The sequence below is a fragment of the Bradyrhizobium sp. UFLA06-06 genome (assembly GCF_054820065.1).
In genome coordinates, this window is the sequence record NZ_JADFUD010000044.1 from 1 (window position 1) to 57,671 (window position 57,671).

Below are 57,671 nucleotides of genomic sequence, written 5' to 3' on the forward strand. Positions count from 1 at the left end.
GCTCCCGTCGCACCAGTTGCACCCGTGGCGCCAGTTGCTCCCGTCGCGCCCGTGGCTCCCGTCGCGCCCGTGGCTCCGGTTGCGCCCGTGGCTCCAGTCGCACCCGTGGCTCCGGTCGCTCCCGTTGCTCCCGTCGCGCCAGTTGCACCCGTGGCGCCAGTTGCTCCCGTCGCGCCGGTGGCTCCCGTCGCGCCGGTGGCTCCCGTCGCGCCCGTGGCTCCGGTCGCACCCGTGGCTCCCGTCGCGCCCGTGGCTCCCGTTGCTCCCGTCGCACCAGTTGCACCCGTGGCGCCAGTTGCTCCCGTCGCGCCGGTGGCTCCCGTCGCGCCCGTGGCTCCGGTTGCGCCCGTGGCTCCAGTCGCACCCGTGGCTCCGGTCGCTCCCGTTGCTCCCGTCGCGCCAGTTGCACCCGTGGCGCCAGTTGCTCCCGTGGCGCCAGTTGCTCCCGTGGCGCCGGTGACTCCCGTCGCGCCGGTGTCTCCCGTTGCGCCCGTGGCTCCCGTCGCGCCCGTGGCTCCGGTCGCACCAGTGGCTCCCGTTGCGCCAGTTGCACCCGTGGCGCCAGTTGCACCGGTTGCACCCGTGTCGCCCGTTGCACCCGTGGCTCCGGTTGGGCCCGTGGCTCCCGTTGCACCCGTAGCGCCAGTCGTTCCCGTTGCGCCGGTGGCTCCCGTGTCGCCCGTTGCACCCGTGGCTCCGGTCGCACCCGTGGCTCCGGTTGGGCCCGTGGCTCCCGTTGCACCCGTAGCGCCAGTCGCACCCGTTGCGCCGGTGGCTCCCGTGTCGCCCGTTGCACCCGTGGCTCCCGTCGCGCCGGTGGCTCCCGTTGCGCCCGTGGCTCCCGTCGCACCCGTAGTGCCAGTTGCACCCGTGGCGCCAGTTGCTCCGGTCGCACCGGTGGCGCCCGTCGCACCAGTGGCGCCGGTCGCACCAGTCGCACCGGTCGCGCCACTCGCAATGCTTACGGTCACACCTTCGGTTACGTAATACGACCTGTTCCCGCTGCTTGAGCCGGTCGAAAAGTTAGTGAAGGTCGTGCCGTTGCTATCGGTGATCTGTAGAGAGGTAAGGCCCGATCCCGTAGCCTCCGCGACCGCGAAGTCCCAGTTGCCGGCAGGAAGTGCAACCGTGAAAGAAAAATCCTGATCCCCGTCGGTATTGAGCGGATCCCCAGACGCTTCTGGCGTTGTCGATCCAAGCAATATCCAACCGGTCGTGTTGGTGCCGCTAACACTGGCATCCCGGTAGTAGATATAAACGGCTTGATTGCTGGTTCCACTAATGGTGCCGGTAACGGTGATTATGCCAAGGGCTGCCATCGTTCGGATCTCTATTGACTGGAGTTACGCAACGTTGAATTGCCGCGACACGCTCTTCAGAACTTCAGCGCCGCCGGAAGCTGAGACGCGGCAAAACGCTCTATGCTCGCTGGATATTTTTTCTGCTTCGGCCAGTATTTCTTGGTGCTTCGAAAGTGCTTCTTATTCCAACTCCAGGTGCGTCAACGACAACACCTGTTCCGCTTCAAATGGCTCGAAATGTGAGCCATCCGGATAATTTTAGGCAACGCTCAGTTGGAGGAAGTGACGCCACCAGAAGCTCACTACAATTTAAGCGGCTGCCGTGACCGTGACGTCGTGCGTGACAAAGCGCCCAGTGCCTCTGATGCCCCCCTCGAAAGAGTATTTCTTCGCCGAAACGAGATCCGTCAAAGACAAGTCAGATGCTAATGACGAGCCTTGAAGCCGCACCTCAAAACTGTAAGTCCCGGGTTGAATGCCGGTTCTGAAAGCGAACCGGTTGCTCGCATCCGGCATCGCTACGGGCTGCACGAACGGATCGGTCAGCGGCAGAGCAGTTGTGGTCCCGAGGACAACGAATTCACCATCGTCGCGCTGAACTCTAATTTCAACGGTGCTGCTCGCATGAGCACGTCCGACGACCTCTACGAAGCCATATCCTCCCAGCGCTCCTTTCGCTCCGTCGGTGCTATCGCTTCCCTTATGGAGTTCGCTGGTGGTGTCAAAACTGCTTTTCATCAAACGAATCCTGAAAACCAAGAAGCCCGTCAGGTTGAAGCGCCGCAGCCAACACGCAGGGATGCGGAGAGTCAATTGCTCTATGTTGTTTGCAGAGTCGATCGCACATCGGACAAACGATAAATGAGTGAAAGTTCCAATGTCCGATGAGAGCTTGCTTTCGACCGCATTTGCTCATCGCCAATTGCTTCTGCATTGGCCACTGGGATCGATTTCCGTTATTCGGATGCCAAAAATCTCGACTATCTCAATGAAAAATGACGAACAAACCGATGCAACTGCTCTCGCCGCGTAGTTGTCGGATGTCCATCGACGAGAGCGCGGAAAAGCGGCGGTCATAACATCTCGTTGATCCCCTGCGGGGACATCCCCCTTTTTGATTACCCCGGAATCTTCGGATGATGCGACTTGGGCTCGCGGCAGTCGAGACTCGAAACTGCGTGCGCAAATGACAATCCGCGCCAAGAGGAGCAGGACAATCCAAATCTCATGCTCCACCAACTCTGACGGCCGCAGTCCGCCAAGAGACAAGTCATCTGTCAGCCCACCAACAGCGCGTTGAACAGGGGACGGCCGAATGATCGTGATATTGAGCAAGCAAAGCCTAGTCGACGAAGAATAAAAGAGCGCCAGCGCGGGTTGCGCCGACCGATCGAAACTCGCTGCTGGTCAGCGTTTGCCAAATGGCGCACGAGTGGTACCATAATCGTACGCCGATCAAGAATGCGCAGCTATTGCGCGCAGTCATTTGCCGCTGAGAGATAGTCTTTAGATCTAAGAGATCGAAAGTGGGGCGTTGCGTGAAACCGGAGTTTGACTTCCAATTTTCGGAAGAGTTCGGTGGGACAAAGCCGACGCCCGGCGGCATACCCGAGGCACAAGAAAAGCGGGATGCGACTAAGCCGCGAGTAGACGCACTTATCTTTGTCGCACAGCATCACGGCGTCGAACTCGATCGCAAGGCGTTGCGCGCTATGCCCGGCGAGGCGCCGTCTCCCGCTGCTCTTGCTGCATGGGCGCGCGAAAGCGGGCTATGGGCAAAGTCGACGCGTCTCCGGTGGCGACACCTGATCCGCATGCAGTCGGACGCCCCCGTGGTGCTATTGTTATCCGACGGCGGTGCGGGCATCGTAGTTTCGCACGATGTCAATGCTGGAACGATATCTGTCCTGGATCCAACTCGTCCCGGTGAAAAGCCTGTTGCCGTCGATGAACTTCGGCTCGCCAATGTCTGGCGCGGAGACGTACTGCTCGTGCGCCGTGAGCGAGGCGCAGTTGCCGACGAGGAGTCGTTCTCGTTTTCGTGGATGATGTATCGCGTTTTGGAAGAGCGCCGCAATCTGCGCGAGATCACCGCCGCCTCAATCAGCTTGAGCGTCTTGCAGATCGTGCCGCCATTCCTGGTCCTGGTCGCAATCGATCGGGTGATTACGCATCAGGCCATATCGACGCTGGGCATGATTTCCCTGATACTGATTCTCGTCACAGCCTACGACACGCTGCTCGGGTACGCACGCCGCGAAATCATTGAGGTCACCGCAACGCGGATCGACGCGCGGTTAGGAATGCATGTGTTTCGGCGGCTGCTCGCACTGCCGATGGATTTTTTTGAGCGCCATCCGACCGGTGAGACAGCTCGGAAAATTGGCCAAATCTTCAACGTCCGCAGCTTCTTCACCGGCAAACTCGTCAGCACGTTTCTCGACATATTCACGCTGATCGCACTGCTGCCGTTCCTGTTCTGGATGAGTGCGACGCTCGCCTGGCTTGTCCTTGCGGCGTCTGCCGTTGTTGCTCTCGTGGTACTCGCATTCTTGCCCGCGATACGGCGGGTTTTTGCGCGGCTCGTGACAGCCGAAAACCGCAAGAACTCCGTGCTCGTCGAGACCGTGTACGGCATGCGGACGGTCAAGTCCCTTGCAATTGAAAGGGTACGCAATGAAGAATGGGACGCGCGCGTGGCCGAGGCCGGCCAAGCGCGTCTCGACGCGGGCCGCATCTCGAATGTCGCGCAGACCATCGTAAATCCGATCGAGGCATTCATCAATCGCGGCGTTCTACTCGTTGGTTGCTACCTTCTTGTTGCGTGGCCACCGGGCAGCACCGGAATTACCGGCGGCGTTCTTATCGCGTTCTTGATGCTCGGTGCGAGAGTAGCAAGCCCGCTCATTAGCCTCGCAAAACTGATGCAAGATATCGAGGAAGTTCGCCTTTCGGTGACTGAGGTGGCTGATGTGCTCAACCATCCGACGGAAACGACGGCGATGCGGAACGGCCTTCGACCGAAATTTGAGGGCGCGATCGCCTTCCAGGATCTCTCCTTTACTTATCCAGGATCCACGGTGCCCGCACTCGACCGCGTCTCATTCGAGATTCCGGCAGGTACCATGCTCGGACTCGTCGGTCGCAGCGGTTCGGGGAAGTCGACGATCGCGCGACTTCTTCAAGGCATTAACCGCGAATACAACGGTTACCTCAAAATCGACAGCGTCGATCTACGGGAGATTAATTTAACTCATCTGCGCAGCAGCTTTGGCGTAGTTATGCAGGACAATTTCCTGTTCCGTGGCACTGTGCGGGACAACATCATTGCCAGCCGGCCTGGCTTAACCCTTGAGCATGCTATGCGGGCGGCCCGCCTGGCGGGTGCCGAGGAGTTCATCGAGCGGCTGCCGCGGGGATACGAGACCTGGATTGAGGAAACTTCGTCCAACCTCTCTGGAGGACAGCGCCAGCGTCTCGCCATCGCACGCGCGCTCGTTTCCGATCCGCGCCTTCTGATCTTGGACGAGGCGACGAGCGCGCTCGATCCCGAGAGCGAGGCGCTCGTCAACGCCAACCTTTTGCGCATCGCCAAAGGCCGGACGATGATCATCGTCTCCCATCGGTTATCCTCTCTGGTCGACTGCGATCAGATCCTTGTCCTGGAAAAGGGCAAGGTCGTCGATATCGGCCCACATGAAGAACTACTTGAACGCTGCTCCGTTTATCGACAGCTCTGGCAGCAGCAACACCGGCATTTGGAGGGCGGGCGCCAGCGTTCGCTTAAATCCTCTGCTGGACGAGAGTAAGCGCACCACGCAAGGCAATAGGATGAGTTTTGTTGATCGTCTGATTGCACCGGTCTCAACATCAGCCCGAACCCGACTGGGAATTGAACTTCTTGAGTCCGGACGTGCCGTCGAAGGCTTCCATCAACTTGCCTACGCCGCCCGCGGTGGCTGTATTGAAGCGCAGTATCGAGTGGGACGATGCTACCTCGAAGGCACCGGCGTTCCGCAGGCGACCTCGGAAGCGGCACGCTGGCTTCAACGCGCTGCGGAAGGAGGTTCGGCAGAAGCGCAGTTTTTCGTCGCCCTGTTGTATGTCCAAGGATCGATCGTCCCTGAGATGAACGCGGCTCTTTTTGCGACAGACGATGAAAGCGGCGGACCAGATTTCTTAGCAGCACTCAACTGGGCGCGCCGCGCCGCCGACGGCGGCTCGGCCGAAGGCCAGGCTCTTCTCGCGTATATTTTAACTTCCGGTCCCCATTCCATCACAGATGTGCCGGCAGCCGAGCGCTGGTACGCGCGCTCCGCGGAAGCCGGCTGTCCTCAAGGATGCCTCGGCCTTGGCCTCACCTTGCTTCGCAGGGCACAGGACGAGGAGACGCAAAGAGAGGCGCTTGAGCAGGTTGCGAAGGCGTCGTCGGCCGGCATTCCCACCGCTCTCTATCTTATCGCAGCGCTCACCGAATTCGGTATAGGCACGAGAGCTGACTTGACTCGAGCACTCGAGCTGTATCGTCATGCCGCCAACAAGAACGTACGCCTCGCGCAAAGGCGCTTGGGCGTTGCCCTCGTCAATGGCCATGGTATCAAGCGCGATTTGGTCGAAGGCGAAACCTGGCTGCGCCGGGCAGCACTGGCCGGCGATGCTGAAGCAGCCGCTCATGTTGGCCTCCTGTACGCACGCGGAGGCGAGTTGCCGCCTAACTATGTCGAAGCGGTAGCCTGGCTCGAGCGCGCCGCTGAAGGAGGTTACGCGCCAGCTGCGAGAACGCTGGGTCAGCTCTACACCGTCGGCACCGCCGTCGGCCGCGATTCGGACCTCGCCACTTTCTGGCTGGAGCGTGCGGCTGAGCTCGGTAACGAACAGTCGAAAGTCGACTTTGCGAATCTCGTGCTTCGCGGCAGCGGTAAGTCCGGCGACCAAGCGAAGACTCGTAATTGGTTCGAACGCGCTGCGGAAACGGGTGACCTCATTGCCGCCTTCAACTTCGCCGTCTGCTTTGCTGAGGGCATCGGGATCGAGCCGGACAATACTAAGGCCGCAATGTGGCTGCGTCGTGCTGCAGTGGGTGTCCCGACTGCCCAGTACTGGTATGGTCGCATATTGATTGAAGGCCGAGGTGTCCCGGAAGACACTGCCGAGGGCCGAGCCTGGCTCAAGCGCGCCGCCGACGCCGGGATCGTGGACGCGCAAGTCCTGCTCGGTGAAATGCTTGTAAACGGCCAAGGCGGACCAACCGATCATTGCGGCGCGCGCGCGGTATTCGAGAAGGCGACCGAACAAGGCCATGCTGGGGCGATGTTCGCGCTTGGTGCACTTTATAATGGCGGCTATGATATTGCGGCAGATCGTGATCTGGCGAGGCGCTGGTTCCACGCGGCGGCGCAGCGTGGCCATCCGAGGGCGCAACTGATGCTTGGCCGACAACTCCTTGGCGACGCTGCCAGCCCGACTAATCTTGCTGAAGCACGGCGCTGGCTTGAGGCGGCTGAGGCCCAAGGGGTAACGGAGGCCGCACTCGAATTGACGCGTCTTGCCAAAGAACCGAGCGGACAAGCGCGTGATCCAGAGGGAAGTTGCTCAGCTGCCTAGCCCAGTGAGGCTGTTGTGAGGTGGGTACGAAGCAGATGCAGGTCTGCGAGAGTCAGACGCTGGAGCTGTGTAAGGGAGCAACACTGACTGACCTACGCGCTTTCGGCCTGGCTGGCCCTAGACGGCGATTTTAACTCGATATCAGGTTTTGAATGACGAAGTATTACCCGCTCATCGACAAGGCCGTCGCTGCTCTCGACCCCAACACGGGAGAAGCTCGGCAGGAGCTTTATGAGCGCACTCGCTCCGCCTTCATCCGTCATTCACGCAACCGAAACCCGCCGCTCTCCAAGCCAGAGCTGATATGTGAGCGCCTAGCCCTTGAGGAAGCGATTCAGAGGGTAGAGGCTAACCGAAGCCGCGGGCAACCGCCCCAGGCGCCTCGGGCATTGCCGAGTGGGCGCATCGCGGACGGCGCGCACCATACAGCTTTATCACCGACGCCGGCCGCGATTGCGGTACCCCAGAACGAACATGAGCCCTCTCCGTGCAGCAACCAGGCTGCAATAGCGTGCCGGACGCACGCACGAGCCCTCCCGATGTCGGCGGTGCCCCACGCAACAATTGACACGACGTCGACTGCAGCTCAGCTTTGGGATCCGTCGCGGGTGCTATCGCTTTCGCGCAGGCACTTCAGTTTATTTAATATTCGCAGATGGGGCACGCCATCCGTGGTGCCGTCACAAGACCTCAAGTCTCCGGCCACCGCGCGAAAATCTCTCGGCAAGGCCCCCGCCCAGAGAATTCGCTGGACCCCGATTCCGCGGGCGATGACGTTGACGGTGCCCGCCATAAATCGACTGTTTAGCGAGCGCGGCAAAGTTGACGCACCGCCGGCGACACTCCTCGAATTTGAGTCTCCGACTGCCGCGCTTGTCGAAGCACCGCTTAAGCCTGCTGCGCGGAGTATCCTCTGGACGGCTGTGTCGGCGATCATTGCCTCAATGGCGGTCTCCGCTTTGTTTCCGATAGATATGGTCGTGACTGGCTCCGGACGTGTCGTGTCACTTCAGGCGACCAACGTCGTACAGCCTCTCGAGACCGCTATTGTACGCGCAATCAATGTGCGCGAGGGCCAGACCGTGCGCGCCGGAGAGTTGCTGGCGCGCCTCGATCCGACCTTTTCGGCGGCTGACGTAACTGCGCTGCAGACGCAGGTGAATAGCTTCCAGGCCGAGGTCGACCGGCTCACGGCGGAGGCTTCCGGGATACCGTACCAGCCATCGAGCGCTGACACCTCAACGGTCTTGCAGGTTGCAATGTATGGCCAACGCCAAGCGCAGTATCGGTATCAGATTGAGAGCTACAACCAGAAACTCAGCGGACTTCAGGCGCAGATAACCCGCGCCGAGCACGACGTAGAAGCGTTCGGCCAACGCTATCGGATCGCGAGTGTGATTGAGTCGAAGCGACGCGAGCTCGAACGGATGCAAGTTGGCAGCCAGGTGAACCGCCTGATCGCGGAAGACCAAGCGATCGAGATGCAGCGCAACTTGACTGACGCCACGGGTGCAGCTGAGCGCGCCCACCGCGATCTCGACCAGCTAGTCGCCGAGCGCGACGGTTACGAACAACAGTGGAAGTCGAAGATCAGCGAGGAACTCACATTGCGTAGACGCAGCCTTAGCGATGCCACTGAAAACCTGCGCAAGGCAACACTTCGCCGCGAACTCGTTGACTTACGCGCCGATCAGGACGCCGTGGTCCTTAGCGTGGCCAAGGTCTCCGTCGGCTCGGTGTTGCAATCCGGCGAGCCGCTTATCACGCTTGTACCGAGCGATGCGCCGCTCGAGGTAGAAATGCGCATAGCTACCGCCGATGCTGGTTATGTTCACGCCGGACAGAAGGTTGCAATTAAATTCGACACGTTCCCCTTCGTCCAATACGGCCTGGCCGAGGGGACTGTCCGCTTCATCAGCCCCGATAGCTTCAGCGGCGGCCAAGATACGCAGCGCGGGACGGTCGTCACACAAAACGATAGCGCGGCGGTTTTCTACAAGGCGCGCGTGGCGATTGATCAGCTCAAGATGTACGGGGTGCCCGGAGGCTTCCAGCTAAAGCCAGGGATGACTGTTACTGCCGACGTCAAAGCCGGCGCACGGACGTTGCTGACCTATCTGTTTGCCCGGGTATTGCCGATAGGTCTCGAGGGAATGCGCGAACCTTGATTTTGATTGGCTCACCGAGCAATCCCCGCCGAGCCTGCTGCAGCTCTTCGGAGTGGATTGTCGCCACCGCGTGACCGCCGGCGGCGGCTTGCTCGCCCGCTCTTCGTTGAGGAGCTGCGAATGAAGCTTCCGGACCTGGATGTTTTCGTTCATGCAGAGAAATGCACAAGCGATCCCCGCCAAGGACGTTCTTCAACCAGAGCGGCGAGTTCGCCGCCTAGCAACATGCGCTCTGCAGCCCGACCGGCCATGAACTCGATGCACTGAGTATATCGGCCCATGCCTTGGCGTCGAAAACCCGCCCGTCATCTCCGTTATTGGACTGGCCCTGTCGATCTCAACGCCGGTTTCAAGACGGTGCTTGTGTTCTTCCGTCGGCTGCCAACGTCATAGCGGCTGCTGAAGCTTGCCGACTTGCAGATGGGATTGGGCTGAAATCTCGGCGCACCGCAAGTTCACCGCCTGCGGCAAGGTCGGCTGGGTTGATACCCGGGTCGACTGAGGCGAAGTGATCAATTCGCCAAGGACGTCTCTGGTAGGCCCTGCCGATTTCTCCTACTGGTAAACATCCGACGCGCGGAGGTTTACTTTGCTTCGCAATCTCTGACGATGCGGCCATCACGCGGTCGATACCACGATCGGCGGGGTGGTGTAGTCGTCGCCTCAATCGCCACAATCTGCTTCAGGATGGATTGTGCTGCACTTCCCTTGCACTCTCGTAATGGTTGCTGTTGGATAAGTGGGTGTCACATTGGCGTGTCGCGAAAACATTTCATTGTCCATTTGAGGAGGAAAGTATGCTTCGGATCACTGCTCTTATTTTCTTCGCCCTTACCTGGTCCGCGAATGCCCAAACAAACCGCACCGAGTTGAAACGCGCCGACCTAAGCGGCACGAATATGGAGATTGTAGTCAGCGTCGTCGACGTACAGCCCGGAAATAATCTCATTCGCCACACGCATCATGGCGAGGAAGCCGTTTACGTTCTAGAGGGCGCAACGTTGGCGCTACCCGATGGAAAAGAGGTGCCATTTCCTACGGGAGCAGCAACAATCAACATTCGCGACGTGCCCCACGGTGGTTTCAAGGTGGCAGGCGACAAAACCCTGAAGATGTTGACGGTTCATATCGTCGATAAGGGCAAACCAATGATGGAGCCTGCAAAGTAAGAGGTCCCCTCAAACCGACATCAAGAAAAAGCGGTCGCGAACGCGCACCCGCTTTTTCTGCTTGAGAAAGCTACGCCGGGGGCATTCTCGAATCCGCGCCCATCCGCCCCTCGGCGACGCGCTCATCGCCGCATCGCTATCTCGAAGTAGCTCCAGCTCGGGGGCACGTCGCCTTCCGCCACGGAAAGGACAGCGCATGGTCATTAAGCGTCGGCACTTCAAGCAAGAGCACACTCTAGAGGAACTCCTTACTGAAGAGGCCAAGAGTCTTCGTGAAGAAGAAAGCGTACTCCGCGCAGGTATGGAAAAAGAGCAGCTACTTAAGAGAACCCGGCAAGCTGAGACCGGCGCGCATATGAGCGAGTGACTTCAATCTCGCGGGTTACGGCCCCCAATATGAACCAATCAGCGAAGCCAAGCGCCGGACTAAAGATGGCGGCCGGGGCGTCTGTTTTGCTCGCCCTGCTACTGATGGGTTTTTTCTTTGTCGCGTTCTAAGGTAGGCCCGCAGCGAATGTCCTAACTAGGACGGCACCCAATCGCATGACCCTGGGCCGGCGAGAATCTGTTCGGCTAACCGAATAAACACGACTTCAGCTGAATTTTTATTTCGGTTCGCTAATAATGCTGGCACTCCGCGGATCACCCAGGTCAGCAAAGACCTTTTCGCGTAGTCTTTGCAAAAACGGCCCCAACGCGGTGAGGCGCGGCGCGGAGGGGCCGAGTTGCCACGATCACCTGCACGCCAGAACCAGCACCACTGGGCCGTTTATCCTAACGATCGATAATAGGAACGATCGGCTTGGCAACGAGTCGGCTCAGGTCCCCCAGCCGCTCCAGGGCCCCCCGGCTGCTGGAGGAAAACCCGCATTGTTCGGGTTGGCGGCCCTCGGGTTGGGGCCGTTTCAATTCGCTGGACGCCTGAAACCCTTCAATTTCACAGGTGGTGTTGCAATGGAATTTATTGGACGCCCGATGAGAGGCCGATTCCTCGTTCGGCAAGGCGGCAACGGCTGGATGGTCTACGATAGCGAATGCAAAGGACCGGCCCAGATAGAAAAGGACGGCGCGTTCGCCGAGAAGCTGACAAAAGACCAGGCTGAGATTTTAGCGAAGCTTTTCACGAGTCGCGAAAACCGGCCCCTGACGTTAGAATGGCCTCAACGCCCGCGGAGAGCGCTAAGGCCGCGGTAATAGTCCCAGTCCATCGTTTAGATTTGACGTCGTGGACTGCTGCTCGTTCCCTGAACAGAAACGGCCCCGGCGAGACGCTGAGGCCGAGTCGACGGCCCTAGCGAGGTGCAGCCGGGGCCACTGGTTTAAACTGATTGAGAATGTACCCCGGATCTTCGGGGGCAAGGAAGCGTTGGTAGGAACTAGCTTTGGCTGGCCGACGTTACTGCCGCGACAGTCAATTTTGCAAACCGCCCCGACAATAGCCTGATCTTCTTCGGACCAGCCAACGGCCGCGACCTTTTATTTTGGGATAGAGGCAATGCCGGACAATTTAACCAACCGCGTCCAGCCAGATCGCTCGAAGATCAACATGCACGAGCCATACGAGGTGAAGTATTGGACCCATGCACTTGGTGTGTCGAAGAATGACCTTCAGAAGGTCGTCGAAAAGGTCGGCAACTCCGCTGCTGCGGTCCGCAAGGAATTGGGTCTGCCCGACAAAGCTCAAGAATGACCAAACCCACCTGTCCGATTTGCTTGGGGTTGGGTTGGGTCTGCGAGAACCATCCGCACTTGCCTTGGACGGCGGAGGCACATGGCTGTCAGTGCGGCGCCGGCATGCCTTGCGAGTGCAATCGGGCGGATGGGATTGATGAGCCTGATGTGAGCAAGGTCATTGAGCAATCCGAATAAGATATTGCCGTCTGGCAATTCGTAGGGCTGCGCTGCATGGACGCTACCGACGAGCTAGGAAGGCGCCTAGCAAGAATGCAACGGCAAGCGACTGAAATGGAGCTGCCCGGGTCGCTTCACTCAAATGATGCAGCCACCGATCATGTTGTGGCAAATGTTGCAACGCATCGTCTTCAGCCATCCGCCGGATCGCTTTTGAAGCTCGGTCTATTCGCTGCTCGGGCGTGGCAGTAGGTGCAACTGAGCTTTCGTCAGCCATGTAAGTCTCCTCGCGCCGGTCGCCCACCAAACGGACTTGCTGCATGAGCGCTAACGTCCGGCGAATATCGACTGTTCCTAGGTTGTGCCGTTCGGGCCGATAGCTGATCGGCGGCCTCTCGGGCATCTTCGTCAAGGCCGTTGGGGGCGCGGCTTGTCCGTCGTACAATCGGGCATCGCTTGGATCGCGGGTCCATAGTGCAAGAGCGGCCAGGTCGGATAGAGCGCAGGCTGTCGGCTATAATGGCCGCCGATGTCGCCGGCTATTCACGGCTCATGCACGATGACGAAGAGGCCACGCACGGCAAGCTGAGCGAACTTCTCGCAAGAGAAGTGAGCCCGCTATTGCCAGTCACGGCGGCCGTATCGTGAAGAACACCGGAGACGGGTTCTTGGCAGAGTTTCCGAGCGCGGTCGAAGCGGTTCGAGCCGCATTACGGTTTCAATCCCGCATCCACGAATTTGCGGCTGCTGATCCGGAACATGGCCGTGTCGCCTTTCGCATCGGCGTCAATATCGGCGACATAATCGTCGAGCCACACGACATATTCGGAGACGGCGTCAATATCGCTGCGCGTCTTGAAGGCATCTCAGCGTCGGGCGGCATCTGCATCTCGTTATCTATCCACGATCAAATCCAAGGAAAGGTTGATGTCGATGTCGTCGATCCTTGGCGAGCAAGTGCTCAAGAACATTTCTCGTCCGGTTCGGGCCTTTGCGGTCGCCACTGGTGGCTCGTTCAGCACGACGGTGACATCGCCTGATATCGCAAGGCATTCGTCGTCCCCGTCTTTCTATGGTCGTGCTTCCATTCGCCAATCTCAGCGGCGCCCACGAGCAAGACTATTTCGTCGCCGTGGCCTGCCCCGGCAGCAGCTCGATCGCCCGCCCCCGCTCGCATTTCAGATTTGGCCTTGAACTAAGAGCTCTTTGACGTCACCAAACGGACTCCTGCCAGCATCAAGCGCAATTCCAAATCATTCATTTTCAATGTCTTTACACTGTAGAGCAATGGCGAGGCCGGTCTCCATTTGGTTGCGGCCGATACTGATCGGAGAGCACTTCCAAGGCTGGCGCAATCAGCGGACCGGATTGCGCAAGCAGCGCCATGGGGCATGCGGCGAAAAGCTGCCCTCAGGGAGGCCGTGTCACTGATGAGGGAGGCCGTGTCACTGATGCGCTGTCCCTGCGGCGCAACGTCGATAGCCACCACCGGCCGAGAGTTGCACACACCGCGGGCACATCTAAAAACGACGCAATTCGACGATGAAGATGAAGGAAGAACACTTAACTCAAAGGCAAACCTCGGGTGGAAGCCTGCCGGATGAGTCGGAGCGCCGAAGCAATGCAGTCACCTGCCCATTAGCGCTGCGTAACAGTCGTATACGTAGAGTCGGCGGGGATTTGTGCTTCGTAATGCTTGGCTTTTTCTATCAGTGCGTCGCGGACTGGACCTTCCGGCAGAAGCGCGGCTTGATGGCGCGCCTGTCTCGCGCATTCTGCGATTTTACTTGCCAGTTCTTCCGTCTCGCGATCCATCGTCGCCGCTCCTCCGAACTAGAAGCCATGCTAGCGCGGTGGGCTAGCGCTTTCTTGGCACGCCGCCGAATGCTCGGAAATCCACTTGGTTGCGTCGTGCTCCGTAACAAAACCTTTGATGACTTCGGTTTCGCCATCGGCCCACAGAATATCGATTCTCCAGCCGGTGCCGGGGTTTTTGCAAGCCATGAAGGCTGGACGCTGCTCGATCATTGCTTGACTATGCGCCGACTGGTGGCTGCTACAAGCCAGTGATCCTGCCACACTTCGCTTTTTTGGCCCCAATCTATTGAGCCTTAACTCCCGCGCCCGCGCCGTTCTTCCGAGATCGGGAGTCAAGAAGATCGGGCAACGGTGGTAGTTGCTGGCGCTATGCAAGAAATTCACTGACTTGAAAAATTTGAAGGCTCATTTCGCACGGCTTGATGAGGTGACGCTGAACGGATGCTCGACCGTCTCGCGACGAAGGCGCATAGCAAGCGGGTTCGCATCGAGCCGCTGCTGCAAAGCGTCGAGCAGATCCTCGCGCTCCCATCGCGTGATCCGTCGCGCTAATCCGGGCGTGGAGGCGCAGCGCCTTGTCGGACTCTTCGTTTGTGTAGCGATACGCCCATCGAAGTGCACGTGGCGTTGCGCGGAGCGGCGGTGAGGCGATAGCCAAATCGCAATCCTGAGACAGAAGCGCTGACCTAAATTCACCCTCGATTGAAATAAAATTTGATGGGATAAGTCCAAAAGCTGACTTGATCTTTAAGCTTCCTTGAAATCGCAACGCTCCGCCAATTCGAATGGGTAAGAAGCGATGACCGATCAACAGCTGGCACTTCATGCCGTCAGCGAAGCCCTGTGCATATTGGACGAGTATCTTCTGCCCCGCCCCCACGACAGTGAACGCATACTCGACAAGTTAGTTGAGGTTCTTGAGCGGCCCGACTTGGTCGTTGCTGTAAGTCGACTGCGGCAACGAAGTAGTCTCTAAGTGTTCCGATGAAGAGGCAATTTTCATTTATTCCTTTGGCCGCTCGCATCGCTACTTTTCTATTGATTGGAATGCCGACCGCGCAGGCAAAACAGCAATGCAGTGCGGTGATGCCCCCAAATCCGCGCGAGTATTGGTCTTGGCGCCTCATCGACGGACGAAAATGCTGGTACGAAGGCAAGCCCATGCTTTCAAAATCATTATTGGAGTGGCCCGTGCGGATTTCGACGCAGGCACGTCCCACCGAGGAGCTTGCAAGTGCACTCATAGAGAAGCCCAGCGATCCGATCGGTTCAGAAGAATGGACGCCATCTCGCCAGAATACCTTCGATGCCCTGTGGCGCACCAGGGTTGAACAGCGGTAGGGCTTTGACCTTCAAATTAAGCGAGGCTGACTTTCTCTTCATCGCTGAGGCTGTAGGACTCGGTGACTGGTATAATCGACGTCGGCCATGCATCGATCGATCGAACCAATACTGTAGCTTCGTCGATCTCAAGTCTTTCGCTTCGATTGCCGTGAGAGCGCCATATTTTCCAATGAATGCACACGGAACGGCGCCCCCGCAGAAAAGTAGCTAATCTCCAAACCGCCGATGAAACTGACCGCAGATCGTCCTTTACGCCAGTCCCGAGAAAGCCGCCCGCAGGATCATGGAGCACGCTCACGCATTCGAGCCGATCCAGGGCGGCCGGATCTAGATCGAGAAGATCAACTATCCAATGCTCTACCGGGATAAGGCGACACCGGCTGAGTATTGGGCTGACCTGAAGTATGCCGAGGAAACATGAAGTGGCTTGAGTACCGCGAGAACGGCACCTTCGTCAGAATGGCGCAGGCTGGCAAAGGCCTGTTCGGCTGATCGGCAGAGACCACGCCAGTCGTGCGACAACGTGGGCGCGCCGCGCGTTCTGACGGCAAGCTACCCCTTCAGGGGTATTAAACTTTTTAAGTCTTTGTGCAGACTTAGCTTAGCCAGGATTTTGCAGATCCTTCCTGGGGCTAGAACCGACGCCGTCCGCATGCATTTTAAGCGGGCGGCGTTCGTACATTCTGAGCCGGCGTAAGCAGCAAGAAGCCCCGACGGGGGCTAGCGGCGTCAGGGCTTCTTTCCGGATGTGATCCTCCCCGGACCGCATCCTCAGCGCGCGACTGGCTGAGCGCACCGTCAGTCTACCGGGAAATCTCAGCATTTTAGACCGCTCTGCCGGATTACCTCGACTTGACACGTGTCTAAGTTCGGTAATGTCTCACCTTGAATTTTTGTCCCGCTTTGTCGCGTTTTCAGACGCGCGCTCCATCTGCTCGGCCGTAAGGAGGCGCACGCGAGGCTAGAGCGTTGATTCTTTGCCGCAGTTGATCAACCAGCCGCTCCGCACCGACAGTCATGCAGCCATCATGCCCCTAAGGCACTTGGACGACCTCGAGCTGAGAACACAGGTGCCGCCAGTTCCGTCCCTCGTGTTCGGCCGCGTAAAAGGCAACGGCGACCTCGAGCGATGCCGGAAGATATCGCGCCATCGCCATCGAATAAGCATCCCACAGAGCCGGCGAAATCTTGCCCTTGGCGGTCCATACCGGTTCGCTCGTCGAATGCTTGGCGTCTCGCTCCTGCCGCGCCAGACGTTCAAATATTCTGCGTAGAAAGTGGCGCGAGGCGATCGGCTTCATCAGCCCGACGATCGCTCGGGTGGCCGGACGGGCATTAACGGTCGGCGGGTCGATCATCGCGACCATATGAACGTTGTGCCCGGTCGCCACTAGCTGGCGAGCTGCTTCGAACGCCACCATGGCACCATTGCACCTGCCGCCCAGAAGGAAAGGACCGCTGGCCTGCCGTTCCAGGATGAGCGGAAGGCGATCGGCGGCCATTTGCTCGATTGAGGCCGGGATCGGTTCTCCACGAAATCCGTGAGGATTGATGGAAATGATCGGATAATCGGACCGCAAAAGTTCGACCATCCGCCGGAGACCGGTGTGGCCGTTTCTAAGATCCCCATTGAAAAAGTACAACGGAGGCCGATGGCCCCCAGTATGGAACTGAGCGATCGGCGTCGGCGGCGCGTCAGTCTCCGTCTCTAATTTCTGGGCAAGTTGTCGAATGGTTTCCGCCCCGAACAGAATCGTTTCCGGGACCGCCTTGCCAATCAGCTGTTCGAGCTGAAGCAGCATTTCCATCGCCAGGAGGGAATCACCACCGCACGCGAAGAAATCATCGTCGAGCGTCACCGCATCGGACTTGAGCAGCCGCCTCCACAGCATCAGCAATTCTGCTTCCAGATCCAATGGTCCTTTGGCGGCGCGGGGCACGCGCATCGACACCTGTTGACCCGACCGCCCGTCGAACAATTCGCGCAGCTGTCGCCTTTGAATCTTTCCCGTGTCTTCTTTTGGCAGCTGGTCGAGGATCAGGATGTGACGCGGAATCTTGAATGAGGCCAACTCGCGTTGCAGGAACTGACGAAGCTCCACGGCTGTCGTCTGCGCGTGAGGCGCCCGGGTTGTAACGAGGATCCTCGCCACGCGGTCGGCCGTCCCGAACCCCACATCTTGCGGATTTGCGACAGGCCCGGAGGTGGATCCCCATGGGATCGAAGTCACGCGAGTACACGTTCGGCGCCACGGTCAGGCATCTGGCTGAGCCCGTCAAGGAGGCCCGGCTGGTGGCGGATGGCGCGGCCTGCCGAGCATGGAACGCCCGCATACTCGCTTTTCAGGGGCCCGCCCAGCCGTCGCCCGCGCTCGGCGATGCACTCAACGCCGGTTTCCGCTACCTCGAAGTGACGTGCCTCGGCTGCGAGACGCATCAGACGGTCGCGCTCGATATCGTGAGGCGGCCGAAGTGGACGCCGATCCACGAGCTGGAGCGCTATATGCGCTGCAAGCTGTGCTCGCGACGCTCCGGCTACCCGTTCAAGCGCAGCCATCTTGTGGTACTGCGGACGACTAAGATCTCCGCCATGAGCCCGCCCTCAACCTTGTGGCCGGGAGAGCGCTGACACCAGCAGAGCTTGCTGCCCCCGAAAGTCCCACCACTGGAACATTCCAGGCCTTACCCGCTTGTTCCGAAATCCAGAACGAGATCACTAACGTGACGGATGAACTTGAATATCTAGCGCACCGATTGGTGATTATCGAGCAACCCGGCGGTGGGTTCTTGGTCGAAGTCACGCCGATCGCCGGCGGCCAAACCATCAGAACAATGACTTATCAACGCACTCAGGAAGCGATCGCTGCATCGAAGCGGACAATCGACAAGCATCCCGAAGGCAGGCGACCTGCCAATCCGGTTCGCTCATAAGGCGGGTGCTGGCTCGGCTGCCGGTGATCCCATCTCGGTAGCGGCACGGTTTCCCGGGGCGCCAGTTTTCAGCCATGACGGTCATGGCGTCCGGATGAACAGAAGTTCCAGCGCGGCTGGAACGCCGCACCTTTCGATTCGTTAACGAACATCACCGCGTTGCGCCTGCGCGCGCAAGCCAAGGAGCTTCCGCCAGGCACTGAGGAAGAGGCGATTCTGCAGAGAGCCCACCAGGATGAGAGGGCCGCGCGCATGACTGAGTGGCTATCGGCTCCCGGCCTTCAACCGCCGACTTAGGGCCCAAATGGCGCTCTGCGCCAAAAAACGGGGAAGATCGGTCAATGGCGGTTGTTCATCGCATCCAGGACGGCGATGCCGTCAAAGCGCGCCTCGCTTTCATGCGTGGTCGAATATCGGCCTCGGTGAAGCTGCTGGCGACACCGACTCCCGATACATTCCTGGGACGAAAGACGCAGGAGCCGTTCCCAAAGCAGGAAAGCGAAAACGGATTAATGTCCAACGTTCCACCGTCGATCCAGCAGCTTTCCCCCGCAGGCGCGGATGCTTCGGTCGGGACGATGTCCGTTAAGCAAAAGGGCCGAAAGCGCATAGTACTCGATCTTCCCGACGCGGACGCCGCGCTAAGGAAAGCACGAGAGATGGCAGATGCGACAGGCCGAGCGGTGATAGTGCGCGACGATAGAAGCAGAGTGCTAGGGGCCATTCCTCGCGCAACAAGGCATTAGACCGCGGCGAGCAAGGAACACATTCCATAGGCCTACTTTATTCGAATGCAGTCTTGGAGGTCTGTGATGCCTCGCTTTTATTTCGATCTCTACGAGGGAGAGGCAATGGCCCTCGACGAGGAGGGACTGGAACTGAAGAGTGTCGAGGCCGCTCAAGTCGAGGCCGCCAAGTCGCTGGCGGATATGGCTCGTGACGCGATCCACTCGAGGTCGGCAAAGCCGCGCGACATGACCATCGATGTCAGGGACGAAGCCGGCACCATCATGCAGGTCAGATTGGTCTTCGATCTCCAGACTAAAAGGGGCAAGACTTCCTGAATTGCCCGACTGCGGATGGTTATAAGCGTTTAGGTGCATTGTACCTCTCGCCGGCCGAGCGGTAGCTGAGAGACCGAAGCGTGCTCCCGCCTGCATTGAGCAAGGGAGCGCGGCCATGGCCGATCAGCGCGTCATCAATCTCATTTACGGCGACCAGCGGCGAGACCGGCGCATCATTGATGAGACCCTCCGGATCTCGGCTGAATCTGTCCGGTTGCTCAAAGACAATCCGCCGCCGGATACGTTCATCGGCCGCAAGACGCACGAGCCTTTCCCGCAAGGGGAAAGCAGGTATGGCGAAGAAACGGACCGTGGGCGAACGACTGAATACCCCAGCGAAGCGGCAAAACAGCGAGATAAGAGAGAAAGGCCGTAAGGCCGCCTCGGCCTGGCGGTTTAGTGCGCTCGTCGTGGTGCTCGGGCTGAGCCCCATCGTGATAGTGCTATCGCCCTATTGATGTGAAGACGGAGGCCACCTCCTTAGCGGCCTCTTTCTTTTGAGCCATAAGCCCCTTGATAGCTGCTCCAACGAAACGGCTCCAGCGAGGGGGTTTCCCGCTTAGGTCGAGTCGACGTCATCCCCTGAAGGATCGGCTTATTCGAGGAGAAGACCACGAGGGCCACGAATGACATGGCAGCAAAGCTAGTAGCCCCCATTCTACTCTGTCCATATGGTGAGACTGAAGCGTGCTCGTAGGATGGGCCGGGCGAGCTGTCGACGCATGCGCATAGGCAAGTCAAGCAGCCTGTCCTAATTCTTGGCGGGCTGCGAGTGTTTAACGCCAACGTCATCACGCGCAACGCTGGCCTCATGGAATTCGATGCAGGAACAGCTAGCCGGGAGCAGCTGTTGCCCAAGATGGATTGGTTCGTCTTCAAGCTCCTTCACATGGTGCCAAGCTATCCGATCTGGCTGCGCTACGTGCTATCGCTCACCCTGGTGGGAGGCGCATGCCTGGGGCGACTTTTGGCGCCGGAGCCCTTGGGGGCCTATCCTCTCCTCTTTTTCGTACCCGCCGTGTTTCTCGCATCCGTATTGTTTGACCGAGGGAGCGGCTTTCTCGCCACGATCGCGAGCGCGGTGCTCGCGTCCGTGTTCTTCCTGCCGCGGTCCGCCGCTGCGGCGGCGCCACCACTGATCGTATTCATATTGACCGGCTTCGGCTTAGCAGGGATCACCGAAGCTCTGCGCTCCACCACAGAGAGCCTGGCCAAAGCCAAGGTCTATTCCGACGTGTTGCTGCAGGAGCTGGCGCACAGGACCAAGAACGATCTCACCACCATCGTGTCCATGTTGCGGCTGCAGGCGCGGGCCGACGTCAATCCGGAGGTGCAGGCCGCCCTCCATGCCGCCATCGGGCGCGTCGAGGTCATCGCCAAGGTCCACGATAGGCTGCACAGCATGGGCGGCGACGGCAAGATCCTGCTCGGGCCCTACATCGAAACGCTCTGCGGAAGCCTCGGCGACCTGCAGCGCGGCGTGCGGCCGATCGCCGTTCGCGTGCGCTGCGACGAGATCTCTCTGGCCAGCGTGCAGGCGGCCAATATCGGGCTGATTGTGAACGAACTGGTTACCAACGCCTTCAAATATGCCTTCCCGAACGAGCGGGCTGGCGCCATCGACGTCGATGTCAAGGCCGACGAACGCAGGCTCAGCATCGTCGTCAAGGACGACGGGGTAGGCTGCTCCTCGGAGGCAAAAACTGGGATGGGTAGCCGGCTGATCAAGCTTCTCGCGGCCCAAATGAAGGGTTCGGTATCCCGCAGCCCGCTCCCGAACGGCTGCGAAGTGAAGGTCGTGCTCGCGCGCGACGATCGGTGACACCGACCATCTAAGGGCCAATACACTAAGTGAATCTCGGGATTGCCAGACACTGATTGATGATCGCTGGCGCTCCTCGATTCTGCGACGCGCACTGCTCGATTGAATTGGCTCCCGCCGCACGATGCGAACGTGCCTTCCTCCGTGAACAGCGGAGCGCCCTCACCGAGATGGCTCGACGGGAATATGCAGGTCCAGCACTCAGGTCGAGCGCAAATCGGCAGGTGGTGCTGGTGATGATGGTGGAGCACTCGATCGACCAGGCTATCAATGCCGGCTATCCGTGGCTTGAGATCAAATGCTCGCGGTGCAAGACGCCGCGCGCGGTTGACCTGGGCTGCCCTGCGCCACGTTCCGACCACCAGGGTGCACGATCTCGCCGACCGCCTGCGCTGCGTGAAGTGCAGCGCGACTGGCAAGCGGCCGGCCGCGGAGCTGCTGCAACTGTGGCAGCGCTGCCCGATCGGAGACACGACGTGACCAAGCTCACGCGCCGGCGCGACAAGGAAGCTGCCCGCGAGAAATGGAGCATCCTTTATCGCGACGTCGTCGTTGGTTCGATCGGGCTGCGCAAGGGCGTGCCGAACCACGCGGACCAATGGGAATGGAAATGCGGCTTCTATCCCGGATCTGACCGGTCGACCGGCGGACCGGCCGCGACGTTCGACGACCGGCGCGCGGGGTTCGAAGCGGCATGGGGTGCGTTGCTGCCGACCCTGACCGAGGCGGACTTCCAGGCATGGCGCGATCATCGCGACTGGATCGCACGCAAGCAGGCCATGTGGGATCGCGGCGAAAAGCTGCCGTCTCAACAGCCGTCGTCGCTGATGCGCTGTCCCTGTGGCGCGACGTTTGATAGCCACCGTCCGGCCGAAAGCCAGATTCACACCCCTCACCATCTACGCTGCGCAAAGGCGCGACGGAATTCGACGATGAAAATGAAGGAAGACCGTCGCTGGGCGGACCCGGAGGAAGCCGCGCGCCGGATCATGGAACATGCCCGCGCCTTTGAGCCGATCCGAGATCGGCCGGATCTATATCGAAAGGATCAACTATCCGATGATCTACCAGGACAAGGCGACGCCGGCTGAGTATTGGGCTGGCTTGCTGGCTCGAATACCACGAAAGCGGGACGTTCGTGAGGATGCTGCAGTTGGGCAAAGACCTGTTCGTCTAGCCGGCACGATTTGGTAGGGTCACCTCAGGGAGCCCCTCCCATGAGTTCGGACGATTACGCCGCTGAGGCGGCCAGACACCGACGCATAGCAGAAGAGTATCGCACACTGTCGTCGTACGCGATGGACGACGGAATACGTCGAGCCTATCTCAAGCTGGCAGATGATTATGAGCTGCTGGCGAACAACGAGGATCGGGTGGCAAGCCATCTCAAAATCACGCATCGAGGTCGGAGAGCATGCTCTTCCTTGCTCAACGAGGACGGCCTAGAAGGCAAGGTCGATTATCAGCACTGCGACCGCGATGCTTAGAAATCCGATGATCAGGGTCCAATCCCGACGTTCGTCCGTCATACTGCACCTCGGAAAAACCGGCCCCAGCGCCCCGGGGAGAACGCTGAGGCCGATGGTCGTCCCACTCCTCAACCCGACCGACGTTTGCAACGTCAAGAATTGCCACTTGTTCCCGAAAAGAAACGGCCCCAGCACGAGGAGAGCACCGAGGCCGTGTCGGGTGCTACCGACATTGAAGCACCAAGACTTGTGCTCAATCGGGCCCCGTGGAGAAACGTTCGTTCCTAGCCGACGACACGTCGCAGAGCGTATCGCACCCTGCCGTCATCCGCGAACGGCCGGCGATGGACTATCGAGCGACGCCGGGCTGACGCTCTCCGCCCGTTTAGCCCTTTTGGTGATCACCGCGAGCCGGTTATCGATCCCGGCTTCCGTCCTGCGCATCTGGATCGCTATGAGGCGGTGATCCATCCCTGACTCATGCAGCGCAACCAGCAAACGTTCTTCGGTTTCAGTCCAACTCTTAAATCTATTCGCGCTCATTCCATCTCGTTCCGCATCGCAGCAAGGGAACGACCCCGGCACCATCTTGGGGCTAGCAGGGCCAGTGAACCGGGGCCGTTCTCTGCGCCCCCACAGCGCAATGCACCGTAATGGGATAAAGTAGCAACGAAAGCTACCCTCGTGGACTACTCCACAAGTGTTCGAATTCGCGGCTGCGGGTGTTCCATGGCACCGAATCGCGACGGGCTCGATCCGAATCGGGAAGGGCAAGCTGCCCAGGATAAAGAGGCCGCCAACTGAGGCGGCCTCTTTTTACATGAACAAGGCGATAGCCACTATTGCGATGGGGCTCAGCCCGAGCGCCACGATGAGCGCGCTAAAAAGGTAGGTCACTACTCATGACACAACCCCTGCGTTTGGGGTTGAAATCCTATTCCTCGATGCTGGGCGACCGCTAGTGCAATTTGTGCCACCGCGCGGCCCCGCGTTCTACAGGAACAAGGCCGCAGTCGCGGCAACAGTCGTAAGCGCAATCGCGGTCAAGCAGGCGATGGAAATCCAGTCGTAGCGATCGGCCATGCCGATACACTCATCAGATGCGATTGCCTTGTCTTGATCCAGGTCAACCATATTCAGCTCATCTGGTCTCTCAGGGCCGGTATTCGCGACATCTGATCCGGCTTGGCCCCAGCCTTCGCGGCCTTATCGTACTGCTCTAGTGCGAGAACGTGGAGAGCTGCGGCTTTGGATGGTTCTGCTTCAGCGAGCGCAAGCCGGGCTGCAAGTTCGGCTTGGCGTAGGTGATATTCTGCGGACGGCACGTCGTTCCCCGTTGCTCCTATCGCAACGGATTCATGACGTGCAAATGGGCATTTTGTTCCAGAAATTCTGTCCAGAACAGCACACAAGCTTTTTGTTCCAGGCTGAGAACGGAATGCGTCCTCTCGACAAGGAGGATCGATCGGCCGCCTGGCAACCTATGTTAGTTGGCACATTATATCGTCATCACCGGCCAAGCCTCTGCCCGTGGGCGTCGGTGGCTGAGAGACCAAGTGCTTCCGCCTGCATTGAGCGAGGGAGCGCGGCTATGGCCGATCAGCGCGTCATCAATCGCATTGCAGCGATCAACGGCAGGACGGGCACATCGTTGATGCGGCCCTCCGGGTCTCGGCCGAAGCTGCCCGGCTGCTCAAAGACAATCCGCCGCCGGATACGTTCATCGGCCGCAAAGACGCACGAGCCTTTCCCGCAAGAGGAAAGCAGGTATGGCGAAGAAACGGACCGTGGGCGAGCGACTTGATACCCCAGCCAAGCGGGCGCGAGCCAGGTTGCGGCGATTGAGTGCTAAACTGAAGCCAATCAAACTGGAGATGATGAAGTCCGATATCCGCCCTGGTCCTCAAAATGTAGACACGAAGGGCACTAAAGAAACGGCCAGCGAAGGGGTTACACGCTGAGGCCAAGTCGTCATGTCATCACGAGAGGTAGGACGCTCAGCCGATCAGCAGCCAACTTACGCTGACGATGAGCGCCACAAACGACATTCCAGCAAAGCTGAGAAAGCCGTATTCAACACCATCCATGCGACCGAAACTGAACATCCCCGCAGGATCGCCCGGCAGCACCATTCTCGCATTTAGATATGCATGTCAGCGAGGGTAACCCAAAGAAACGGCCCCAGCACCTCTGGGGGCCTAGAGGCCGGTGCTGAGGCCAGTCGTCCTTTGATGAATCGGGACGTGACCCGAGGCTTTGAAGCTAACACGGCTGTCAGAAGTTGCTAGTTCTTCCCGCGCGATCCGACGAAGCTAGTTTTAATACGCTCCTGTCCAATTGCCACGTCAGGCGAGGAACCATAGAGAGGAGATCAGCGTCTAATTGGCGCTTCTGGTCAGCCAAGGTGCCCCCCGACTGCCAGAGGAAAACCCGTATCGTTCGGGTTGGCGGCCCCCCGGTTGGGGCCGCTTTCAGTTCGCCGCGAAAGCCAGGTGGCGCTTATCCAAAGTTGATCGTCACGATTCACATAGTTCAATGCCGGGCGCTCCATCCTTCGAGCTAATCGACGCGCTCGTATTTTGCAGATGGTGGATGCAAATGGAATTTATTGGACGCCCGATGCGGGGACGTTTCCTCGTTCGGCAGGGTGGCAACGGATGGATGGTCTACGATAGCGAACTCAAAGGACCAGCCCAGATAGAAAAGAACGGCGCGTTCGCCGCTGATGGCGAGCAAAAGCCGCTGCGGCCCGATTCCTATGCCTGCTTCCGCTGCGGCGGTGTCGCTTCGGCAATGTCTATCCTCGACAGTCGCCAAGGTAAGAGCTATCGCCTTCGCCGCTGCGTAAGCTGCGAGAAGCTGAGTTGGGCTGAGGAAGAGTAAGGGTCGAGCGCCCAAGAATCTCCAAACAGAGTGCGTTCATTCGCGAGCTCGGCCGAGCTGCTGAAGCTGCCGGCAACGTCGTGGACCGCTGCTTGTTCCCGAAGCGAAACGGCCCCAGCGAGAGGACGTGCTGAGGCCGATTCGGTGCCCAGCGAGGTGCCAGTCTGGGCCGCTCCAAACTGACCGCGAATGTGCCCCGGGTCTTCGGGGGAGAGCCGGGGCACGCTCCACTCGTCCATGCCGCTCTGCCGCGAGCGGCGCGGGTCAACGTTCACCGCGAGGACGTTGTTCCTAGCGACTTCTTCTTTGCTACCCTGAGCCGACGCTCAACCCCGCTTCCGGCTGGTGCCGACCATTTAGACCGCCTTCTTCACCGATGCCTCCGACTTGCCCGTCCTCCTCGACTCGTAACTCACCTCGTAGTCCTGCCCGCCGGCGACGCGCGCCCGGTCCTGCTTGCGACCGCGCGCGGTCTGCTTCTTTGCTTTCTTTGCCATTCCGGCCTTCCTGTCGATGAGGGCCAACTCTGGCTATTATCGAACCAATCTAATGGGCAACCGCATGTCGCGGCGGATCCTCACACGTTCGGTGACCATTGCACCTGCCTATTTCTTCTCCGATGCCACCTCCTACTTGAGGGGACGGTCGCTTTGGAACGGCTGACAATCCCCGCCGTTCACCGCTCACATTCAACTTTCGGGATATGCACGATGTCCAGGACCGTTGGCGATTTCGTAGTGCAGCGCCTCCAGGACTGGGACGTGCGGCATCTCTTCGGTTATCCCGGCGATGGCATCAATGGCGTGTTCGGTGCGCTAAATCGCGCCGAAGGCAAGATCGATTTCATCCAGGCGCGCCACGAGGAGATGGCGGCGTTCATGGCGTGTGCCTATGCCAAATTTTCCGGCCGCCTTGGCGTCTGCATCGCGACGTCGGGCCCCGGTGCCTCACACCTGATCACCGGTCTGTATGATGCCCTGCTCGACCATCAGCCGGTGCTCGCCATCGTGGGCCAGCAGGCGCGGAACGCGCTGGGCGGGCAGTATCAGCAGGAGCTCGACCTGGTCTCGATGTTCAAGGACGTCGCCAGCGCGTATGTCGCGCAGGCTTCCTCGCCCGCTCAGGTCCGCCATCTGATCGACCGCGCCGCGCGCATTGCGCTCGCCCGGCGCACCGTGACCGCGCTGATCCTGCCGAATGATCTGCAGGAAGAGGATTACGAGGATCCGCCGCGCGCACACGGCACGCTGCGGTCGGGCGTCGGATACACTCCGCCGAGGATCGTTCCGGCAGAGGCCGAGCTCGATCGCGCCGCCGACATTCTCAACGCCGGCAAGAAGGTCGCCATGCTCGTCGGCGCCGGCGCGCTTGGCGCGACCAACGAGGTCGCCTCCGTCGCCGACCGGCTGTCGGCCGGATGCGCCAAGGCGTTGCTCGGCAAGGCCGTGGTGCCCGACGACCTGCCATGGGTGACGGGCTCGATCGGCTTGCTCGGCACCGAGCCGAGCTACGATCTGATGATGGAGTGCGACACGCTCTTGATGATCGGCTCGGCGTTTCCATATTCCGAGTTCCTGCCCAAGGAGGGCCAGGCCCGCGGCGTCCAGGTCGACATCGACGCCGGCATGCTCTCGATCCGCTTTCCGATGGAGATTGGCCTCGTGGGCGACGCCGCGGAGACGCTGCGCGCGCTGCTTCCGCGCCTGAAGCAGAAGAGCGACGGCAGCTGGCGAAAGACGATCGAGCACAATGTCCGGGCCTGGTGGAAGACATTGCAGGATCGTGCACACCAGCCGGCCAAGCCGGTCAATCCTCAGCGCGTGACATGGGAGCTATCGCCGCGCATTCCCGATCGCGCGATCATCACCAGCGATTCCGGCTCCTGCGCCAACTGGTTTGCCCGTGATCTGAAGATGCGTCCCGGCTTCAACGCCTCGCTGTCGGGCGGCCTGGCATCGATGGGCGCGGCCGTTCCCTACGCAATCGCCGCCAAATATGCAGCGCCCGATCGTCCCGTCATTGCGCTGGTTGGCGACGGCGCCATGCAGATGAACAACATGGCCGAGCTTATCACGGTCGCCAAATACTGGCGCGACTGGAGCGACCACCGCTGGATTGTCTGCGTCTTCAACAATGAAGATCTCAACCAAGTGACATGGGAACAGCGCATCATCAATGCCGATCCCAAGTTCGAGGCATCGCAACGCATTCCCAACGTGTCTTATTCGCGTTTCGCCGACCTGATCGGGCTGCGGGGGATTTATGTCGACGACCCCGCACAGCTCGGCTCGGCCTGGGAGCAGGCGCTCGCGAGCGACATTCCGGTGGTGCTGGAAGTCAAGACCGATCCGGAAGTGCCCCCGCTACCGCCGCATATCACGCTCGAGCAAGCCAAGAACTTCTCGATCGCGCTCGCCAAGGGCGACCCGAACGAAGTCGGCGTCATCCGCGGCGCAGCGCGTCAGCTGCTCGAGACCGTGTTGCCCGGCAAGGAGAAGTGAAGGCCAGGAGCGATGCATCATCAGATGATGCTTGCCGTCTGTTTGGTCTGCGCAGCGCTGGCGCCGGCGCGCGCCGAGTTGACCAGATCCGATGTCGCCGGGGTCGAGGCATCGCCCCGGCCCGGCGCCGTGCTACCGCTGAGCGTCCGCCTGCGGGACGAAAACGGCGTCGCACGGCCGATCCGGCAATGGCTCACCGGCGGGCCAAGCGTGTGGGTCCTCGCAGATTTCACCTGCGACACACTGTGCGGGTCGGTGGTCAGCACCGTCTCCGACGCGCTCCGGCGGTCCGGCCTGCGTCCCGGTCAGGACTTCGATCTGAACGTCGTGAGCTTCGACCCGCAGGATACCGCGGAGAACGCGAAGGAGATGAAGCAGGCGCAAGTCGGCCTCCAAGCGTTGGGCGATGCCACCCACGTCCTGCGCGGCGATGCCAGCGACGTCGTCGGACTAACAAAAGCATTCGGATTTGAAGCGGTCTACGATCGCGACCAACTCCGCTACGCGCATCCCGCGGCCGCCTTTGTCGTGACGGCCGACGGTCGCATTGCGCGCGCCCTGCCCGGTCTCGGGCTAGATCCCGCCAATCTGCGCCTCGCGTTGGTCGAAGCCGGTCAAGGCCGCATCGGCGGATGGACCGATCATGTCAGGCTGATGTGCTACGGATTTGATCCCGCAAGCGGTCTCTACACGCTCGCGGTCGGTCGCCTGCTCAAGGCGACCGGTCTTGCGACCTTGGTCTTGCTCGGTCTGCTCATCGTCGCTCTGCTTCGGCACGAACGCGAGGCGGCGCGAAGTTGAGCCATCTGCCATGGCGTAGGCGGAACGCTACGCCCCAGGCCAACAGCCCCATAAGCAAGGCCAGACCGGCCACCAGCATGATGCCGGTGAGCCAGCCGGGGAGACCATCAATGGCCGGGAATGCCAGGACCGACGCCTCGCAAATCCGCATCGCGAGCGTGAGGGCGCATAGTCCGAGTAGCCAACGGCGATCGGCGCGGACGAGTGCAAAGAACGGAAACACGAGCTGGCCGACGGCCAAGAGCGACAGGACGAACTGCCAGCCCTCCGACGAGCGATCGATGTACCAGGTCACCTCGTCCGGAATGTTGGCCGACCAGATGACGATGTACTGCATGGCATGGAGATAGGCCCATAGCAGGATCGTCGACAACAGCAGCGCGCTGTAGCCGCCGGCTCGCCTTATGCGGCACAGGAGAAGTCCAAGGCCGATAGCGCCGGCGACGCCGTCCAGTAGCACCATACCGAGATACAGCAGGCCATAAATCGATGAATGGAACTGCGGCTCCAGCGCTTCGATCCAATCCACACCGGCGAACGACACGGAGATCGCGTAGACGATCAGTCCACCGGACGCCGTCCTCGCCATGCGATCCGGGTCCGGCCAAGCCGCCTGCAACTTCAGGGCAAGGCAGGTCCAGACGATGAAATAGATCACCGTTCGTGCCGCCACGAACCACGGAGCGAGATAGACCGCCTTGAAGGCCGGTAGCGCCGCGTGAGGTCCGGCCGCAGGATAGAGCGCAGCGAGGTCGAGCAGGACCGGCAGGAAGAGCACGCCGAAAATAGGAAGGGTGGCGCAGACCGCCGTCATTGCCGGCTGCAATTCCTCCGTCCACGCCCGCCGCACCAGATAGCTCGTCATGAGCACGCCGAGCGTCCCGATCGGAACCGCACTGACCGCGATCCAGGCCACGAGATAGGCCGCGGCGGTCGAACGATGGTCCGCGAACGCACCTGCAACCAGCATGCCGGCCGGGCCGACGACGGCGATCATCAAACGGCGATCGCGCAGGTCGCGTCCGATCATGGTTGTTCCACAAGCTTGCCACGCTGGCCCGCCGGCACATCGTCGATCGACGCATGACGGCTGAGCTGCAGCGCGCGAATATAGGCGACGATCGCCCAGCGATCGCGCGGCGGCACGCGTGCGCCATAGGAATACATCGCACCGTAGCCGTTGCTGATAACGTCGAAGAGATGCTGGTCTTCGGCGTTCCGCAACCGCTCGGCATGGTAACTGGTCGGCCGCGGCATGCCGCGCTCGACGATGATGCCGTTGCCGTCCCCATTGGCGCCGTGGCACGGCGAGCAGAAGATGTCGAAGCGCTGACGGCCCCGCTCCAGCAGCGCCGCTGTCAATAGCGGCTTGGTCCGCATAGCGGCCTGTTCCGCCAGCGCGTCGCGGTCGACCGCGCCCGCTGGCGGTTTGCGCAATGCGCTACCGCGAAACAGCGGCGCGCGGCTGTACTCACTGTAACGAGGCTGTGCGTCCATGTTCTGGTCGCACCCGGCGAGCAGAAAGGCCGACGCAAGAAGCCATGCGCCCTTCATGACGATACGAGCTCCACTGACAGCGCCCCAGCGCTCTGCAGGAAAGCCGCCGTCTTACCGGAATCGAACACTGCGTCCTCGGCCAGCACGCACAGAAAGAACCGGTCCTTGCTGGCGCGGGCGATATGACGGGCGTTGAAGATCGGATGATTGAGCCGCGGCAGGCCGTTTTGCCAGAGCATGGCGATGATCATCACGAGTGCCGACACCAGGATCGTCAGTTCGAACGCCACTACGGCGAAAGCCGAGAGTGCGTAGAGTGGCCGCCCTCCGACATCGAGCGGATAGTCGTAATTCACATAGAGTTGCATCAGCATCGCGATGGCAGCGCCCGCCAGACCGCCAACGAAACCAACGATGGAAATCCGGGGCGTCGGCAGCCGCAGGACTTTCGCCAGCCCGTCGACCGGAAACGGCGTGAACGCATCGAGCTTGCGATAGCCCGCCTCGCGGGCCTTGCACGCCGCCGCGAGCAACGCCCGGGGGCTCTCGAACTCGCCGAGCAGGCCGAAGGAGTGCTCAGCCATGAGGCTCCTCCTGCTCCTTATGCAACAGCTCCTCGGTCTCAAAAATCGAAATCATGGGAATGAAGCGGATCGCAAGCAGGAACGGCACCAGAAACAGACCGATCGTGCCGAGATAAGTCGACCAGTCCCAGAAGGTCGGGGTGAACGCGCCCCACGACGACACAAGGAAGTCGCGGTAGAGGCTGGTGACGAGGATCATGTAACGCTCCAGCCACATTCCGATCACGACCGAGATGGAGATCGACAGCAGCATCCAGCCTCTGCGCCGCACCGAACGCCACCACAACCCCTGCAGCGGAATGAAATTGAAGACGATCGCGCCCCAATAGGTCCAGGCATAGGCACCGGTGAGCCGGTCCGACAGCGTCTGCATCTCGTGCGCTCCACCGGAGTAGAGCGCGTCGAAGACTTCGAAGAGGTAACCGTAGCCTGTCATCAGGCCGCACGCGAGCAGCACCTTGCCGAGCACGTCGAGATGGTCATCGGTGACCAGATTGCCGAGACCGAACAGGGACCGCAGCGCGATCGCGATGATTGCGACCACCGCAAAGCCCGAGAAGGCCGCGCCGAGCACGAAATACGGCGGAAAGATCGTCGAGTGCCAGCCGGGGATCTGGCCGGCCGCGAACAGCAGCGAGACCTCGCTGTGCACGGACACGACGAGCGGCACCGCAAGCCCCGCTGTGAGGCGATAGGCCTGCGACCAGCGCTGCCAATGCGCGGCCGAGCCGCGCCAACCGAGCGACGTGATGCCAAAGAAAATCTGCCAGCCGCGCTTCCTCGACCGGTCGCGCGCGGCGGCGAGGTCTGGAATGAGACCAGTGTACCAGAACGCCAGCGATACGGTCAGATAGGTCAAGACCGCCCAGATGTCCCATTCCAGCGGGCTGCGAAACTGCGGCCATATCCCCATCGTCGCGGGGTAGGGAAACATCCAGTACAGATACCAGGGACGGCCGAGATGCAGCACCGGATAGATGCCGGCGCAGATCACCGCGAACAGCGTCATGGTCTCGGCAAAACGATTGAGCGAATTGCGCCATTCGCTGCCAGTCAGGAGCAGCAACGCCGAGATCAACGTTCCGGCGTGACCGATACCGAGCCACCAGACGTAATTGTGAATCGCGAATGCCCAGTTGACCGGAATATTGATGCCCCAGATGCCGACACCGCGGGTGAACAGCGCAGTTGTGGAGACCACAAGGAGGAGCAGAAGCGCCGATGCGATGATCATCGCAATCCACCAACGCCGGCGCGCCGGAAAATGCAGGGGAATGCCGGTGAGCTGATCGCTGACCCGCCCGAGGCTCTGGTCTTGCGGCAGGATATCGGCGGTGCGATCGATCATTCCTGGCCTTCCGGGGGTTTCCAGCGTGCCAGATAGGTCGTGCGCGGTCGCGTCCCCTGCTCTTCCAGCAGCACGTAATGCCGTTCGTCACCGCGCAGACGCGACACCTCGGAGTCGGGATTGCTTATGTCGCCGAACACGATCGCCTTGGTCGGACACGCGCTCTGGCAGGCGGTCACCACCTCGCCGTCGCGGATCGGCCGGTTCTCCTTGTCGGCCGCGACATGCGCGGCCTCGATCCGCTGCGTGCAATAGGTGCACTTCTCCATCACGCCGCGCGAGCGCACCGTGACGTCCGGATTGTGTGCCGCATGTTCCGGCGCATCGGACGCAAGACGATAGTCGAAGAAGTTGAAGCGGCGCACCTTGTAGGGGCAGTAGCTCGAGCAGGTCCGGGTGCCAATGCAGCGGTTGTAGACCATCTGGTTGACGCCCTCCGGACTGTGCGTCGTGGCGTGGACCGGACAGCCCATCTCGCAGGGGGCCTGCTCGCAATGCATGCAGGGCACCGGCTGGAAGAAACTGCGCGGCTCCTCGACGTCGCCGGCGTAGTAGCGCGCAATCCGCAGCCAGTGCATTTCGCGACCGACCTTGACCTGATCGCTGCCGACGACCGGCACATTGTTCTCGGCCGTACAGGCGGCCACGCACGCATTGCATCCGATGCAGGCATCGAGGTCGATCACCATGCCCCAGGCGTTTTGCGCCGAAGGCTTTGGCGGATAGAGGCTCGGTTGCGTCGTCTCGTGGTTGGGATGGTCGGTGTCGGCTGCATTGACTTCACGGATGAAGTCAAACCCCTCCATGCGGTGATGCAGTTGCGTGACGGCCAGCGTCTCGCGCGTTCCCAGCTTGTGCAGGCTGCCCTTGGTCTGCCAAAGCTGGTCGATCGGTTGGACGTCATAGGCATTGTAGCCGAGACCATCGCCAACCCGACCGGCTTTGCTGCGGCCGTAGCCGAGCGTGAGCGCGACCGTGTTCGGGGCCTGGCCTGGCTGGACCCACACAGGTCCGGTGATCGATCGATCCCGGACCCTAATCCTGACGTGGTCGCCGTTGGTCAGATCCTCTCGCCTGGCCAGCGCCGGACCGATCGAAATCACATTGCCCCAGGTCAGCGTGGTCAACGGCTTCGGCAACTCCTGCAGCCAGGCATTGTTGGCAAAACTGCCGTCCCAGATCGTCGGATCGGGCCGGAAGACAATATCCAGTCCATCATCCGGCAGCGGCGGAACAACGGCGGTTACCGCCGCGTGGATGTTTGGTGGGGCCGCCCTCTGCTCGGGGACATAGCCGTCGTGCAGGCAACGCGTCCACTTCGTCTCGAAATCGTCGCCAAGTGTCGCGCGCCACGTGTCCCGCACCGGCGCTTCCGGCAACGGGTCCATTTGCCCCAGCAGCAACGCCATGACCTGATGAACGGTGCGGACGTCGTAGAAGGGTGCAATCGTGGGCTGGATGATGGTGGCTGTTCCATCCACCGAGCGCGCATCGCTCCAACTCTCCAGCGTATGCGTCAATGGCAGATGCCATTCGCAAAGCGCTCCCGTCTCGTCCCGATGGATGCCGAGATGGACCGAGTACCTGACCTTCGCAACTGCGTCTCCGAAAGCCAGCCACGCCGGCGCAGTATAGGCCGGGTTAGCGTCAATGATGATAAGCGTTTTTACAGCGCCGCGGCCAATGTCGCTCACCAAATCGCTTAACCTCTTGGCGTTCGCAACATTGGGGGCAGGCGCCGCAGCGCCGAGCAGCGCATTCGCGCCGAGCGCCTCGTTAGTTCGCGCCACCCAGGACGCTGTCGCGTCGTCGCCGAAGCGACTGCCGGTCACGAGCGCTCGGCCACACGCCGACCGGCACGCATGGACTGCGCGATCGAGCCATCGTTGCTCCTTCGCCGAAAGATCAGGCTTTGCCGCGCCGGCGACGTCATATGAATTGGCAAGTCCTTGAGCGATGAGCCAGATGCGCGAGGCATCGACCGCCACCCTCGCCTCCGCCATCGCTCCTGTCGCGGACGGCACGGCCTCCGCCATGTACAGCGCAAGTCCAGGCTTGTCGGCGGTGCGATGTCGCGCCGCCGACCAGGCGCGCGCGTTGGCGACCTGGTGAGGTCCCGCTCCCAAGAAATCATCATCGAGACTGACGACGACCTCGCAGTTCTCGAATTGTGGACGAAGTTGCAGCGCCTGACCATAGGCAGCTCTCGTGGACTCGAGCCATCGTCCGCCGCCAACGGCGGCATGCTCATAGATCCGGGTCTTGGGAAACTCTAGAACCAGAGCTTCAATCTGGCGAATGAGCGTCGGCGAAGTCGAATGACCCAGCAACAATGCGAGCCCCTCGCCCTGGCTTTGCGTCCACTGCTGACGCAACAGGCCGATTTGATGCTGCACGTCGTTCCACGTCACCGGCTCGCCGCGACGGCTAGGTGCTCGCGCGCGATCGGGATCGTAGAGATCGAGCACGGCGGCCTGCATGAATACGTCGCTGCGGCCCTGTGTCGCCGGATGGTCCGGATTGCCGTCCAGCTTGGTTGGCCGGCCGGAATAGGTCGTCGCAATGACCGGCTGGGCATAGCCATCCAGCGTCACCGCCGTCGCATAGTATTTTGGAATGCCGACGTCCGTACCCTGCGGTTGTTCGACATAGGGCAACGCCGCGACGAACGGGCTCTTCTCGCATCCCGTTAGTCCGGCAAGCGCAAAGGATGCGCCCATCAGCTTCAGAAACGTCCGCCGCGCCGTTGGGCCAAAGGTTGCGGCGACCGGATACTCTGCATCAACCCACGCCTCAAACGCGGGATCACCCAACAACTCCTCGAGGCTCGACCAGAGGACGGGGCCACGTGGATGGTCCGGTTTTGTCGCGCGGCGCCTCATCGATGACACACATAGCAATGGGCGAGCTGCCCGAAGCGGATGCCTTCATGCGCAGCGATCGCCTCGCCTTGCTTGCGTGCATCGCGGCCGGCCTGCCACGTCATGTCGGTAATATGATCCCTTGGACGCAGATGCGGCGCGGGGTCGCGGTGGCAGTCGAGACAGAACTCCATAGTGAACGCCTTGGCCCGATAGGTCAGCGGCATGGAGTCGATGCGCCCGTGACAGCTCTCGCAACCCACGCCTTTTGCGATGTGAATGTCGTGGCGGAAGAAGACGTAGTCGGGCAGCTTCGCCACGCGGGTCCAGGCGATCGGCTTGTTGTCGGCGAGGCTTTCTCTGACCGGTTCCAGCATCGCGGCATTGGTCCAGATCTGCGAATGACAGGTCATGCAAGTCGCCGTCGGCGGCAGCCCTGCCCGCGAGCTCGTCTCGACGCCCGTATGGCAATAGCGGCAGTCGATCCCGAGTTCGGCCGCATGGTGCTTGTGACTGAACGGAACCGGCTGGTGCGGGCGGACATCGGTCGACGTCTCAAAGGCCGAGTGCGCAAATCCGATCACGCCGATCAGACCACCGCCCAGAACAGCCAAGCCACTCACCATGAACAGGCGCAGCCACGTATCCGCGGCAGGAGAGAATATCTGGGTCATCCGGTCGCCGGATCAGCGTCTTGAGCACGTCAGATTGCAATGCAGGCCGAACAGGATCGTTCCTGGATTGGAACATGCGCCCATGGTTGGCATTGGTCTCCGTGCCTTTCGGGTCCCCCCATGACTGACAGCCCCGATACCAATTACGAGCGGTCCGATGTCGATCCCGTCCTCCTGGGTTGGCTGGCGCTCGGCCTCGGACTGTTCATCGTAGCGACGCCCCTTGTCATGCCTTTCGCCTTCTCGCGGTCGATCGATCGTGGAATCCCCGCGGGGCGCCCTGCGCTCAGTGCCGAGGCGCCGCCGCTTGCACTCGATCCGGCGGCCGAACTGCGCCGGCATCGAGAAGCTGATCGCCAATTTGCGGACAGCTATGGCTGGATCGATCGCGGCCGCGGCCTGGTCCGGATCCCCGTTAGGCGTGCGATGGAGCGGCTGCTGGAGACCGGCCTGCCCGGCTGGCCGTCCCGATGATCCGCGCAGGCGGCTGAGCCCGATGTGGCGCGAATGGATCCCGTTCTGGCGGCCGGGGGTCTCACCCTATGGCGGCGACGTCGATCTGTTATTTGCGGGATTGCTCCTGGCGAGCGCCTTGGTGCTCGGCCTGCTGTTCTTCCTGCTCATCGTGTTCTGCGTGCGTTACCGGGCTGGCAACCCGACCGATCGCGGACATCGGGTCGAGAAAAGCTGGCACTGGGAGGTCGGTTGGACGTCGGCGTCGTTGGTGATCTTCCTCCTGCTGTTTGTCTGGGGCGCCAGCGTGTACCTCGAGATTTACCAGAAACCGCAGGGCGAGCTGTCGGTCTTTGTCGTCGCCAAACAATGGATGTGGAAAGTCCAGCACACCGGCGGGCAATCCGAGATCAACAGCCTGCATATACCGGTCAATCGCCCGGTGCGGCTGGTGATGGCATCCCAGGACGTCATTCACAGCTTCTTCATCCCGGCGCTGCGTCTCAAGCACGACGTGGTGCCCGGGCGCTACCAGAGCCTCGAGATCGAAGCGATCACGGCGGGGCACTATCACCTGTTTTGCGCCGAATATTGCGGCACCGACCATTCCGGCATGATCGGCGAGATCGTGGCGATGGAGCCGGCGGACTATAACAAATGGCTGAACGACCAGGGACCCGCCAACTCGCTGGCTCGTGAAGGCGGCGCACTGTTTCGCGAGCTCGGCTGCAGCGGCTGCCACGCCGCCAACAGCAGCGTGCATGCGCCGCTGCTGGAGGGACTTTACGGCAAGCCGGTGCCGCTCTCGGATGGTTCCACGGTAACCGCCGACGACAGGTACATCCGGGATTCGATCCTGCTTCCGCGCAGCCAGGTCGCAGCCGGATATTCGCCGGTGATGCCGTCCTTTGAGGGCAAGATCAACGAAGACCAGCTGCTGCGGCTCGTCACCTACATCAAATCGCTTGCGGATCGCGCGCCATGACCGAGCCCGACTATCTCAACAACGCCTACACGCTGCGCTCCTGGTTCTTCACCACCGACCACAAGCGCATCGCGATCCTGTATTTCGCCACCCTGATTTGCTTCTTCTGCGTCGGCGGCGCGGCCGCCACCGCGATCCGCATCGAGCTCGCTACGCCGCAGGCCGATCTCGTCTCGTCCGATACCTACAATCGGCTCTTCACCATGCACGGCGTCATCATGGTGTGGTTTTTCCTGATCCCCTCGATCCCAAACACGCTCGGCAACTTCATTGTGCCGCTGATGATCGGCGCCCGCGATCTCGCCTTCCCGCGCCTCAACCTGATGAGCTGGTACCTGTTCATCGCCGGCGGAACCGTGACGCTGTTCGCGATCGTCGCCGGCGGCATCGACACGGGCTGGACGTTCTACACCCCGTTTTCGACGCTCTATTCCAACAGCTACGTCATCGTCGCCGTGACCGGTATCTTCATCGCCGGCTTCTCCTCGATCCTCACCGGCCTGAATTTCATCGTCACCATCCACCGGCTGCGCGCGCCGGGCCTGACGTGGTACCGGCTGCCGCTGTTCATCTGGTCGATCTATGCGACGTCGGTGATCCTGGTTTTGGCGACGCCGGTGCTCGCCATCACACTGGTCCTGCTCGCGACCGAACGTTTCCTCGGTGTCGGCATTTTCGATCCCAGAATCGGCGGCGATCCCCTGCTATTCCAGCATCTGTTCTGGTTCTACTCGCACCCGGCCGTCTACATCATGATCCTGCCCGGCATGGGGGTGGTCAACGAACTGATCTCCTGCTTCTCGCGCAAGCCGGTGTTCGGCTACAAATTTGTCGCCTGGGCCAGCCTCGCCATCGCGGCCGTCGGCTTTCTGGTCTGGGGCCACCACATGTTCGTCAGCGGCCAGTCGCTGCTCGCAAGTCTCGTGTTTTCGTTCATGAGCTTCATCGTGGCGGTGCCTTCGGCGATCAAGGTGTTCAACTGGACCGCCACCCTGCACAAGGGATCGCTGCGCTTCGACGCTCCGATGCTTTACGCTCTGGCCTTCCTCGGCCTGTTCACGATCGGCGGACTTACGGGCCTGTTCCTGGCCTGCCTCGCCTTCGACGTGCATGCCACCGACACCTATTTCGTGGTGGCTCACTTCCACTACATCATGGTCGGCGGCATGGTAACGGCCTACTTCGGCGGTCTGCACTACTGGTGGCCCAAGATCACCGGACGGCTCTACTCCGAGTACTGGGCGCGGACCGCGGCGGTACTGATATTCTTCGGCTTCAATCTGACCTTCTTCCCGCAATTCGTGCTCGGCGCCGAAGGTATGCCGCGCCGCTATCACGTTTATCCGCCGGAATTTCAGTTGTGGAACGTGCTGTCCTCCGGCGGCGCGACGATCCTGGCGGCAGCCTATCTGCTGCCGATGTTCTATCTCGGCTATTCCCTGTTTTTCGGCGCGCGCGCGCCGGCGAACCCTTGGGATGCGCCGGGGCTGGAATGGCAGACCCCATCCCCGCCGCCCGAGTTTAATTTCCAGTCACAGCCCGTCGTGACCCGTGCGCCCTACCAATACGGGCCGGACTTTGCTGCGGAGCCGCAGAATGCCTGAGCGCCGCGCCTTCGCTCCGCAATACGCCTCCGTTCAACATCGCGATGAAACCGCCGAGATCGGCATGTGGGTGTTTCTCGCAACCGAAGTGCTGCTGTTCGGCGGGCTGCTGTTTGCCTATTTCGTTTACCGGCACGCTAATCCGAACGCGTTCGCGGAGGCCGGCCGCCACACCAGGATCGTCATCGGTTCGGCGAATACGGCGATCCTGCTGACCTCCAGCTTCTTCGTCGCGTGCGCTGTCAATGCGCTGCAAGCTGACGCACGCCGGATCTGTATCGCGATGCTGGCCAGCGCCATGCTGCTTGGCTTGCTGTTCCTTGGCCTGAAGGCAACCGAATATGCCGGCGAATATCACGAGCACCTCGTTCCCGGCATTGACTTCAGCTACGCTGCGCCGCTCGCCGATGGAGTCGAGCTGTTCTTCATTTTCTACTTCGTCGCGACGTCGATCCACGCCGTCCACATGGTGATCGGCATCGCTGTTCTCGCGACGCTTGCCGTCCTGCTGCGCCGCTCCGCTAGCACGCGCCTGCGCGCTGCCTTGCACTCCGCCGCACTCTATTGGCATTTTGTCGACGTGGTCTGGATCGTCCTGTTTGCCCTGATCTATCTGCCCGGACGGAGCGGCACATGACGAACTGGTGGCCACCGCTTACGCTCGTTGGCTCCTGGCTTGCCCTGCTGGCACTGCTCGCGCTGACGGTCACCCTGGCCTATCTGCCGCTCGGTTCCTTCAATTCCGCGGTGGCGATTGTGATTGCCGCTATCAAGGCCACCATCGTCGCGGCATTCTTCATGGAGCTGCGGGATCGCGGCGCACGCCTCCTGATCTTCGCCGGCGCCGGGCTGTTCTGGCTCGGCATCTTGCTGTGGCTGGGCCTGATGGATTTCATGACGCGCGCACCGGCGTGATGCAGCCAGCCGCGATCCTGCCGATCTCACTCCTGTGTCGGCGGAGGCGTCGAGCCCGGCCGCTTCAGCAGATCGGGCTGATCACCCTTCGGCTTGGGCTCCGGTTTTGGCATTCGCTTCTGGCCACCGTTCTTGCCGCCCTGATCCTGCTGTCCTTCGAGATCGTTTTCCTTGGGCATGTCGCCCCCTCTCACTCGACCTTGGTGATCGGGATTTCATGGGTGTCCGTCAATTCGGGCACCGGATCGCGGCTGATGCGCACCGGGACCGACTTCGCCGCCGGGACCTTACTGCCCTTGGCGAAATGCCAGAGCGGAACGAGGACGTTGCACTCCGGATAATATCCAACGATGCCACCGCGGGGGACGTCGTAGGGAACGACCTGAAGTCCACGGAGACGACGTTCGACACCGTCATCGGCCGCCGTTTCCAGCGTGACCAGATCGCCCTGGGCAAGACCCCATTCGGCCATATCGTCCCCGTTCATCAGCACGACCTCGCGGCTGCCGTAGATTCCGCGGAAGCGGTCGTTCTCGTTATAGATCGTCGTGTTGAACTGACCATCTGCGCGGGTAGTCATGAGTTCGAAGACGCCGTCCCCGGCTGGCGGCGAGGCGAAAGCGGCTTCCGGAACCGTGAAATTGGCTTTGCCATTCGGCGTCTTCCATTTCCGCTCGCGAGCGCCGAGTGGCCGCGGAAAGCCACCTGGCTCAAACATGCGCTTGTTGAAATCCTCGAATTGATCCGGATACGTCCGCTCGATCGCGTCGCGGACCAACGCATAGTCGTCGACCCAGGCGTCCCAGTCGAGCTTGGGATTCGGCGGCAACGTCGCCTTCGCCATCTCGGCAATGATCCGCGGTTCGGACAACAGCCGCTCCGCTACCGGCTTGCGTTGTCCTCTCGAGCCATGAATGCAGGCCGTGGAATCCTCCATGGCAACGGCTTGCGGGCCGTTCGCCTGCTGGTCTATCTCGATCCGGCCGAGACACGGCAGCAGAAAAGTCACTTCTCCAGGGACGAGATGCGTACGGTTCAGCTTGGTGGCGATCTGGACCGATAGCCGAAGCCGGGTCCACGCCGGCTCCATCAGCGATCGTTCCGGAATGGAGCGGATAAAATTGCCACCGAGGCTGAGGAAGGCGCGCACCTCTCCCTTGAGGATTGCTTTGCAGGCGTCCACCGTCGTCAGGCCGTCCCATCGTGGCGGCTCAAATGCGTAAAGCTCCTTCAGCTTGTCGAGCGGGACCAACTTGGTCTTCTCGGAAATGCCGACGGTGCGCTGGCCCTGGACGTTGGAATGGCCGCGGATCGGAGAGATCCCGGCGCCGGGCTTGCCGATATTGCCGCGCAACAGCAGCAGGTTGACGATCATCTTCACCGTTTCGACGCCGTGCTGGTGCTGCGTCACGCCCATGCCGTAGTTCGCGATGACGGCGTTCGCGGCCATGTAGGTGCTGGCCACCTGGAACATCGCCGCCTGGCGCAATCCGGACTTCCGCTCAAGATCACTCCACGACTGCGCGCGGCAGAAATCCGCGAAAGCGTCGAACCCGCATGTATGCTGTTCGATAAACGCGGCGTCGACGATACGTTCATGCCCCTTCGACCGCGCCTCGTCGTCCGCCTCGATCACGGCCTTGCAGATCCCTATGATGGCTCCGGCGTCACCACCAAACCTCACTTGATGGTATTGCGAACTGATCCGGGTGCCGCCCGCCACCATCTGGATCGGGTCCTGCGGGTTGGTGAAGCGCTCCAGACCACGCTCCCGCAACGGATTGAAGGTGATGATCGGGACGCCCCGTTGCGCCGCTTCTTGCAAGGGATGCAGCATCCGTGGAGCATTGGTCGTCGTATTGTGACCAAAGAACAGGATGCAGTCTGTCTGCTCGAAATCCGGCAGCCGTACAGTCCCGACCGGTACGCCGATCACTGGGGGTAATGCCACCGACGTGCTCTCGTGGCACATGTTCGAGCTACCAGGAAAATTGTTGGTGCCATACATCCGGCCAAATAGCTGATACATGTAGCTTGCCTCGAGTGAGGCGCGGCCGGAGGTGTACAGCACCACCGAACGCGGATCGAGCCCCTTCAGCTCTCGGCCGATCTCCTGGAACGCCTCCGACCAGCTCACCGGAACATATTTGTCCAGCGCCACATCATAGCGCATCGGCGCGGTCAGGCGCCCCTGCTCCTCGAGTGCGTGATCGGACCAGCCCCGCAACTCTGTAAGCGCGTGCTTTGCAAAGAATTCGGCCTCGACCGTCTTGTTCGTCACCTCCCAAGCGGTGGCCTTGGCGCCGTTTTCGCAGAACTCAAACGGACGAGGCTTTGCCGGCTTCGCCCAGGAGCAGCTGACGCACATGTATCCGTCGGACTTGTTCTGTTTCAGCAGGATTTCGCTGCCGAGGATCGCTACCTCCTCTTGGGTCAGAATACCCGCGACGGCCTTCACAGACCCCCAACCGCCGGCCGGTCCGGCGTATGGCTTCACTGTCACTTTTGGCTTCATGGCTGATCACTGATCTCGCTCGACAAGTACCGACAGAACCGACCGTTGAAGCGGAGGTTCCTCGCGCGAGAGGAACCTTGGCGTGTCCCGAGCGTCGTGCTGGCAAGGAGCGCTCATGCAGAGATCGCCGATCTCCAACGACAGCCTTCATCTCCTGCCAGACCCCACCGCCGAGACGCTGCGGAGAGATCAAGATGGCTTGGAAGCGCAGCGAACTCTCGCAGAGGAGTGTCCCGTCGCTTTGGTATACAATGGCACCACGGCCGCCGTTGTTATGGCGACTCCCGCTGACTTCCAGGATCTTGCGCTGGGTTTCAGCCTGACCGAAGGGACCATCGAAAATGTCGCTGACCTGAAGTCCCTTGACATCATTCCAGGGCCGTCAGGCATTGAGCTGCGCATGTGGCTTGCCGGCACTAGCGAACAGCGTTTCAAGCGGCGCCAGCGGCGCTTGGTCGGTCCGACCGGCTGCGGCCTTTGTGGCATAGAAAGCCTCGCTGACGCCGCGCGTCCGGCGTCGCACTTGACGAGGTCTATCATTATCCGGGCTCGGCAAGTCGAGAGCGCCCTGCTCGCATTGTCGGACGCCCAGACGCTCAACCGCGCGACGCGCGCCACGCATGCGGCCGGCTTCTTCCATCCCGATCAAGAACTGGTCGCGATTCGCGAGGATGTCGGTCGCCACAATGCCTTGGATAAGCTCGCTGGCGCGCTCGCCGCCAACAACGTCTCCGCCACCGAAGGCGCGATCGTCCTGACAAGTCGCGTCTCGATCGAGCTTGTACAAAAGGCTGCCGCGATCAGCTGTCCCATGCTCGTCGCGATGTCGGCTCCGACGGCGCTCGCGGTCCGTGCGGCCCAGGCGTGCGGAATTACGTTAATTGCTGTTGCGCGTGGAAGCGCATTCGAGGTCTTCAGCCATCCGGATGCAATTAGCGGCTAGGCCTCCCTGGCGGATTGAACCTTGTTCCGACGAGCTCAACCGCACACATGACCGAACGAGGGCGTCGCTCCTCGACCATCCGTCAAAAACCCGGCACCAGTCGAAACGTGCGCCGCAAGGACCGCTAGAGATGAGGGTCGGAAAATAGGAGCCTGGTTGTGATGCTCTCGTTGTGGGCTGCAAAGCAACCTGCAATCCTGGTGCGACGCATGGCCGAGAAAGATCTCAGTGCCCTCTTCCTTGATACTCTGAAGGACATCTACTAGCCGAAAAGCAGATCTACAAGGCACTGCCGAAGGTGGCCAAGGCGGCCTCCTCAGATCAATTGCGCGCCGCGTTCGAAAAGCACTACGACGAGACCGAAAGCCAAATCGAGCGGCTCGAGCAGATCTTCGAGCTGAGGTAAGCCGGCGCGCGGCAAAAAGTGCGATGCTATCGAGGGTATCATCGATGAAGGAAAGGAGATAATTGAAGAGTACGGTGACTCGCCCGCTCTCGATCCTGGACTGCTCGCCGCGGCTCAGGCTGTCGAGCACTACGAAATTTCCCGTTACGGCACGCTGAAAGCCTTGGCATCCAAGCTGAGCATGAAGGACGCCGTCAAACTCATCGACCAGACCTTGGCCGAGGAGAAGAAGACGGATGAAGCGCTCACCAAGCTCGCCATCAGCGCCATCAACGCCGAAGCTGCCTAAGGGACCTGCAATGAAACGAACCATTATGGCAATTGTGATTACTGCCACGTTGAGTTCCAGTGCGCTGGCCCAGTCGGGCGGTGGGCGGCGAGAAGAGCGGCGTCAACTCCATGCTTGGCGTCGCGCCAAAGACCGAAGACTTCGTCAAGGAAGCTGCCATGAGCGACATGCTGGAGATCGAGGCGGCGAAGTCACCTACTCAGCCTCCGAGACGGCGGCCTGCAAAGGCTCTTGGAGGCCGCCCCCGCCTTATGAGCCCATCCGGGATGGCCGAATCTAGGACGCGGACTCATTGAGGCGCAGCCATAGCCTGATTGACGCGAGTTGAACGAATGCGAGGTAGTTGGTGGCGAGCCTATCGCAGCGCGTCGCCACCCGACGACACTGTTTGATCCTGTTGAAGAACCGCCCGACCTGGTTGCGAGCACGATAGAGATAGGGGCTGAAGCAGATCGGATCGCTGCGCAAGCTCCCTGATCCAGTCCGCGTCATAGCCACTGTCGGCAAGCAGCATTGACCCAGATTTCAGACGAGACAGTAGTTTTCCGGCAAGCCTAACGTCATGGGCCTCACCGGGGCTCAGCGCCAGCCGTACCGGCAAACCATTGCCATCGACCAGCGCATGGATTTTGCTCGTCAAGCCGCCGCGGGACCTTCCCATCGATTGGCGCTGGTTCCTTGTGATGCAGGCTCCATGCTGATGCACGCGGACAATGGGGTGTCGATCATCTGGACAGCGGCATCGTGGGCAGTGGAAAGCGCTTCTATGATGCGGCCCTAAACATCGGCCCGCCGCCACCTGACGAAGCGATTGTAGCAAATGGTGTATCGGCCAAAGGCCGTCGGCAGATCACGCCAGGGTGCTCCTGATCGAAGGACCCAGAAGATGCCATTCAGGACCCGTCTGTCGTTCACCCGAGGAACGCCACGCGGTTTGTTCGGCAGCATCGGCTTGATGGCGGTCCATTCATGGTCGGCGAGTTCGTAGCGCATGATTCGAGCCCCCAGTTCGGGAGTTTGAATCACGGCAGTCCGGCCAAACGCAACGCTCCTGGTACGGCGCTTAGGGACAGGAGCGGACATCAACCAGCCCTCAATCTCTGCCAAATGCGGCGAAAATGACCGAAAGCGGTCGCCGAGCCCCGCTCGCTTGCTCAGACTGGTCGAACTTCGGCAAGCCGCTTGATCGAGTACTCATCATCCCAGCAAACAGCAGCTTGCCACGCGGCCGACGCTTGCGCCGCTATGTCATGCGTGAAGCTGTCGAGACCAGCGGCGTTATGGGGCAGTGCTAGGTCGAGGTCGGGAACGTCAACATGCGCCTCGTCCCAGTCGATCAGCGCGACGCGACCTGCGGTCATGCGAATGTTGCGCGGGTTAAGGTCGCCGTGGACGACCGAAGTCTGATTTCCAGCAAGCCGAGCCCATGCGGCTCGGCATCGAGCAACGCCCTCAGGCGGCATCTTGCGGAGGTCGATCCGTGTCCCGGTCTCGGCGTGCAGGAGATCGATCGACGATCGCCAGCCCGGACGTTGCGGCCAGCCCCGCGTCAACTGATGCAGCCGCCGGAGCGTATCGGCCACGCGACGCCAGTCGGCCTCCGTCTCTGGCGGCCCGCCCTCCACGTATGTCATCAGCACCAGACCGTCCGCGAACAGTCTGCCATCTGTCGTCGGGATTGGCACCGGCACTGTGAGACCTTCGCAGTCAAGGTGTTGGAGAAGCTCGGTTTCCCACGCGAGATCAGCGTCGCCCCTGGTGCCGAGACGCCCAACCGCGAGTTGCCCCTGGACACGCACGCTCCACACGTCGTTGGCAACCCCGCCAGCGAGTGGTTCGATGCGAGCTACGTCCTCACCCCACTGTCCGAGTGCTTCCCATCCCACCGGCGACATCAAAGCCTCGGCTTGGTCCGCCTGTGGATTGGGCCTCCCGGCACGTACCATCCGGCTTTTTTTCGCACCGTTGGATTTTCATCACTTTGCTGGGCGGCAGAGATCGCCGCAGCAGCAAGAGCAGTGCTGTGGACGAACTGTCCGACCACTTCAATCGCCATTGCTCGAACATGCGCGTCGGGATCGCACTGAAGCAGGCTCATCGCCTTCGGAAGTACTACAGCTTCCCCGGGCCTGCAGGTCCCTTCCTTGCACCGGTCACACGCCAACGTGTGCAACGAGGAGCATCTGACGCGCCCATCGCCATCGTTCAGCATTCCCATCAAATCGGTAAGAGTATCGGCTGACAGATACCGGTCGAGAAACCGGCAACAATGCAAGCGGACATCAGGATTGTCGTGCCGCAGCCCGGCGCGCACTGCAGGAAGCCCTCGTATCCCGAGATCGAGCAGTGCCCGATAGGCGTTAGGCGCCTCGTACGGCAACGCGAGTTCCCTGATGATCTGGTCGTGCTCTGTCAATGTCAGTAACCGGTCAGGTTGTGCAATGTCGCCAGCACTAGCACACCGCGACACTTGTCTCCAGACCGGCGTTTCCGCTTTGGCCTATCGCGACATACTGCGCTGACGCACGAAGTCGGTCGCTATAGGGGCAAAAATTGCTTTAGCCGTATCACGCCGCCAGGTTTATGGGTACATGGCCTAGTTAGCGATCTCGGCGTTCCTTCGTATCGTTCATGGTCGCCCCCGGGTTCCCGTGTCTGGGGCTACTTGAGGCACCTTGACCGCTAGCCGCGGCCGGAGAGTCACCACCGCCACCGCCGGCACCCGCACCACTTCCGGAACCGCCTGCGCCGCCTGCACCGGCACCCGCACCCGCTCCACCGCCCGCACCGCCTCCGCCTGCACCGCCTCCACCCGCACCGCCTCCGCCGCCACCTTGAGCGCTCGCGGCAGCTATCGAACCGAGAATGAACGCCGCTGCCAGCGCGATCCTTGCAACTTTCATTTGAACGCTTCCTTTCCGTTTGTCAGTGCGAGCAACACACCGGGGAGATCGGCGTTCCTAAACGCACTTCCAGTTGCGAAGAGCCGCCTTAACCAGACAGTGCATTTAAATCATTTGACAGGGCTGGGATGCGCCGGCTGCAGCGATATAGCCGGCGTTTTATTCAACAATCGATTGAGGGCGATCGCCTGGCGCGAACTACAAGGACTCTCCGCCTTGAACCCGCCGGGACCCGATGGTTGGGAGAACAGGGATACGATCAGTTAGGGCCGAAAATCATATACAGCAGCATCGTTCCGACAACAGCTGTCCACCCAATCGAAGCGGCAACGGCCCATACCTGCACTGGCATTACACGATTCCCTTGCAGTTCGAGAAAGCAAAACGAGGAGGCCGCTGGCGCTGGACAACGACCTCCTGGACCCGATCTGAAATGAACATCTTGCAAATAAAATCGTCTTCAATGGTCCATGACTATTAAACAGTGGATCCGTATCGCCGTGAAGTCCAAACGGGTCCGATGTTCGGCGGAACTATTGCGACGTTGCGAGCGCGACACACTTTCGTGGTTCGACTTCAAAAATAACATGCGTGAATCATAACTTCCAATTGCCGCTTCTTTCCTAGCGCCGAAACAAGCTATTTTGCGCCCTAGTTCGGCAGGCATAAGGTCGTGCGCGTCGCATGAAGAGAACGGTCGATCGGCAGTCGGCACCTGACCTCGATGCGGAAGCGATACAGGCGCTGGATGATGCGCGCGCTTTGCCGCCTGAGCCGGCTCGCGTTGAAGCGATGAAACATGCCGGCGCCCTTCGCGTCGCGGCAGACCGGATCACTCGCCCGAAGCTGCCCCGTCGCGGGCGTCCACCAAGTTAATCGGGCGACAAGGAGTGAGGCGCATGGCTCATCAAGCGTTTTGACAGGATGTCGCAGCGCCGGAACGTTTGAGCGATTCGTCAAATCGGTTCGGGATGGGAACGTTTCGGCATCACGCTACTAAGCGTCGCGATAATCGCGGCGCTGGCTTGCAAGGCCGTGCGGCGTGCTTGCCGCTAATGCGACAGTTCCTGGACAGCAATTAGACTGTCTCTTATACACATCGTTCGTCGGCAGCGTCAGATGTGTATAAGAGACAGCACTAAGCGTTCAGCCGCGCGCGTGCCGGGCCTCCACATTTTTCGCAGGGCCTCGTGGTAGAGGCGCGCTATATCGCTTCGTCTGAGGAGATAAGGTTCCCGCGGCGCGGGCGAGTACCTGCGCTAGGCTTGCTCGCGCGAGCGCTTCCTAGAACTCGCTTTCAAGACCCAATTTGCGGCCGACCGGCTATTCGACGATGCTCCCACACGCTTTTCGCGAATGCAGTGCACTTTGATGACGAGCACGCCGCATTTCGAGGGCAATCAGATTGGTACTCGGTAATAGTCATTTACCGATCGACCGGCCGCCGGATCATTCCAATTCCATGCCGTCTCATCACGATATTTGGGCGCGCCCTGCAGTTGGCTTTCTGTCACGCCTGTGACGTACCCGCCAAGATTGGTGTCGTACTTCAACGATTGCCAAGGCAGCGGATAGTGATCGTCGCCGATGCCAAGAAGGCCGCCGAAGCTCAGGACCGCGTAGGAGACCTTTCCGCTCTTTTTGTCGATCATCACCCGCTCGATACTGCCGATCTTCTGACTGTCTGCACCGTAAACTGTCGTGCCTTCAACCTTGTCGCTGCCGATCAAGTTGCCGGATTCCTTCGCTTCGAGTGCCATAACATCCTCCGTTTAAGATCTTAACGGCAAATGTCTTCGGGAGAGCAAGGTTCCTACGATACGCCCGGTGCCAGCTTTAAGGTTGGGAAAAAGATGCAACCTTCGCCGTGGAAAGGGATTGCACGGCAATGATGCCGGTGTCGCGGAGCTGAAATGGCAAATGCAATCACATTGCGGACGGCGATCGATATCGCTTGGAGCGTTTTCTGCGCCACTCACTCCGGGATTGATACATCAGATAGGCGTCGTTGCCTGCTTGAGCGTCACCTCTATGGGAGATGGGATCGCCGCGAAGGCGATGCCGAAGACCTCGCAAGTTTCGGATTGGCCTATCTCAGTCAGCTTTCCGAAGACGAACATTGACGCGTGCGCAAGAGCTCCTCGAGCGCATCACTAAAGAGGGCACGCGCGCGGTGATCGGCACCGCAAGGCGGAGCATTGCCGAACTTCGGTTCGGCTGCAATCATCTTACTGCTCCGAGCGGTGCTTCCTATCTAAAGGACCATCGATGCGCATCGCCCAACTTGCCCCCTCGCTGAAAGCCTGCCTCCCAAGCTCTATGGAGGCGCCCGGCTCAACGTCCGCATTGCTGAGACCCAAGCTTCCCATTTACGACGAAGTAGCGGCCATCGGGCGTCACGGGATGCTTTATGCCGGCCACCTCTCAGATGAAGGGTTTGCCTCCGGTCACCGCGACGGTCGTGCCCGAAGTGTAGCTGGATAGCGGGTCGGCGAGCATCACGTAGGCTGTGGCGAGTTCAGCCGGCTGGCCAGCCCGCTTCAGCGGCACTTGCTTGCCAAAGTTCTTTACGGTTTCCTCTGGCATCGTCGAGGGAATGAGCGGGGTCCAAATTGGACCCGGCGCAACGGCATTCACCCGGATGCCGTTCTCCGCCAGCATCTGGGCCAGACCGCCCGTAAAGTTCTGGATCGCTCCCTTCGTCGTCGCGTAGGCGAGCAGTATCGGGTTCGGCATGTCGGAATTTACCGATGCCGTGTTAATGATGGCGCCTCCAGGCTTCATATGCGGGACCGCGGCCTTGGCGAGGTAAAACATCGCATGGATGTTCACCTCGAAGGTCATGCGCCATTCTTCGTCGCTGATGTCGCCGATGTCGGCGAAGGTCGCCTGATGCGCGGCATTATTGACGAGAATGTCGACGCCGCCAAGTTCCTGCACGGCGCGGTCGACCACGGTGCGGCAATGGTCGGCCGAGCGAAGGTCGCCCTCGACGAGGACAGCCCTGCGCCCTTCCTTCTCGATCATCGCCGCGACTTCTTTCGCATCGTCGCTTTCGTCAAGGTAGGCGATCAGGACGTCGGCGCCCTCGCGGGCGAAGGCTATGGCGACCGCGCGCCCGATGCCGCTGTCGCCGCCAGTAATAATGGCGCACTTGCCTTGAAGCCGTCCCGAGCCCTTATAGCTTGTCTCGCCATGATCCGGGCGCGGGTCCATCTTCCCCGTCGAGCCTGGCATGGGTTGTCGCTGGCTGGGAAACGGCGGTTTGGGATATTCGGGCATGATTCTGTCCTTTACTTCATCCGGACGGCCTTAGCACCAACGGATTTCAGCGCGTCCGCGACGCGCTTCGGATCGTCGCCATGGAAGTCGACGGATACTTCGATCGGGCCCCCAAGCTTCTCGCCCGGCTTCGGCTTTACCTTCACGTCGGCGAGCGCGGGTCGATCGCCGGATGTATTGTCGGCGCCCATCGGCTGCACCACGTCGGTTCTCTGGACTCCGCACTCCTGCACAACGTGCTCGACCGCGAGCTCTGCCGCGCGGCTAGTATCGAATTCGGCGACGAGGATGCTTTCCATGCGTGTCTCTTTCGGGCAGGCGATGGCAAACAACCAACTGCGTCCCCCGGTGTTCCTATGGGGGCTGGCGGCCTTCGATGAACTCGTTAGAGCGCTCGCTTCAAATATTCTGCTGTCCGGCTCCCGGAGGCAGCAACTTGATCCGGTCGTCCGGACGCCACGATGCGACCTCCTTCGTTTCCAGCGCCAGGGCCGACTTCTACGATCCAGTCGCTCTCCGCTGCAACAGACATATCATGCTCGACCAGAACGACGGTGTTGCCAGCCTCGGCGAGCCCTTGCAGCTGATTGCCGAGCTTTGTGACATCGGACGGATGCAGTCCCGTCGTCGGCTCGTCGAGAACGTATAATGTGCCGCCACGATGGGCGCGCTGGAGCTCGGTGGCGAGTTTGACGCGTTGCGCCTCTCCTCCTGAAAGTTCGGTGGCCGACTGGCCAAGTCTAATGTAACCGAGCCCGACCTCGCGCAGAACGCCCAAAGAGCGCGAAAGAACGTCATCGTCTTTAAAGAACTCGAAAGCCGCGTCGACGGTCATCGCCAGCACATCGGCGATCGACTTGTCCCGTATCTTGATCTCGAGTTTTCGGGTTATAGCGAGCGCCCCGGCACGTCGGACACGGAGTATAGACGCTCGGAAGGAATAGCAGCTCTACGCATACATAGCCTTCGCCCTCGCAGGTTTCGCAACGGCCCTTGGCCACATTGAACGAAAATCTGCCCGCGTCGTAGCGCCTGGCACGCGCCTGCTTCGTCCCGGCGAAAAGTTTACGCACGTGATCGAGCAAGCCGGTGTAAGTCGCCAAATTGGACCGCGGGGTCCGCCCGATCGGCTTCTGATCGACCACAACGAGACGTTTAACGCGATCCAACCCTTCCGTAATCTTCCCACTCAGCGTACGCACGGTCTCCTGCAGCTCAGCTTCGTCCAGATCGGATTTGCGGCGCTGACCTAGCTTCTCCGCGATCGCCTCGACGAGAAACTGGCTGATGAGAGTGGATTTGCCCGAGCCGGACACGCCGGTCACACATGTAAGGACGCCGAGAGGGAGGTCGGCATCGAGACGGCTCAGGTTATTCCGCGTCACGTTCCGCAGCTTCAGCCAGCTGCTCGGCCGACGGATCTTGCGTGGTGCCCTCGCGGCATCTTCGAACAGATACCTTCGTGTTTGGGACGCTTCGACTTTGGCCAAACCGGCAAGGCGCCCGCTGTAGAGTATCCGACCGCCCTGGTCCCCGGCAGCGGGCCCAACGTCGACGATCCAGTCGGCCTCGCGCACCACATCGAGCTCGTGTTCAACGACAAAGAGCGAATTTCCCGATGCCTTCAGGCGCCCGAGTGCCCGCAAGAGCGCCTCAATGTCTGCCGGGTGCAGGCCAGCGGAGGGCTCGTCCAGTACGTAGACGACCCCGAACAGGTTCGATCGGACCTGCGTCGCGAGCCGCAGACGCTGCAGTTCGCCCGGCGATAACGTCGGCGTGCTGCGCTCTAAGGTGAGATAACCGAGGCCTAGCTCAAGCAGAACTTCGAGACGCCCGACGAGATCCTCGACGATTCTCTGAACGACAAGCGCCTTTTCGGGATGATCGTCGGTACCGTCTTTCTTGCTTCCATCAATGTACGGTTTGATAAGCTCGTCGAGCTTGCCCAACGGCAGGCGAGACATCTCGGCAATGTCCATTCCTGCGAATTTGACCGAAAGCGCTTCCGCTTTTAGCCGCTTTCCATCGCAGACCGGGCAATCATCGCTCGACAGAAACTGCGCTACACGCCGCTTCATCATGATGCTCTGCGTGGTGGCATATGTCTGAAGCACGTACCGGCGGGCGCCGGTGAAGGTGCCCATATAGCTGGGCTCCTCCTTGCGCTTCAGGGCTTTTCGCGTCTCGGCTGGCGTGTATCCCGCATACACCGGTACGGTTGGCTGCTCGTCCGTGAAGAGAATCCAGTCACGATCTCTCTTCGAAAGCTCGCGCCACGGCCTATCGACGTCATACCCCAAGGTGACGAGAATGTCCCGGAGATTCTGGCCCTGCCAAGCCGAAGGCCAAGCCGCAATGGCGCGATCACGGATCGTCAAAGTGTCGTCGGGTACCAGACTTCGTTCGACGACCTGATGAATTCGCCCGATGCCGTGACAGTTCGGACAGGCGCCTTCCGGCGTGTTAGGCGAGAAGGACTCCGCGTAAAGCAAGGCCTGCCCGCGCAGATATGTGCCCGCCCGCGAATACAGTATGCGCAAGAGGTTGGAGAGCGTCGTGACGCCTTCCCACCGACGACCTGGTTGTCGGCGATCCGTGCTGCTGCTGAAGGGCGACGGCTGGCGGCAATCCTTCAACTGCGTCGACGTCGGGCACCTGCATCTGATGGAATAGCCGACGTGCGTAAGGTGATACGGATTCGAGATAACGACGTTGAGCCTCCGCGTATAACGTCCCAAACGCTAAGGAGGACTTGCCGGATCCGGACACGCCTGTGAAGACCACGAGCTCATTTGCGTGGGATGTCGAGCGAAACGTTCCGGAGGTTATGCTCCCGCGCTCCGCGGACGCGGACGAAACCGTCGGCCATCGCGGAAGTCAGTTCTTCACTTCTATCGGCTTTCTCGAACATCGAGAGGTAAAAGCCCGGCTGCATCTCGTGGTTCCCGAGGGCATCCGGTCGAGTCGCCCGGGGCGCGTTAACGAAGGAACCATGAAGGAACACCCTTGTTGCGTCCGATACGGCAAAGTCCTTGAGACGACCGAAGGATGGCCAAGAGAGATGTGCTACGGCTGGGGCCATCCGGCGCCAACACGATTCACATCTGCGTCGACATGCAACGGATGTTCGCAGAGGACACCGAATGGAGGACGCCGTGGTTCGATCGGGTGATTCCTAGTATCGTCGCCATCACGGCAAGGCATCCCGAGCGGGCGACTTTTACCCGCTTCATCCCAGCCCGGTCCTCAGGCCAAGGTGCGGGGATGTGGCGACGGTACTACGAGCGACGGAGCTCGATGACAATCGATCGTCTTGGCCCAGATATAGTCGATCTCGTTCCGGAGCTCGCCTACTTCGTTCCCCCGGCCACGATTTACGACAAGCACGTTTACTCTCCGTGGACCGGATCCGACCTGCATCTTCGCCGGCGCGAGAAGCTGGTCGGTACGATCGTCGTTACGGGAGGCGAGACGGAGGTTTGCGTGCTCGCTACCGCGCTCGGCGCGATCGATTGGGCTTTTCGCGTCGTCCTGGTGACCGACGCGTTCTGCAGTTCCGCGGACGAGACTCACGACGCCATGATGGCGGTCTACTTGAACCGGTTCGGCGAGCAGGTCGAGTGACGACGGAAACGCTGATGGCCAGTGGCTCGCGTGACGATCGCAGGACGTTAGGAACGGTTCTTATTCCTCACTGTTTGCCGTGCGGCATTCATTGACAGGGGATACGACGCGAATGCTGGCCGGCAGTCCGAGCAACCGGCTCGCTCCGAGGATCTGCACCGTCGGCAGGCGAGGAGTGGCCATAGAGTGTGATAGGTAAATTCGCATCCTCTATTGGCGGCATCGCGGCCTTTCTCGCATCGCTGTCTTACATCCCTCAGTTGAGGAAGGCTTGGCCGCGTGGATCGACGGGCGACCTCTCGCTTGGGATGCTCGCAGCCCTCACCCTTGGGCCTACGTTGTAGGTCGTCTACGACCTGCTGCGCCAAGACTGGGTTGTCGTTGGCGCGAACGCGATCGGGGCGTGTTGGCCTGCGAGATCCGGGACATGCGATAGACCCCAAGTATCCGTCAGGCTGGCTCGATCGCCCTCATGAGGTCCCGCGCGATCTTTTGCTTCATCTGTTCCATGGTGCACTGGTCCGCCTTCTTGTCGGACCTCCATCTAAGGATGGTCGTACCGTGCCGAAAGCGGCCACCGGTGAAGTGATCGTAGGACACTTCGACAACGTATTTCGGCTTCACCGCCTGCCATTCGGACGATCGTCTCGTCGACCATCGGCTTGGTCCGCCTGGCGCGTTGCCAGTGAAGCTTTTGGTCGCCGCAATCATCTCGAGTCTTTCGGTCAGCGCCGGTTTGTCCTTTGCCTTGATGGCTGACGAAAAGCCGACGTGGTGCAGGAGGCCGTCTGCATCGTAAAGCCCCAGCAGCAATGAGGCGACAGCTTTGCGGCCGGCCTGCAGCTTCTCGCCGTAGCGAAAGCCTCCAATGACGCAATCAGCGCTGCGATATCGCTTGATCTTCTGCATGCCCTCGCGCTTCCCGGTCTGGTACGGAAGATCGAGCCGCTTGGCGACCACGCCGTCACTTCCGCCGCCTGCCGATTGCAGCCACCGCTCGGCATCCCCGAACTTCGTGCTGGCCGGCGATAGCCGAAATAGCGGCGCGCGCGAAAAATTGCGGCCAGCAAGCTTTTCCAACTGAGGTCGCCGTCGGGACAACGGTTGGTCGGCCAACTTTTTGTCGCCCAGCTCCAGCAGATCGAAAGCGAGAAACAGGGCCGGCGTGTCCCGGGACAGCTTCTGAACGCGGCTAGCGGCCGGATGGATGCGCTGCAGGAGGTCATCGAACGAAAATTGCCCGCCAACCTCGACGACGAGCTCGCCGTCAAGCACAAACCTCCGTTCGCGCAAATCGCGGGCTGCGGCGACGATCTCCGGGAAGTATCGGGCAAGATTCTGGCCGGACTTCGAGCGCATGGACACCGCGTCCCGGTCCCGCGCCAGCAGGCAACGAAATCCGTCCCATTTGGGTTCATATTGCCACTCCTTTCCGACTGGAATGGCATCGACAGAACGTGCCTCCATCGCCTCCATACGGACGCCACGCGGCGGCATTTCGACCTCCTGCTCGATGATTGGTCGCGGGAATACCATCGTGCGATCACCGCCGCTTTGGTGGTCAGGAGCCGCGCCAGGACGTCACCCGTGACTTTCAAATGCGCTTCGACAAGCGCGCGTGGAAGCCATTGGTTCAGCAGCGAACGACCATTTCAGATTGGGCATTGAGCCGTGATCGGTTTCCGGCGGGCGGATGGTGAAGGGCTCCTGAACTTCCCGTGCAGGCTTGCGAGAGCCCGAGATGTGGCCCCTTTGCCGTCTCGTTTAGGCTCCGGCGGATCTTGAGCCATGACCATCCTTGATCGATCGTTGTCGGTCCTTTCAGAATGGCCTCGGGTCCCCTTCGTTGCTAAAGCACCGGGTACGGCCACAGCGTTCGCAGTAGGAACGGTTCCGCCGCCGGTCTATTGCCCAGATTGAAGGAGCAGGGAATGGCGGATCAGGTGCGGCGCGGAGCGATGAAGCGCAATCACAGCACGAAAGCTGGAAGAAGGGCAGCCGCCGGGCCAGGCGCTCGCGTTTCTGCGTGATGTGGTGCGAGAGGCTCCGCTGCCCTCGCTGCTCGTCGCCTTCATGCTGGGCAGCCTGATCGCGCGTCTTAGCCGGGAATATCGCGATCAATCGCAAGATCATCGAACAGGGGCGAAGAACCTCCGGCAAACATCGCCGCCATAAGTTCCACCGCGAGGAAGCTGAAGGTAATGCCGTTGCCGCCATAGCCAAAGGCGGCGAAGATATTCTTGGAGCCGGGCACCCTGCCGATCAACGGCAATCCGTCATGTGTGGTATCGAAGGCGCCCGACCAGCCGAACGCCACATCTTCCGATGCATGCGGCCAAAGCGCCTTCAGATAATCTTTGAGCGCCCTCACCTTGGCAGGCGTGGCACGAGCGTGAGGCTCGATGAGCGCACGGTCATCTTCGCCACCAAGGATGATGCGGCCATCAGTGGTGGTCCGCGCATAGTGATAGTTCCGGCTCGCTTCCCAGATGAGCGCCTGTTCGGGCCACAGATGGCCTGGCTGCCGCCGGCTCGCGATGGCCCAGCTGGAAGCTGGCTGCTGCGCCGTGGGCCGCACAATATCCGGCATCACATAGCCGGTCGCGAGCACAACCTGGCGCGCCTCGATCGAAAGTCCGTTCTCAAGGCCGACGGTGACGCTCTGGGCCGTGCTGTCATAGGCAACCGCGTTGGCCTTGAGAAGGCGGGCACCGCGTTGCAGGGAGATATCAAGCAGGCCATGTGTGAGCAGCACAGGATCGGCATCGGCCGCGTCCCTTGACAAAAGGGCGCCCGCCCGCGCGATGCCGAAGCGCTTCAGCAGCGCGGCGTGATCGAGATAGAGGGACGGCAGATCGGCGCGGCCCCTCAGCGCACATTCATCCTGAACAAGGTTCGGACTGTCATCGACGACGAGATAGAGCGAGAGACGCCGTCGCATCTGGCAGGCAATTCCATGCTGCCAAACCAGGGACGGCAGGCCCTGCGCGGCATGGTGGCTGGCCCGATAGCAGCGCACCGCCTTCTCGAAACCATAGAGCTGCGCAAGTTCGAACAGCGGCCGGTCGATTTCCCAGAGCAGCATGGCGGTGCTGGCCACCGTGCTGCCGAGACTGGGAAGCTCGCGATCGATGATGACCACCTGGCGGCCTTGCCGTGTCAGGCGCTCGGCCATCAGCGCACCGGTGATGCCGGCACCGACGATCAGCACCTTGCACCGAAAGCTGTCAACGATCGGCTCAATTGGCAGCGGCCGTAGGACGGCCCACGGTGTGCGCGGGCTACGCAGATCGCCCTGCTCGATGTCCTCGTCCTTGAAGATGGAACGCTCCCTAAGCCTTGACCGGATCTCGCTAGACCTTTACCGGGCGCAAAGCCGACACGGCCGGAGCATTGATCGGCCGTCCGTTGGGCGCAAAGATCGAACCGTGGCACGGACAATCCCAGCAGCTCTCGAAGCTGTTCCAGTGCAGATGACAGCCAATATGCGTGCAACTGGCCGAATGAAGATGCAGTTCGCCAGCCTTGTCCTTGTAGGCTGCGATCTTTTCGAGTCCCCGCCGCAGAATGGCGCCCTCACCGGGCTGAAGCTCTTCGAGCGAAGCGATTTCACCCGGCGCCACATATTCCGCGAGGTTTTGCAGGATCGTCATGTTCTCGCGCAGGAAATTCCGCGCCGCAGCGAGCGGCTTGCGATCCGGCGCATAGACGGACTTCCACGGATGATCTTCGCCCAGAATGAGGGCTGTGTTCAGCATCGCGCCCATCACACCATGGGTCAGACCCTGGCCTGAATCGCCCATCGCAAGGTAAATGCGCTCGCTGCCGGGCTCGCGGCCGATGAAGCCGGCATAGTCGATCGTGTCGAGAACCTGACCCGACCAGCGATGGGTTATGCGGTCCAAAGCCGGGATCAATTCACGCGCCCAGTTCTCCAGCCGAGCAAAGCGCTGGTCGGCATCGTTGGCCTCACCGCTTTTATGGTCTTCGCCGCCGACCAGCACGAAATCATCCTCCTCGGGGCCCGTTTGCAGCCGCACATAATGGTAGGGATCTTCGGTG

At 60.8% G+C, this 57,671-nt stretch carries 50 protein-coding genes and 6 pseudogenes (1 of these 56 running past the window's edge); 32 read left to right on the forward strand and 24 right to left on the reverse strand.

The features are described from left to right. Positions 1–1,610: 1,610 nt before the first annotated feature. The gene (locus tag IF803_RS29490; protein ID WP_155258700.1) at positions 1,611–2,039 is read right to left on the reverse strand and encodes a hypothetical protein; all 429 of its coding nucleotides are present in this window, start codon (positions 2,037–2,039) and stop codon (positions 1,611–1,613) included. Positions 2,040–2,839: 800 nt separating this feature from the next. Here IF803_RS29490 and IF803_RS29495 point away from each other — a divergent pair. The 6 genes from IF803_RS29495 to IF803_RS29520 all read left to right on the forward strand — a co-directional run bounded on the left by IF803_RS29495 (position 2,840) and on the right by IF803_RS29520 (position 11,932). Beyond that, a complete protein-coding gene (locus IF803_RS29495; RefSeq protein WP_461194506.1) occupies positions 2,840–5,110 on the forward strand; it encodes a peptidase domain-containing ABC transporter in 2,271 nt (756 codons plus the stop codon). Next, positions 4,998–6,905, forward strand: coding sequence for a tetratricopeptide repeat protein (locus IF803_RS29500; protein WP_245288840.1), 1,908 nt, complete (start codon positions 4,998–5,000; stop codon positions 6,903–6,905). Before IF803_RS29495 ends, IF803_RS29500 begins: the two co-directional genes overlap by 113 nt. Before the next feature lie 539 nt (positions 6,906–7,444). Then, complete coding sequence (locus IF803_RS29505) at positions 7,445–9,073, forward strand: HlyD family type I secretion periplasmic adaptor subunit (RefSeq protein WP_461194507.1); 1,629 nt, start codon at positions 7,445–7,447, stop codon at positions 9,071–9,073. Positions 9,074–9,870: 797 nt separating this feature from the next. Beyond that, positions 9,871–10,242, forward strand: a complete 372-nt coding sequence (locus tag IF803_RS29510; protein WP_016844188.1) for a cupin domain-containing protein — start codon at positions 9,871–9,873, stop codon at positions 10,240–10,242. A 196-nt stretch (positions 10,243–10,438) separates the two neighbouring features. Next, a complete protein-coding gene (locus IF803_RS29515; protein WP_196238215.1) occupies positions 10,439–10,609 on the forward strand; it encodes a hypothetical protein in 171 nt (56 codons plus the stop codon). Between the two features lie 1,128 nt (positions 10,610–11,737). Further along, a complete protein-coding gene (locus IF803_RS29520; protein ID WP_016844186.1) occupies positions 11,738–11,932 on the forward strand; it encodes a DUF3606 domain-containing protein in 195 nt (64 codons plus the stop codon). A gap of 222 nt (positions 11,933–12,154) precedes the next feature. Here the strand turns inward: IF803_RS29520 and IF803_RS29525 are convergent, their stop codons facing one another. Then, positions 12,155–12,370 (reverse strand): hypothetical protein, encoded by a 216-nt coding sequence (locus tag IF803_RS29525; RefSeq protein WP_155258699.1) that lies wholly within the window; start codon positions 12,368–12,370, stop codon positions 12,155–12,157. Between the two features lie 194 nt (positions 12,371–12,564). On the opposite strand from IF803_RS29525, the pseudogene IF803_RS29530 reads away from it, so the two are divergent. From IF803_RS29530 to IF803_RS29540, 3 genes and pseudogenes are all read left to right on the forward strand, one after another. Beyond that, a pseudogene (locus tag IF803_RS29530) lies at positions 12,565–13,222 on the forward strand (adenylate/guanylate cyclase domain-containing protein); the annotation flags it as partial. A 413-nt stretch (positions 13,223–13,635) separates the two neighbouring features. Further along, entirely contained in the window at positions 13,636–14,163 is a 528-nt protein-coding gene (locus IF803_RS29535) for a hypothetical protein (RefSeq protein WP_245288838.1), read from the forward strand. Between the two features lie 732 nt (positions 14,164–14,895). Beyond that, entirely contained in the window at positions 14,896–15,252 is a 357-nt protein-coding gene (locus tag IF803_RS29540) for a hypothetical protein (RefSeq protein ID WP_125459264.1), read from the forward strand. Between the two features lie 1,037 nt (positions 15,253–16,289). Here IF803_RS29540 and IF803_RS29545 read toward each other — a convergent pair. After that, entirely contained in the window at positions 16,290–17,357 is a 1,068-nt protein-coding gene (locus IF803_RS29545) for a thioesterase domain-containing protein (RefSeq protein WP_245288837.1), read from the reverse strand. Positions 17,358–17,470: 113 nt separating this feature from the next. Between IF803_RS29545 and IF803_RS29550 the strand changes: the two genes are divergently transcribed. The 9 genes and pseudogenes from IF803_RS29550 (at position 17,471) to IF803_RS29590 (ending at position 22,559) form a co-directional block, all read left to right on the forward strand. After that, positions 17,471–17,884 carry a hypothetical protein gene (locus tag IF803_RS29550; RefSeq protein WP_028343228.1) on the forward strand — a complete coding sequence of 138 codons (414 nt, stop codon included), beginning with the start codon at positions 17,471–17,473 and terminating at the stop codon, positions 17,882–17,884. 92 nt (positions 17,885–17,976) lie between these two features. Continuing rightward, on the forward strand, positions 17,977–18,186 hold the full coding sequence (locus tag IF803_RS29555; RefSeq protein ID WP_155258698.1) for a hypothetical protein: 210 nt from the start codon (positions 17,977–17,979) through the stop codon (positions 18,184–18,186). A gap of 341 nt (positions 18,187–18,527) precedes the next feature. Then, entirely contained in the window at positions 18,528–18,932 is a 405-nt protein-coding gene (locus IF803_RS29560) for a hypothetical protein (RefSeq protein WP_028343227.1), read from the forward strand. Between the two features lie 66 nt (positions 18,933–18,998). Beyond that, positions 18,999–19,250 (forward strand): DUF6894 family protein, encoded by a 252-nt coding sequence (locus IF803_RS29565; protein WP_028343226.1) that lies wholly within the window; start codon positions 18,999–19,001, stop codon positions 19,248–19,250. Positions 19,251–19,365: 115 nt separating this feature from the next. Beyond that, positions 19,366–19,626: a hypothetical protein gene (locus IF803_RS29570; RefSeq protein WP_028343225.1), complete on the forward strand. Its 261-nt coding sequence runs from the start codon at positions 19,366–19,368 to the stop codon at positions 19,624–19,626. Positions 19,627–20,022: 396 nt separating this feature from the next. Next, positions 20,023–21,072, forward strand: coding sequence for a sensor histidine kinase (locus IF803_RS29575; RefSeq protein WP_461194508.1), 1,050 nt, complete (start codon positions 20,023–20,025; stop codon positions 21,070–21,072). A gap of 251 nt (positions 21,073–21,323) precedes the next feature. After that, a pseudogene (locus IF803_RS29580) lies at positions 21,324–21,552 on the forward strand (hypothetical protein); the annotation flags it as partial. Continuing rightward, positions 21,549–22,163 carry a hypothetical protein gene (locus tag IF803_RS29585; RefSeq protein ID WP_461194510.1) on the forward strand — a complete coding sequence of 205 codons (615 nt, stop codon included), beginning with the start codon at positions 21,549–21,551 and terminating at the stop codon, positions 22,161–22,163. The pseudogene IF803_RS29580 and the gene IF803_RS29585, both read left to right, overlap by 4 nt. 126 nt (positions 22,164–22,289) lie before the next feature. Next, positions 22,290–22,559, forward strand: a complete 270-nt coding sequence (locus IF803_RS29590) for a hypothetical protein (RefSeq protein WP_461194512.1) — start codon at positions 22,290–22,292, stop codon at positions 22,557–22,559. 975 nt (positions 22,560–23,534) lie between these two features. On the opposite strand, the gene IF803_RS29595 is transcribed toward IF803_RS29590, so the two are convergent. Both IF803_RS29595 and IF803_RS29600 read right to left on the reverse strand, forming a co-directional pair. After that, on the reverse strand, positions 23,535–23,675 hold the full coding sequence (locus IF803_RS29595; RefSeq protein ID WP_172646958.1) for a hypothetical protein: 141 nt from the start codon (positions 23,673–23,675) through the stop codon (positions 23,535–23,537). Between the two features lie 863 nt (positions 23,676–24,538). Further along, positions 24,539–24,673 (reverse strand): hypothetical protein, encoded by a 135-nt coding sequence (locus IF803_RS29600; RefSeq protein ID WP_018273493.1) that lies wholly within the window; start codon positions 24,671–24,673, stop codon positions 24,539–24,541. A gap of 466 nt (positions 24,674–25,139) precedes the next feature. Between IF803_RS29600 and IF803_RS29605 the strand changes: the two genes are divergently transcribed. Continuing rightward, positions 25,140–25,424 (forward strand): hypothetical protein, encoded by a 285-nt coding sequence (locus IF803_RS29605; RefSeq protein ID WP_259244551.1) that lies wholly within the window; start codon positions 25,140–25,142, stop codon positions 25,422–25,424. 356 nt (positions 25,425–25,780) lie between these two features. On the opposite strand, the gene IF803_RS29610 is transcribed toward IF803_RS29605, so the two are convergent. Further along, the gene (locus tag IF803_RS29610) at positions 25,781–25,921 is read right to left on the reverse strand and encodes a DUF3606 domain-containing protein (protein WP_069277187.1); all 141 of its coding nucleotides are present in this window, start codon (positions 25,919–25,921) and stop codon (positions 25,781–25,783) included. A gap of 213 nt (positions 25,922–26,134) precedes the next feature. On the opposite strand from IF803_RS29610, the gene IF803_RS29615 reads away from it, so the two are divergent. Together IF803_RS29615 and IF803_RS29620 are read left to right on the forward strand one after the other, a co-directional pair. After that, positions 26,135–27,925: a thiamine pyrophosphate-requiring protein gene (locus IF803_RS29615; protein ID WP_028343224.1), complete on the forward strand. Its 1,791-nt coding sequence runs from the start codon at positions 26,135–26,137 to the stop codon at positions 27,923–27,925. A 24-nt stretch (positions 27,926–27,949) separates the two neighbouring features. Further along, positions 27,950–28,726 carry an SCO family protein gene (locus tag IF803_RS29620; protein ID WP_063607115.1) on the forward strand — a complete coding sequence of 259 codons (777 nt, stop codon included), beginning with the start codon at positions 27,950–27,952 and terminating at the stop codon, positions 28,724–28,726. On the opposite strand, the gene IF803_RS29625 is transcribed toward IF803_RS29620, so the two are convergent. From IF803_RS29625 to IF803_RS29650, 6 genes are read right to left on the reverse strand one after another with little or no spacing between them, the layout of a single operon-like run. After that, complete coding sequence (locus IF803_RS29625) at positions 28,680–29,723, reverse strand: hypothetical protein (RefSeq protein ID WP_461194515.1); 1,044 nt, start codon at positions 29,721–29,723, stop codon at positions 28,680–28,682. The two genes, IF803_RS29620 and IF803_RS29625, sit on opposite strands and share 47 nt — an antisense overlap. Positions 29,724–29,752: 29 nt before the next feature. Then, entirely contained in the window at positions 29,753–30,280 is a 528-nt protein-coding gene (locus IF803_RS29630) for a c-type cytochrome (protein WP_461194517.1), read from the reverse strand. Further along, positions 30,277–30,807, reverse strand: a complete 531-nt coding sequence (locus IF803_RS29635; RefSeq protein WP_028343221.1) for a DUF3341 domain-containing protein — start codon at positions 30,805–30,807, stop codon at positions 30,277–30,279. The genes IF803_RS29630 and IF803_RS29635 overlap by 4 nt, the downstream gene beginning before the upstream one ends. Continuing rightward, a complete protein-coding gene (gene nrfD / locus IF803_RS29640; RefSeq protein ID WP_028343220.1) occupies positions 30,800–32,155 on the reverse strand; it encodes an NrfD/PsrC family molybdoenzyme membrane anchor subunit in 1,356 nt (451 codons plus the stop codon). The genes IF803_RS29635 and nrfD overlap by 8 nt, the downstream gene beginning before the upstream one ends. Beyond that, on the reverse strand, positions 32,152–35,037 hold the full coding sequence (locus tag IF803_RS29645; protein ID WP_051448057.1) for a TAT-variant-translocated molybdopterin oxidoreductase: 2,886 nt from the start codon (positions 35,035–35,037) through the stop codon (positions 32,152–32,154). The genes nrfD and IF803_RS29645 overlap by 4 nt, the downstream gene beginning before the upstream one ends. Then, the gene (locus IF803_RS29650) at positions 35,034–35,690 is read right to left on the reverse strand and encodes a cytochrome c3 family protein (protein WP_028343218.1); all 657 of its coding nucleotides are present in this window, start codon (positions 35,688–35,690) and stop codon (positions 35,034–35,036) included. The genes IF803_RS29645 and IF803_RS29650 overlap by 4 nt, the downstream gene beginning before the upstream one ends. Positions 35,691–35,810: 120 nt before the next feature. Between IF803_RS29650 and IF803_RS29655 the strand changes: the two genes are divergently transcribed. The 5 genes from IF803_RS29655 (at position 35,811) to IF803_RS29675 (ending at position 39,647) form a co-directional block, all read left to right on the forward strand. Then, complete coding sequence (locus tag IF803_RS29655) at positions 35,811–36,164, forward strand: hypothetical protein (protein WP_035632624.1); 354 nt, start codon at positions 35,811–35,813, stop codon at positions 36,162–36,164. Between the two features lie 22 nt (positions 36,165–36,186). Then, positions 36,187–37,128, forward strand: coding sequence for a cytochrome c oxidase subunit II (coxB, locus tag IF803_RS29660; protein ID WP_035632622.1), 942 nt, complete (start codon positions 36,187–36,189; stop codon positions 37,126–37,128). Next, positions 37,125–38,732, forward strand: coding sequence for a cytochrome c oxidase subunit I (gene ctaD, locus IF803_RS29665; protein WP_461194518.1), 1,608 nt, complete (start codon positions 37,125–37,127; stop codon positions 38,730–38,732). Before coxB ends, ctaD begins: the two co-directional genes overlap by 4 nt. Positions 38,733–38,796: 64 nt before the next feature. Next, positions 38,797–39,369 (forward strand): cytochrome c oxidase subunit 3, encoded by a 573-nt coding sequence (locus IF803_RS29670; protein WP_259245205.1) that lies wholly within the window; start codon positions 38,797–38,799, stop codon positions 39,367–39,369. Continuing rightward, positions 39,366–39,647: a cytochrome C oxidase subunit IV family protein gene (locus IF803_RS29675; RefSeq protein ID WP_028343215.1), complete on the forward strand. Its 282-nt coding sequence runs from the start codon at positions 39,366–39,368 to the stop codon at positions 39,645–39,647. The genes IF803_RS29670 and IF803_RS29675 overlap by 4 nt, the downstream gene beginning before the upstream one ends. Positions 39,648–39,673: 26 nt before the next feature. Here the strand turns inward: IF803_RS29675 and IF803_RS29680 are convergent, their stop codons facing one another. Together IF803_RS29680 and IF803_RS29685 are read right to left on the reverse strand one after the other, a co-directional pair. Beyond that, positions 39,674–39,826 (reverse strand): hypothetical protein, encoded by a 153-nt coding sequence (locus IF803_RS29680; RefSeq protein WP_155258696.1) that lies wholly within the window; start codon positions 39,824–39,826, stop codon positions 39,674–39,676. An 11-nt stretch (positions 39,827–39,837) separates the two neighbouring features. Then, on the reverse strand, positions 39,838–42,162 hold the full coding sequence (locus IF803_RS29685; RefSeq protein WP_028343214.1) for an FdhF/YdeP family oxidoreductase: 2,325 nt from the start codon (positions 42,160–42,162) through the stop codon (positions 39,838–39,840). Between the two features lie 115 nt (positions 42,163–42,277). Between IF803_RS29685 and fdhD the strand changes: the two genes are divergently transcribed. From fdhD to IF803_RS29700, 3 genes and pseudogenes are all read left to right on the forward strand, one after another. Next, on the forward strand, positions 42,278–43,105 hold the full coding sequence (gene fdhD, locus IF803_RS29690; RefSeq protein WP_080686893.1) for a formate dehydrogenase accessory sulfurtransferase FdhD: 828 nt from the start codon (positions 42,278–42,280) through the stop codon (positions 43,103–43,105). Between the two features lie 209 nt (positions 43,106–43,314). Next, positions 43,315–43,800, forward strand: a pseudogene (locus tag IF803_RS29695) (YciE/YciF ferroxidase family protein). A 10-nt stretch (positions 43,801–43,810) separates the two neighbouring features. Then, positions 43,811–43,991 (forward strand): annotated as a pseudogene (locus IF803_RS29700) (DUF4142 domain-containing protein); the annotation flags it as partial. A gap of 85 nt (positions 43,992–44,076) precedes the next feature. Here the strand turns inward: IF803_RS29700 and IF803_RS29705 are convergent. From IF803_RS29705 to IF803_RS29720, 4 genes and pseudogenes are all read right to left on the reverse strand, one after another. Further along, positions 44,077–44,793: pseudogene (locus tag IF803_RS29705) on the reverse strand (IS5 family transposase). A gap of 161 nt (positions 44,794–44,954) precedes the next feature. Then, positions 44,955–45,686 (reverse strand): phosphotransferase enzyme family protein, encoded by a 732-nt coding sequence (locus IF803_RS29710; protein ID WP_028343212.1) that lies wholly within the window; start codon positions 45,684–45,686, stop codon positions 44,955–44,957. An 8-nt stretch (positions 45,687–45,694) separates the two neighbouring features. Continuing rightward, positions 45,695–46,216 (reverse strand): HEAT repeat domain-containing protein, encoded by a 522-nt coding sequence (locus IF803_RS29715; RefSeq protein WP_141713373.1) that lies wholly within the window; start codon positions 46,214–46,216, stop codon positions 45,695–45,697. Between the two features lie 1,887 nt (positions 46,217–48,103). After that, the gene (locus tag IF803_RS29720) at positions 48,104–48,463 is read right to left on the reverse strand and encodes a PRC-barrel domain-containing protein (RefSeq protein WP_018273495.1); all 360 of its coding nucleotides are present in this window, start codon (positions 48,461–48,463) and stop codon (positions 48,104–48,106) included. Positions 48,464–48,616: 153 nt separating this feature from the next. Between IF803_RS29720 and IF803_RS29725 the strand changes: the two genes are divergently transcribed. Continuing rightward, complete coding sequence (locus IF803_RS29725; protein ID WP_155258695.1) at positions 48,617–48,826, forward strand: hypothetical protein; 210 nt, start codon at positions 48,617–48,619, stop codon at positions 48,824–48,826. A gap of 301 nt (positions 48,827–49,127) precedes the next feature. Here IF803_RS29725 and IF803_RS29730 read toward each other — a convergent pair whose 3' ends face one another. The 3 genes and pseudogenes from IF803_RS29730 to IF803_RS29740 form a co-directional block, all read right to left on the reverse strand. Next, positions 49,128–49,985, reverse strand: a complete 858-nt coding sequence (locus tag IF803_RS29730) for a glucose 1-dehydrogenase (RefSeq protein ID WP_028343210.1) — start codon at positions 49,983–49,985, stop codon at positions 49,128–49,130. Positions 49,986–49,996: 11 nt separating this feature from the next. Continuing rightward, complete coding sequence (locus IF803_RS29735) at positions 49,997–50,317, reverse strand: hypothetical protein (protein ID WP_240536853.1); 321 nt, start codon at positions 50,315–50,317, stop codon at positions 49,997–49,999. Positions 50,318–50,370: 53 nt separating this feature from the next. After that, positions 50,371–52,854 (reverse strand): annotated as a pseudogene (locus tag IF803_RS29740) (excinuclease ABC subunit UvrA). 179 nt (positions 52,855–53,033) lie between these two features. On the opposite strand from IF803_RS29740, the gene IF803_RS29745 reads away from it, so the two are divergent. Continuing rightward, entirely contained in the window at positions 53,034–53,609 is a 576-nt protein-coding gene (locus tag IF803_RS29745) for a cysteine hydrolase family protein (RefSeq protein ID WP_035632636.1), read from the forward strand. 188 nt (positions 53,610–53,797) lie between these two features. Further along, positions 53,798–53,953 (forward strand): PQ-loop domain-containing transporter, encoded by a 156-nt coding sequence (locus tag IF803_RS29750; protein ID WP_240536852.1) that lies wholly within the window; start codon positions 53,798–53,800, stop codon positions 53,951–53,953. Positions 53,954–54,059: 106 nt separating this feature from the next. Here the strand turns inward: IF803_RS29750 and IF803_RS29755 are convergent, their stop codons facing one another. From IF803_RS29755 to IF803_RS29765, 3 genes are all read right to left on the reverse strand, one after another. Beyond that, a complete protein-coding gene (locus IF803_RS29755) occupies positions 54,060–55,076 on the reverse strand; it encodes an ATP-dependent DNA ligase (RefSeq protein WP_028343209.1) in 1,017 nt (338 codons plus the stop codon). A 631-nt stretch (positions 55,077–55,707) separates the two neighbouring features. After that, entirely contained in the window at positions 55,708–56,820 is a 1,113-nt protein-coding gene (locus tag IF803_RS29760) for an NAD(P)/FAD-dependent oxidoreductase (RefSeq protein ID WP_080686892.1), read from the reverse strand. 142 nt (positions 56,821–56,962) lie between these two features. Continuing rightward, positions 56,963–57,671, reverse strand: partial view of an FAD-dependent oxidoreductase gene (locus tag IF803_RS29765; protein WP_028343207.1) — the end only. 797 nt of this gene lie beyond the right edge of the window; only the last 709 of its 1,506 coding nucleotides appear in the window; the start codon falls outside the window, past its right edge; its stop codon occupies positions 56,963–56,965.

Bases quoted from the DNA above. Each gene is read 5' to 3' on its own strand.
- ctaD (WP_461194518.1), top strand. From the start codon at position 37,125: ATGACCGAGCCCGACTATCTCAACAACGCCTACACGCTGCGCTCCTGG.
- IF803_RS29685 (WP_028343214.1), bottom strand. From the start codon at position 42,162: ATGAAGCCAAAAGTGACAGTGAAGCCATACGCCGGACCGGCCGGCGGT.
- IF803_RS29655 (WP_035632624.1), top strand. From the start codon at position 35,811: ATGACTGACAGCCCCGATACCAATTACGAGCGGTCCGATGTCGATCCC.
- nrfD (WP_028343220.1), bottom strand. From the start codon at position 32,155: ATGATCGATCGCACCGCCGATATCCTGCCGCAAGACCAGAGCCTCGGG.
- IF803_RS29620 (WP_063607115.1), top strand. From the start codon at position 27,950: ATGATGCTTGCCGTCTGTTTGGTCTGCGCAGCGCTGGCGCCGGCGCGC.
- IF803_RS29610 (WP_069277187.1), bottom strand. From the start codon at position 25,921: ATGGCAAAGAAAGCAAAGAAGCAGACCGCGCGCGGTCGCAAGCAGGAC.
- IF803_RS29550 (WP_028343228.1), top strand. From the start codon at position 17,471: ATGGGATCGAAGTCACGCGAGTACACGTTCGGCGCCACGGTCAGGCAT.
- IF803_RS29635 (WP_028343221.1), bottom strand. From the start codon at position 30,807: ATGGCTGAGCACTCCTTCGGCCTGCTCGGCGAGTTCGAGAGCCCCCGG.
- IF803_RS29535 (WP_245288838.1), top strand. From the start codon at position 13,636: ATGAAGATGAAGGAAGAACACTTAACTCAAAGGCAAACCTCGGGTGGA.
- IF803_RS29590 (WP_461194512.1), top strand. From the start codon at position 22,290: ATGAGTTCGGACGATTACGCCGCTGAGGCGGCCAGACACCGACGCATA.
- fdhD (WP_080686893.1), top strand. From the start codon at position 42,278: ATGCAGAGATCGCCGATCTCCAACGACAGCCTTCATCTCCTGCCAGAC.
- IF803_RS29515 (WP_196238215.1), top strand. From the start codon at position 10,439: ATGGTCATTAAGCGTCGGCACTTCAAGCAAGAGCACACTCTAGAGGAA.
- IF803_RS29490 (WP_155258700.1), bottom strand. From the start codon at position 2,039: ATGAAAAGCAGTTTTGACACCACCAGCGAACTCCATAAGGGAAGCGAT.
- IF803_RS29510 (WP_016844188.1), top strand. From the start codon at position 9,871: ATGCTTCGGATCACTGCTCTTATTTTCTTCGCCCTTACCTGGTCCGCG.
- IF803_RS29520 (WP_016844186.1), top strand. From the start codon at position 11,738: ATGCCGGACAATTTAACCAACCGCGTCCAGCCAGATCGCTCGAAGATC.
- IF803_RS29500 (WP_245288840.1), top strand. From the start codon at position 4,998: ATGAAGAACTACTTGAACGCTGCTCCGTTTATCGACAGCTCTGGCAGC.
- IF803_RS29560 (WP_028343227.1), top strand. From the start codon at position 18,528: ATGGCGGTTGTTCATCGCATCCAGGACGGCGATGCCGTCAAAGCGCGC.
- IF803_RS29600 (WP_018273493.1), bottom strand. From the start codon at position 24,673: ATGGTGCTGCCGGGCGATCCTGCGGGGATGTTCAGTTTCGGTCGCATG.
- IF803_RS29615 (WP_028343224.1), top strand. From the start codon at position 26,135: ATGTCCAGGACCGTTGGCGATTTCGTAGTGCAGCGCCTCCAGGACTGG.
- IF803_RS29725 (WP_155258695.1), top strand. From the start codon at position 48,617: ATGGCAAATGCAATCACATTGCGGACGGCGATCGATATCGCTTGGAGC.
- IF803_RS29570 (WP_028343225.1), top strand. From the start codon at position 19,366: ATGGCCGATCAGCGCGTCATCAATCTCATTTACGGCGACCAGCGGCGA.
- IF803_RS29680 (WP_155258696.1), bottom strand. From the start codon at position 39,826: ATGCCCAAGGAAAACGATCTCGAAGGACAGCAGGATCAGGGCGGCAAG.
- IF803_RS29525 (WP_155258699.1), bottom strand. From the start codon at position 12,370: ATGGCTGACGAAAGCTCAGTTGCACCTACTGCCACGCCCGAGCAGCGA.
- IF803_RS29540 (WP_125459264.1), top strand. From the start codon at position 14,896: ATGAAGAGGCAATTTTCATTTATTCCTTTGGCCGCTCGCATCGCTACT.
- IF803_RS29745 (WP_035632636.1), top strand. From the start codon at position 53,034: ATGGCCAAGAGAGATGTGCTACGGCTGGGGCCATCCGGCGCCAACACG.
- IF803_RS29675 (WP_028343215.1), top strand. From the start codon at position 39,366: ATGACGAACTGGTGGCCACCGCTTACGCTCGTTGGCTCCTGGCTTGCC.
- IF803_RS29565 (WP_028343226.1), top strand. From the start codon at position 18,999: ATGCCTCGCTTTTATTTCGATCTCTACGAGGGAGAGGCAATGGCCCTC.
- IF803_RS29595 (WP_172646958.1), bottom strand. From the start codon at position 23,675: ATGGTTGACCTGGATCAAGACAAGGCAATCGCATCTGATGAGTGTATC.
- IF803_RS29625 (WP_461194515.1), bottom strand. From the start codon at position 29,723: ATGATCGCCGTCGTCGGCCCGGCCGGCATGCTGGTTGCAGGTGCGTTC.
- coxB (WP_035632622.1), top strand. From the start codon at position 36,187: ATGTGGCGCGAATGGATCCCGTTCTGGCGGCCGGGGGTCTCACCCTAT.
- IF803_RS29730 (WP_028343210.1), bottom strand. From the start codon at position 49,985: ATGCCCGAATATCCCAAACCGCCGTTTCCCAGCCAGCGACAACCCATG.
- IF803_RS29505 (WP_461194507.1), top strand. From the start codon at position 7,445: ATGTCGGCGGTGCCCCACGCAACAATTGACACGACGTCGACTGCAGCT.
- IF803_RS29670 (WP_259245205.1), top strand. From the start codon at position 38,797: ATGTGGGTGTTTCTCGCAACCGAAGTGCTGCTGTTCGGCGGGCTGCTG.
- IF803_RS29645 (WP_051448057.1), bottom strand. From the start codon at position 35,037: ATGAGGCGCCGCGCGACAAAACCGGACCATCCACGTGGCCCCGTCCTC.
- IF803_RS29650 (WP_028343218.1), bottom strand. From the start codon at position 35,690: ATGACCCAGATATTCTCTCCTGCCGCGGATACGTGGCTGCGCCTGTTC.
- IF803_RS29720 (WP_018273495.1), bottom strand. From the start codon at position 48,463: ATGGCACTCGAAGCGAAGGAATCCGGCAACTTGATCGGCAGCGACAAG.
- IF803_RS29630 (WP_461194517.1), bottom strand. From the start codon at position 30,280: ATGAAGGGCGCATGGCTTCTTGCGTCGGCCTTTCTGCTCGCCGGGTGC.
- IF803_RS29605 (WP_259244551.1), top strand. From the start codon at position 25,140: ATGGAATTTATTGGACGCCCGATGCGGGGACGTTTCCTCGTTCGGCAG.
- IF803_RS29755 (WP_028343209.1), bottom strand. From the start codon at position 55,076: ATGGAGGCACGTTCTGTCGATGCCATTCCAGTCGGAAAGGAGTGGCAA.